Below are 56,600 nucleotides of genomic sequence, written 5' to 3'. Positions count from 1 at the left end.
AATCTTTCACTTTAACGTTTCTTTAACTGATTTATTACTTTCGAATACTGTAAAGCAAAGTTGTTATGCTTTGCGTTTAGAATTGGGTAAGTATTCGGGGTCGCGTTCGGCGCGGCCGGAATCACGCCTCAGCGATTCGTGTTCATGGCCGCTATGCGCTGAAAGCAGGAACCAATGGGCGCGTTGCCGGCGAAAGGCTCGCGGCAATTCCGTGGCGTGGCAGGTCACGGTGGTGATCGCCGCCGGGCTGTCGCGAAGCTGCGACGAACTGGCGACAGAAGGTCGTGCCTTTAATTTGGCGTCATGTTGCACGTGCGCGCCTGCTATGTTAGCAAAGCCGCGATTTTAACGAGCCCGGCACGTCCTGTGTCGGTCGAAAATCGAAGTCCCGCTTGAATTCCAAGGGCTTGGATCGCTAGGCGCCGCTTCGTGGCGACGGTTTTTCCCTTGCGAATTTGACAGCTAAAAGAGCGCGTCTGTGGCTGCAGAAGATACGTCCGTTTCCGGTGTGTCGGGCCGTTATGCAACGGCCTTGTTTGAACTGGCCCGCGACCAGAAAGTGGTCGACGAGGTCAAAGCCGATCTCGACAAGTTCGAGGCTCTGCTGAACGAGAGCGTTGATCTCAAGCGCCTCGTCCGCAGTCCGGTTTTCGCGGCCGACGCCCAGACCAAGGCCCTCTCGGCCGTTCTGGACAAGGCCGGTATTGCCGGCATCTCCGCCAATTTCCTGAAAGTGCTGACCTCCAACCGCCGCCTGTTCGCGGTGGCTGACGTCATCCGCGCCTATCGCGCCCTCGTCGCCAAGTTCAAGGGCGAGGCGACCGCGGACGTGACCGTGGCGGAAGCGCTCTCGGACAAGAATCTCGACGCCCTCAAGGTTGCCCTGAAGTCGGTGACCGGCAAGGACGTCGCGCTCAACGTGAAGATCGATCCCTCGATCATCGGTGGCCTCGTCGTGAAGCTTGGCAGCCGCATGATCGATAGTTCGCTTCGCACCAAACTCAATTCGATCAAGCACGCGATGAAAGAGGCAGGCTGATGGACATCCGCGCCGCGGAAATTTCCGCGATCCTCAAGGACCAGATCAAGAATTTCGGCCAGGAAGCTGAAGTCTCCGAAGTCGGACAGGTGCTGTCCGTCGGCGACGGTATCGCCCGCGTTTACGGTCTGGACAACGTCCAGGCCGGTGAAATGGTCGAGTTCGAGAACGGCACCCGCGGCATGGCGCTGAACCTCGAAACCGACAACGTCGGTGTCGTTATCTTCGGCGCCGACCGCGAGATCAAGGAAGGCCAGACCGTCAAGCGTACCCGCGCCATCGTGGACGCGCCGGTCGGCAAGGGCCTGCTCGGCCGCGTCGTCGACGCGCTCGGCAATCCGATCGACGGCAAGGGGCCGATCCAGGCCGACAAGCGCATGCGCGTCGACGTCAAGGCGCCCGGCATCATTCCGCGCAAGTCGGTGAGCGAGCCGATGGCGACCGGCCTCAAGGCGATCGACGCCCTGATCCCGATCGGCCGCGGCCAGCGCGAGTTGATCATCGGCGACCGTCAGACCGGCAAGACCGCGATCGCGCTCGACACCATTCTGAACCAGAAGCCGCTCAACGCGCAGCCCGACGAGAACATCAAGCTGTACTGCGTCTACGTCGCAGTCGGTCAGAAGCGTTCGACCGTCGCCCAGTTCGTGAAGGTGCTGGAAGAGCAGGGCGCGCTCGAATACTCGATCGTCGTCGCCGCCACCGCCTCGGATCCGGCGCCGATGCAGTACATCGCGCCCTTTACCGCCTGCACGATGGGCGAGTTCTTCCGCGATAACGGCATGCACGCCGTCATCATCTATGACGATCTGTCCAAGCAGGCCGTCGCCTACCGCCAGATGTCGCTGCTGCTGCGCCGTCCGCCTGGCCGCGAAGCTTATCCGGGCGACGTGTTCTATCTGCACTCCCGCCTGCTCGAGCGCGCGGCGAAGCTCAGCAAGGACCATGGGTCCGGCTCGCTGACCGCGCTGCCGGTCATCGAAACCCAGGCCAACGACGTGTCGGCCTACATCCCGACCAACGTCATCTCGATCACCGACGGCCAGATCTTCCTGGAAACCGACCTGTTCTTCCAGGGCATCCGTCCCGCGGTGAACGTCGGTCTGTCGGTGTCGCGCGTCGGCTCGTCCGCGCAGACCAAGGCCACCAAGAAGGTCGCCGGCAAGATCAAGGGCGAGCTCGCGCAGTACCGCGAAATGGCGGCGTTCGCGCAGTTCGGCTCCGACCTCGACGCCTCGACCCAGCGCCTGCTGAATCGCGGTTCGCGCCTCACCGAGCTACTGAAGCAGCCGCAGTTCTCGCCGCTGAAGATGGAAGAGCAGGTCTGCGTGATCTGGGCCGGCACCAATGGCTATCTCGACCCGCTTCCGGTCAACAAGGTGCGCGCGTTCGAGGATGGTCTGCTCTCGTTGCTCCGCGGCAAGAACGTCGAGATCCTCAATTCGATCCGCGACAGCCGCGATCTCTCCGACGACACCGCCGCCAAGCTGAAGTCGGTGGTCGAGGGTTTCGCGAAGAGCTTCGCGTAATCGCAGACGTGGCCGGATCGCCCGGCCACGACGTGCTTCGCGATAGGCAAGCAAGAAAGTGCGTGCCCGGCGCCCGGCCGGGCATTGCGACAGGGACAGGCTAGCGGTCCGACGCATCAGGTCGAACCGCCGGGGTGAACGAAGAATGGCGTCACTTAAAGACATGCGCGTCCGCATCGCCTCCACCAAGGCGACGCAAAAGATCACCAAGGCCATGCAGATGGTCGCGGCCTCGAAGCTGCGCCGCGCGCAGACCGCCGCGGAAGCTGCACGTCCCTATGCCGACAAGATGAGCGCGGTGATCTCCAACATCGCCAGCGCCGCGGCGGGTTCGCCCGGCGCGCCGGCGCTGCTGGCCGGCACCGGCCGCGACCAGGTCCATTTGCTGCTGGTCTGCACCGGCGAGCGCGGGCTGTCCGGCGCCTTCAACTCCTCGATCGTGCGGCTCGCACGCGAGCGTGCGCAGGCGCTGATGGCGCAGGGCAAGGAAGTGAAATTCTTCTGCGTCGGCCGCAAGGGTTACGAGCAGCTCCGCCGCCTGTTCGACAAGCAGATCGTCGAGCATCTCGACCTGCGCAGCGTTCGTCAGCTCGGTTTCGTCAATGCCGAGGACATCGCCAAGAAGGTTCTGGCGCGGTTCGATAACGGCGAGTTCGACGTCTGCACGCTGTTCTACTCGCGCTTCCGTTCGGTGATCGCGCAGATCCCGACTGCCCAGCAGGTTATCCCGCTGGTGGTCGAGGAGGGCGCAGCCGCCGGCACCACGTCTTACGAATACGAGCCGGAAGAGGACGAGATTCTCACCCGTCTTCTGCCGCGCAACCTCGCGGTTCAGATCTTCCGCGCGCTGCTCGAGAACAACGCCTCGTTCTACGGTGCTCAGATGAGCGCGATGGACAACGCGACGCGCAACGCCGGTGAGATGATCCGCAAGCAGACGCTGGTCTACAACCGCACGCGTCAGGCGCAGATCACCAAGGAACTGATCGAAATCATCTCGGGTGCCGAGGCCGTCTGATCAAGACGCTTCAGTACCCGTCAAACGCAACATCCCGATCAACAAGCTGATCGTGGTCTAGAAGTTCGGATCGAAGGAGACATCCAATGGCAGCCCAGTCCGGTCGCGTCACCCAGGTCATCGGCGCCGTCGTCGACGTGCAGTTCGAAGGCCACCTGCCGGCCATTCTCAATTCGCTCGAGACCAAGAACGGCGGCAACCGCCTGGTGCTCGAAGTCGCCCAGCATCTCGGTGAATCGACCGTCCGCACCATTGCGATGGACACCACCGAAGGTCTGGTCCGCGGCCAGGAAGTGACCGACACCGGTTCGCCGATCCGCGTTCCCGTCGGTGAAGGCACGCTCGGCCGCATCATCAACGTCATCGGCGAGCCGATCGATGAAGCCGGTCCCGTCAAGTCGGAAGGCCTGCGCGCGATCCACCAGGAAGCGCCCACCTACACCGACCAGTCGACCGAAGCTGAAATTCTCGTCACCGGCATCAAGGTCGTCGACCTGCTCGCTCCGTATGCCAAGGGCGGCAAGATCGGCCTGTTCGGCGGCGCCGGCGTCGGCAAGACCGTGCTGATTCAGGAGCTGATCAACAACGTCGCGAAGGCGCACGGCGGTTACTCCGTGTTCGCCGGCGTCGGCGAGCGTACCCGCGAAGGCAACGACCTCTATCACGAGTTCATCGAGTCCAAGGTCAACGCCGATCCGAAGAATCCGGATCCGAGCGTGAAGTCGAAGTGCGCGCTGGTGTTCGGCCAGATGAACGAGCCGCCGGGCGCCCGCGCCCGCGTCGCGCTCACCGGTCTGACCATTGCGGAAGACTTCCGCGACAAGGGCCAGGACGTGCTGTTCTTCGTCGACAACATCTTCCGCTTCACCCAGGCCGGCTCCGAAGTGTCGGCGCTGCTCGGTCGTATTCCTTCGGCGGTGGGTTACCAGCCGACGCTGGCGACCGACATGGGCACGCTGCAGGAGCGCATCACCACCACGCAGAAGGGCTCGATCACCTCGGTGCAGGCCATCTACGTTCCGGCCGACGACTTGACCGACCCGGCGCCGGCGACCTCGTTCGCGCATTTGGACGCGACCACCACGCTGTCGCGCTCGATCGCCGAAAAGGGCATCTATCCGGCGGTGGACCCGCTCGACTCGACCTCGCGCATGCTCTCCCCGCTGGTCGTCGGCGAGGAGCACTACGCGGTCGCCCGTCAGGTCCAGCAGGTGCTACAGCGCTACAAGGCGCTCCAGGACATCATCGCCATTCTCGGCATGGACGAGCTTTCGGAAGAGGACAAGCTGACCGTGGCCCGCGCCCGCAAGGTCGAGCGCTTCATGTCGCAGCCGTTCCACGTCGCCGAAATCTTCACGGGCTCGCCGGGCAAGTTCGTCGACCTCGCCGACACCATCAAGGGCTTCAAGGGCCTGGTGGAAGGCAAGTATGACCACCTGCCGGAAGCCGCCTTCTACATGGTCGGCACCATCGAAGAGGCGGTCGAGAAGGGCAAGAAGCTGGCGGCCGAGGCCGCCTAAGACGCGAATGGCGAATGGGGGGTAGCGAATAGTCGCTGCTCCCGATCGCGCCGCTCGCTATTCGCCACTCGCTACTCGCAGGTTTCTCATGGCCACCTTCCACTTCGATCTCGTCTCTCCGGAAAAGCTCGCGTTCTCGGGCGAAGTCGACCAGGTCGACGTTCCCGGCGTCGAGGGTGACTTCGGCGTGCTGGCTGGTCATGCGCCGGTCGTGGCTGCGATTCGCCCGGGCATCCTCACCATCACCACGGGTGGCAAGCACGAGAAGGTCATCGTGCTCGGCGGTCTCGCCGAAGTTTCCGAAAAGGGCCTGACCGTGCTCGCCGACGTCGCGACATCGCTGGACGAGCTCGATCGCGCCCAGTTCGCCGAGACCATCTCGGAGATGGAAGAAAAGCTGAAAGAGCACGAGGGCGACGAACTCGATCGGGCGATCGAGTGGCTCGACCACTACAAGAGCATCCAGCAGCAGGTCAGTTCGACCGCGATGCACTAATCGCTGCGTCGCGCTTGCGACCGCGGCACGTCGCGCCGACCTCTCGAGAAACTGTAATAAAATCAGCGCTCGTCACTGCCGTGGCGGGCCCTGAAACTTTGTTGCACCGCGCCGGAGATAGCGGCATTCTGCGCCCGCGAATTTGTTCCGGGGCGGGCAGCAGATGAAACGCAAGATCGCAGCGATTTTCGCAGCCGATATTGCCGGTTACTCGAGGCTGGTCGCGGAGGATGAAGAGGAGACGCTGCGGCGTCTGGCCTCCTATCGCCTGGTCGTCGACGATTTCATCGCCAAGGCCGGCGGGCGCATCTTCAATACCGCCGGCGACGCGGTGCTCGCGGAATTCCCGAGCGCGGTGGAAGCGGTGCGCTGCGCGATCGACATCCAGGAATCCCTGCGAACCCGCAACATGGCCTATCCGCCGAGCCGGCAGATGTCGTTCCGCATCGGCATCACCATCGGTGACGTCGTGGAGCGCGACGGCGATCTGCTCGGCGACGGCGTCAACATCGCAGCAAGGCTCGAAGGGCTCGCCGAGGTCGGCGGCATCTGCGTCTCCCGTGCGGTGCATGAACAGGTCGCCAACAAGCTGTCGGTGCAGTTCGCCGATATCGGTGCGCAGGAGGTGAAGAACATCCCGACGCCGGTGCACGCCTACATGGTGGCGATGCGGCGCGAGGACGGCACTTATGCCACGCCGCAGGTGAAGAAGGTCGCGAAGGCATCGCCCACGCCGAACTGGATGTGGCCGCTGGTCGTCGGCGTGGTCTCCGTCGTCGCGATCGGCGTCGGCGGCTTCCTCTACTTCACCAAACTCGAGACCGCGGAGGTCGGCTCGACCCCGGCAACGTCCACCGCAGCAGCACCGGGCTCAAGTCCGGTCGCCGTGCCATCACCCAGCCCGACGCCGACCCAGGCGGCTGCCGCTACGCCGCCGGCGGCAGCCCGCGGCAAGATCCCCGTGGACGCAGTGCCGTTCATCGGCGAGCGCCAGCGTGCCTTTCTCAGCAACGAATATTCGGCCGCCGGAGATTACAAGGCTTATGCCCTGAACATCGGCGGATTCTTCGGCTCCGCGCTCAATCAGCCGACCGAGGAGGCCGCGCGCAACGGCGCCGTCGACCAATGCCAGAAGCGCGCGGACGCCGCGCAATCGCCGCGGCGCTGCGAGCTCTACGCTGTCGGCAACAAGGTGGTGTACAGCCACGGCAGTCCGCCGATGCCGCCGCAGCCCTGGTTTCGGCACGACGCCATCACCGAGCGCGCATTTGTGCCGAAGGATTTGCCGATGGTGCGTGAGCAAGCCAGAACCCGGCTCGAAAATATCTACGTGCAGGCGGCGAAATCGCGCTCGGTCGCGCTCGGCCCGGGCGGACAATATTTCTGGGCGCTGGGAGCAACCTCTGTCGGCGACGCGGCGCGGCGTTCGCTGGAATCCTGCGGCGCGTTCGCGGGCGCGCCCTGTATGACTGTGGTGGTCGACGACGTCTTCGTCGTGCCGATCCCAACCCTGCTCAAGGCCAATGGCTTCTTCCACGCCGCGAGCAATTCCTCGATCGTCGCCGATGCGCGCGACGACGTCGCACGCAAGCTCGGCGACGGCATGGGCTGGAATGCGGTTGCGGTCGGCACCGCGGGCCGTCCGGGTCTCGGCCTGAAGGCTGCCAATGAGCAGTCCGCGATCAACTCCGCGCTCGCCGACTGCGTCAAGCACGACAGCGACTGCCACGTGATCGCGATCGGCCCGTTTACGGTGGGGCCGATGAATTAGCTGGAAATCCGGCTGTGAGTGCGCGGCTGTCTTGCAGCTCCATGCATCTGCGACGAGCGGAGGGTGATCCGTTACGTCGCGATGATCTATTAAAACCATTGCAGCGTGGACTGTTATCGATACCATGGTCATTGCCAGCCGGGGCGGGCCAAATCGCATCGGCAGAGGAAGTTTGCTGGTCCTGATCCGGCGGCGTGAGAATCTAGCAAAGACCGCGTTGAGATGAAACGAACTCGGACGACGACCAGAAAGGCGCCCAAGCGGCCAGCGACCATGGCTGAGGTGGCGGTGCGGGCGGGCGTTTCCGCCATGACCGTCTCGCGTGCGTTGAAGAGCGACGGCGCCGTCTCCGAGGAGACACGGCAGCGAATCCTCGCTGCTGTCGAAGAGCTCGGATATGTGCTCGACCTGTCTGCGGGCGCATTATCCTCGAAGCGGACGGGCTTCGTGGCGGCCCTCATCCCCTCCATCAACAACTCCAATTTCTCGGACACTGCGCGCGGCATCACCGAGGCGATCGAAGGCCAGGGGCTTCAGATGCTTCTCGGCTACACCGACTACGATATCGACAAGGAAGAGCAACTCGTGCGGGCCATGCTGACTCGCCGGCCCGACGGGATCATCGTCACCGACGGCCGGCACACGCCGAAGGCGCGGCGGATGCTGCAATCCGCCGGCATTCCGGTGGTCGAGACCTGGGATTTGCCTGCCGACCCGATAGACCATGTCGTGGGCTTCTCCAACGCCGAAGCCTCGCGCGCGCTCGTGCATCGGCTTTACCAGAAGGGCTACCGCAACATTGCCTTCATCGGCGGCGCCAGCCGGCGCGACACGCGCGGCGCCGATCGCCGGCTCGGCTACAAGCGAGCCGTCGAGGAGCTCGGCCTGCCGGTCGGACGTACGATCTCGTTCGGCAATCCGCCAATCTCCATGCAACAGGGTGGCGAGGCCATCGTCCAGCTCATCGAGCAATGGCCGGATGTGGACGCCGCCGTTTGCGTCTCCGACCTGTCTGCCTTTGGCGCGATCATGGAATGCCACCGCCGCGGTTGGGCAGTCCCCGGCCGGATCGCGGTGGCCGGCTTCGGCGACTTCGAGGTTTCGCGTTGTTCCTGGCCGAGGATCACGACCGTCGCCGTCGATTGCCGCAATATCGGACTGGAAGCCGGCAGCGTCCTGTTACGCGCCATCGACGACATCAGGGATGGTCGCAGACCAGGGCCCGAGACGTTGATCGTCCCCTTTGAGGTCATCGAGCGCGAAAGCACCTGAGTCCGGCTTGACAGCGTCGCTCGACCGGATAGTGTTATCGATAACAAATATGACGCCATAATGGATCACGATGGCCGGGCGCCTGGTCATCGGTTGGGAGCACCTCCCAACCGATCGCGGTCGGCTGGCGATTTCGGGAGGAACCAGGGATGGCACCGGGTGCACTGCGCTTCGATGGGGTCGTCAAGTCGTTCGGCGGCACTCGCGCGCTCAAAGGCGTCAGCTTCGGCGTCAAGCGCGGCGAAGTCGTCGCCCTGCTCGGCGAGAACGGCGCGGGCAAGTCGACCCTCATCAAGGTGCTCGGCGGCATCCATCGTCCGGACGCCGGCGCGGTGACGATCGCAGGCGAGCCCTATCACCATGCGCCCGGCGGCCGCGCCGACCACCAACCCGTCGCCTTCATCCATCAGGATCTCGGCCTGGTCGAATGGATGACGGTGGCGGAGAATGTCGGGCTCGCCCAGGGCTTTCCGCGCGCGCGGCCGTTCGGCCTCATCGACTGGCGCAGCGCCGAGGCGCGCGCGACCAGGGCGCTCGCGCTCGTCGGCTGCGATATCGACCCGACCACGCGCGTTGCGAACCTGTCGCGCACCGAGAAGTCGCTGGTCGCCATCGCCCGCGCGCTCGTCGTCAATTGCGATTTCCTCGTGCTCGACGAGCCGACGGCGAGCTTGCCTGCCGATGAGGTGGAGCGCCTGTTCGCGGCGCTGCGGCGTCTGCGCGAACAGGGCGTAGGCATGATCTATGTGTCACACCGGCTCGACGAGATCTTCCGCATCGCTGACCGCGTCGTCGTGCTGCGCGACGGCCAGCTCGTCGGCGAGAAGGCAATCGGCGAGACTTCGCCCGAAGATCTGGTGCGGCTGATCGTCGGCAGGCCCCTGCTCGACATGTTCGAGAAAGCGGCTTCCCACTCCGGCAAGACCCGCGTCACGGTGCGCGGACTGACCACCCCGAAGTCCGGCCCCGTGGATTTCGACGTGCGCGAGGGCGAACTCCTCGGCCTCGTGGGCTTGCGCGGCGCGGGTCAGGAGGACGTCGGCCGCGCGCTGTTCGGCGCGGTCGCGCATCGCGGCGAGATCCTGGTCGACGGCACGGCGCCGGATCTGTCCAGCCCGATGACGGCCATGGCCGGCGGCATTGGTCTGGTCGCGCGCGACCGAACGGAGGAATCGATCGCAGCGTCGTTGTCGATCCGCGAGAATGCCTTCCTCAACCCGGGCGCCTCGGGACGCGGCCTGTTCGATGTGCTCGCACCACGCCGCGAGGCGGAAGAGGCGGTCAAGCTCGGCGCCCTCGTGGGCCTGCGGCCCAATGATCCGCATCTCGCGATCGAGGGTCTGTCCGGTGGCAACCAGCAGAAGGTCGTCGTCGGCCGTTGGCTCGCCACGGGCCGCAAGCTGCTTGTGGCCGAGGATCCGACTGCCGGCGTCGACGTCGGCGCCAAAGCCGAGATCTATCGGCTGATCGCGCGCGCCATCACCGAAGGACTTGCTGTCGTCGTCGTCTCCACCGATTTCGAGGAAGTTGCGCATATCTGCCATCGCGCGCTCGTCTTCAACCGCGGCCGGATCATCACCGAGATCGCAGGAGACAGACTGACGACCGAAGCCCTGATCACTGCCGCGTCGGCCTCCGAGGCCGCGTAAGGGACAATCGCACGGACTTACGAGAGGTCCGCCGGGAGGAACGTATGGGAATGAATTCGATCGAATCGAACGCACTGGAACCGACGCGCGCGGATCTCGCCGGCGCGTCGCGGTCGCAGAAGGTCACGCGGCTGCTGCCGGTCTACGGCCTGCCGATCATCACGGCAGCGCTGATCGCGCTGTTCTCGATCCTGTTGCCCAACACGTTTCCGACGCTGCTCAACCTGCGCTCGATCGTTTCCGACAAGTCGATCATCGCCATGCTGTCGCTTGCGGCGATGATCCCGATGGCCGCGGGCAAGATCGACCTCACGGTCGGTTATGGTATCGTGCTCTGGCACATCCTGGTGATCAGCCTGCAAGTCGCCTTCGGCCTGCCCTGGCCGGTCGCGGTTCTCGTCGTCATCTGCCTCGGTGCCTTCACCGGCCTCCTCAACGGCCTGCTGGTCGAAGTCGCGCGCATCGACAGCTTCATCGCCACGCTCGGCACCGGTACGGTGCTTTATGCGCTCGCGCTTTGGCACACTGGCGGCCGGCAGGTCGTCGCGATGCTGCCGGATGGGTTCCTTGCCCTCAACGGCACGATGGTGTTCGGCTTGCCGATCACCGGCTTCTACGTGCTCGTGCTCGCGGTGGCGATGTGGCTGATGTTCGAATATCTGCCGCTCGGCCGCTACATCTACGCGATCGGCGCCAATCCGAAGACGGCCGCGCTCAACGGCATTCCGGTGCAGCGCTTTACAGTCGGTGCCTTCATGGCGTCGGGCATCCTCACTGCTGTCACCGGCGTTCTGCTCGCCTCGAAGCTGCGCATCGGCCAGGCAAGCGTTGGCCTCGAATATCTCCTGCCCGCCCTCGTCGGCGCCTTCCTCGGTTCGACCACCATCAAGCCCGGCCGCGTCAATGTCTGGGGCACCATCGTCGGCGTCGCGGTGCTCGCGGTCGGCATCGCCGGCATTCAGCAGTTCGGCGGCTCCTTCTGGGTCGAGCCGCTCTTCAACGGCCTCACCCTGCTCGCCGCAATCGGAATGGCCGGATACGCGCAGAGGAAGCGCGGTGCCGTTGCGAAGGTCCCGGTCGGCGCACCCGATCGCAAGGCTTGAAACAGCCATTGAAGGAGTTCGTGGCCGGCAGCAAGCCGGCCACAACGGAAAGCCCGGCGAAGAGCCGGCGAAAAAACGAAACGGCAATTAAACCCAAGGAGAACGCTCTATGTTGCATTCGATGATAAGAACCGGCGCTGTCGTCGCCGGCCTCGCATTTGGTCTTGCGTCCGCCCACGCCGATTCGCTCGCGGACGCCAACGCATTCGTTGGCAAATATGCGTCCAAGGTCGACAAATGGGACGGTCCGACCACCGCTCCGAAGATCGCCAAGGGCAAGACCATCGTCGTACTCGCTTCCGACATGAAGAACGGTGGCGTGCTCGGCGTCACCAAGGGCATCGAGGAGGCCGCGAAGGCCGCCGGCTGGACCGTGCGCACGCTTGATGGCGCCGGCTCGGTCTCCGGTCGCACCGCCGCCTTCGGCCAGGCCATGACGCTCAAGCCCGACGGCCTGGTGATCTGCGGCTTCGACGCGGTCGAACAGAAGCCCGGCATGGAGGCGGCCAAGGCTGCCAAGATTCCGATGGTTTCGTGGCACGCGGCTCCCGTGATCGGCCCCGTTCCCGAAGCCGGCGTCTTTGCCAACGTGACGACCGATCCGATGGCCGTCTCCACCGCTGCGGCCAACTGGGCCTTCGTCGATGCCAAAGGCAAGCCCGGTGTGATCATCTTCACCGACTCGACCTATGAGATCGCGATCGCCAAGGCGAAGAAGATGAAAGAGGTGATCGAGGCGCTCGGCGGCAAGGTTCTCGAATGGGTCGATACGCCGATCGCCGAAACCTCGGCGCGCATGCCGCAGCTCACCACCTCTCTCCTGCAAAAGCACGGCGCCGCCTGGACGCATTCGCTCGCGATCAACGACCTCTACTACGACTTCATGGCGCCTTCGCTTTCTGCGGCCGGCATCAAGGGCACCGGTGCGCCCATCAATGTCGCCGCGGGCGACGGCTCCGAAAGCGCCTATCAGCGCATCCGCTCCGGCGCCTACCAGGCCGTCACCGTAGCCGAGCCGCTGAATCTCCAGGGCTGGCAGCTCGTCGACGAATTGAACCGCGCCATCGCCGGAGAGAAATGGTCGGGCTATGTCTCGCCGCTGCATGTGGTGACCAAGGCCAATGTCGAGTTCGACGGCGGCCCGACCAATACGTTCGACCCGGGCAACGGCTATCGCGACGCCTACAAGAAGGCTTGGGGTCTCTAAGCTTCCTCCGCCGAACACGGCATGGCCGTGCTCCCTCGGCGGTCGGCCACAAGCTGACCGCCGATTTTTCTTCCACTCCATCAGACAGACGAGCGAATACCGATGTTTATCCGTTGCGCTTTTTTCAGTGGCCGCATCAAGCCGGGACGCGAAGCCGAATTCACCTCCTATGTCCGCGAGAAGCTTGTGCCGCTGTGGACGCGCTTTCCCGGTGCCGAGGAGGTTCGCGTGCTGCGCCAGGAGGAAAGTGACAGCGATGCCCAGCGTTACGAGATGGTGCTCGCGATCCGCTATCCATCGCGCGAGGCGATCGAGCAGGCGCTCGCCTCGCCGGTTCGCTTCGAGAGCCGCGAAGTCACCAAGGGGCTGACCGAGATGTTCGACGGCTCCATCTTCCACACGGTCTTCAAAGCCGATGACTTCGCGTTGCCGACCGACTGATCGCGGAGATCTTACGCCGTGAGCACTTACGACATTCTCGACCAGCGCTTTCAGGCGCTGATCATCGGACATGCTAAGCTCGACAGGCTCTGGACCGGCAGCCGCTGGGCCGAGGGCCCGGTCTATGTACCATCAGCCAAGTCGCTGCTGTGGTCCGACATTCCCAACGATCGCGTGTTACGCTTCGACGAGACTGACGGCTCGGTCTCGGTGTTCGAAAGCCCCTGCGGCTATCACAACGGTCATAGCCGCGATGCGCAGGGACGTGTGATCGCCTGCGAACATGGCGGCCGCCGCATCTCGCGGCTGGAGCCCGATGGCCGTTGGGTGGGATTGGTCGAACGCTTCGACGGAAAACGCTTCAACTCTCCCAACGATGTCGTGGTCAAGTCGGACGGAACCATCTGGTTCTCTGATCCGACCTACGGCATCGACAGCGAATACGAAGGGCATGCCGGGCCAAGCGAGATCGGCGCCAGCAACGTCTATCGTTTCGATCCGGCAAGCGGGGCGCTGTCGGCGGTTGTGACAGACATGGTGAAGCCGAACGGCCTCACCTTCTCGCCCGACGAGCGGCTGCTCTATGTCGCCGAAACCGGCGCGACGCACGTGCCGGGCTTACCGGCGGTGATCCGGGCCTATGACGTTGCGCCAAGCGGGCTTGGGGTCGGCGAGGGACGCATCTTCGCGACCTCGCCGGCCGGATTCTATGACGGATTCCGCGTCGACCGCAGCGGTAATATCTGGACGTCGACGGCGGATGCCGTGGCCGTCTATGCGCCCGACGGCGCGCTGATCGGACGCATTCCGGTGCCTGAGATCGTTTCAAACCTGACCTTCGGCGGACCAAAGCGAAACAGGCTCTACATCACCGCGCAGACATCGCTCTACGCGATCTTCGTCAACGCGCACGGATTGTCCTGAGCCCGCGAGGGGGCGCATCAAGCGGGCGGCGTGCGCGCCGCCCAGAATTCCATCAGCGCGGCCTGGTCCATCGCGCCGCACCCGATCGCGGTCAGCAGCCGATGGATCTCGGCGCAAACGACGGTCATCGGCATCGCGATGCCCGTCTGGCGCGCAAGATCCTGTGCGCCGTTGAGATCCTTCACCATGTTGTCGATGCGACCCGTCGGACGATAGTCGCGCGCAGCAAAGCGCGGCATGTATTCCTGGAGGATCGCGCTGTCGGCCCGGCCGCCGCGCAAGGCCAGAGGAATTTTTGTAGCATCGACGCCGGAAGCCTCCGCCAGCGCCGTCGCCTCGGCCACCGCGACGAAATTGAGCGCGCACAGAACCTGGTTGATCAGTTTCGTTGTCTGTCCCGCGCCACACGGGCCCATATGCGTGAAATTCGAGGCGACCTCGGCGAGCACCATCCGCGCCTCCGCGACATCGGCAGCATCCCCACCGGCCATGCAGGTCAACTGGCCGATCAGGGCCTTCGGCGCGCCGCCCGACAGAGGACTGTCGACCCAGCGTGGCCCGGCTGCGGCCGCGTCCCTCGCCAGCGCGCGCGTGGATTCCGGGTCAATCGACGACATGTCGATGATGAGGGTGCCCTTCCGCGCGCCTTCGGCAACACCCGCCGGCCCGAACATTGCAGCTCGCACGATCTTGGACGAGTTGAGGCTGAGGATCACGGCATCGGCTTCGACCGCGGCCTTCGCAGCAGAGCTTGCCGCAGTCGCACCGTGTTCGACGAGAGACGCGACCTTCGCAGGATCGAGATCGAACACCAACAATCGGGTGCTGGTTTGAGCAAGCCGAGCTCCGATTGCGCCGCCCATGGCGCCGGCGCCGATCAATGCGACTGAACCAGGCATTTCGACATCTCCACGGTGAGTTTCGACGACACGCCTCAGAGCGAGGCCGTGATGCCGCCATCGACATAGAGCACATGTCCGTTGACGAAGGAGGACGCGGCCGAAGCGAGGAAGACGCAGGCGCCGACGAGTTCCTCGACCTTGCCCCAGCGGCCCGCCGGGGTGCGCTTTTCGAGCCAGGCCGAGAACGCAGCATCCGCAACCAGCGCGGCATTGAGCGGCGTATCGAAATAGCCGGGCGCGATCGCGTTGACCTGAAGGCCGTGCTTCGCCCAGTCCGTCGCCATGCCTTTGGTCAGATTTCCGACGGCTCCCTTCGTCGCTGTGTAGGGCGCAATCGACGGGCGCGCGAGTGCGGTTTGCACGGACGCGATGTTGATGATCTTGCCGGCGCCACGCGCGATCATGTGGCGGGCGCAGGCCTGACCGACATTGAAGACCGAGGCGATGTTCGTTTGCAGCAGGCGCTGGAACGCGTCTGCGGGGAAATCCTCGAGCGGTGCGCGGTGTTGCATGCCCGCATTGTTGACGAGAATGTCGATGGGCCCGATGTCGGCCTCGAAGCGATCGACAGCCGCGCGGGAAGCGGCGTGGTCGGCGGCATCGAAGGCAAGGGTTCGCGTGCCCGCGATGGAACTGGCGGCGGCGGCAAGCTTGGCCTCGTCGCGACCGTTGAGAACGACCTCCGCACCGGCCTCGGACAGGCCGCGCGCAAGCGCAAAGCCGATGCCTTGCGAAGATCCCGTCACCAGCGCTCTGCGCCCTGTCAGATCGAACAAGTTGATCGCCACCCTGTTTCCTCTTCTTGCGTCTCGACATCTATCATTCGCCGCACTATGTTATCGATAACATTTCCTGTCAAGACGAGGCCGAAGAGGAGCGCTCCCCCACATGTCGAAGCCCGAAATCCTTCAGATGGGCCCCTATCCGGAATGGGATCAGCTCCCGCTCGATGAAGCCTACACAGTCCACCGCTATTTCGAGGCGGCTGACAAGCATGCCCTCCTTGACGCAGCCGGAGCGTGTGTGCGAGCCATCGCCACGCGTGGCGAACTCGGCGCAGGTGCCGAGCTCATCGCGGCATGTCCGAAGCTTGAAATCATCTCGATCTACGGCGTCGGTTTCGATGCCGTGCATCTGGACAGCTGCCGGTCGCGCGGTGTCCAAGTCACCAATACGCCGGACGTGCTGACGAAGGACGTGGCCGACATCGCGATCGCGATGATGCTCGCACAATGGCGCGGCGTGAACGGTGCCGAGCGCTGGGTGCGCGATGGATCATGGGCCGCCAAGGGACTCTATCCCTTGAAGACACGCGCCTGGGGCAAGCGCGCAGGCATCCTTGGCCTCGGCCGCATCGGGTTTGAAGTGGCACGCCGGCTGACCGGCTTCGACATGGACATCGCCTATTCGGACATCGAGGCGAAGCCATACGCCAAGGATTGGACCTTCGTCGCCGACCCGGTCGCCCTCGCCGCAGGTTCGGATGTCCTCTTCGTCACGCTCGCCGCCTCGGCAGCGACCCGGCACATCGTCGGGCCTGCGGTTCTTGATGCGCTCGGACCCAACGGCCTCCTCATCAACGTCTCGCGCGCCTCCAACATCGACGAAGCGGCGCTCATCTCGGCGCTTGCGAGCGGCAAGCTCGGCGCAGCGGCGCTCGATGTCTTCGAAAGCGAGCCGAACCTGAACCCGCGATTCCTGGAGCTGCCGAATGTACTCCTGCAGCCTCACCACGCCTCCGGGACGGTCGAGACCCGCAAGGCCATGGGCCAGTTGATGCGCGACAATCTCGCCGCGCATTTCGCTGGCCGCGCGCTGCCCAGTCCGGTCCTCTAACTTCTTTCGTTTGTCAGGGTCTGATGAAAGCCGTCGTCATTCACGTCACCCCACGAAGTGGAGGACCCGAGCGGTCGCGACCGCGCTAGCCGAATGTCCGTTTGCGCACCAACCGCGGTACCGACGACGGTGCGTTCCCTCCCCCGCAAGGGGGGAGGGAACGAGAAAGCGGCGCCCTCCTCACACGCAAATTTCCGGCAAAATTCTCTCATCATTTCAACCCCCGTTCTACTGTGCATGGGGTTGTTTTCGCGTTCTCATTTGGCGAAGGGCGCGAACTGCTCTGCCACTGCCCGGTAGACCTCGCGGCGGAACGGCACCACGATATCGGCGACACGGTCGAGGCGCTCCCAGCGCCAGGCGTCGAACTCGGCGGGCTGGCCGTTGCGCGGCGTCAGCGGGTCGATCTCGTCGTCCTTGCCGGTGAAGCGCAGCGCGAACCATTTCTGGCGCTGGCCGCGGAATTTTGCCAGCCGATGCGTCTGCGGTCCGTCATAGGGCGGGAATTCGTAAGCGTACCAGTCGGTCTCGCCGAGATAACAGGCGCTGACGACGCTGGTCTCCTCCCAGAGCTCGCGCATGGCGGCATCGCGCAAATTCTCGCCTTCGTCGACGCCGCCCTGCGGCATCTGCCAGTCGAGGCCCGGCAGGATGATCTCGGGGCCGTCGCCCTTGAAGCGGTGGCCGATCAGCACATGGCCGTCGGCATTGAACAGCGCGATCCCGACATTGGGACGATAGGGTTTTTCGTTGGTCACGCCTGCATCTCTCATTGTCAGTCCAGCCGGTGCCTTAGCACCAAAGCCGGGATGACAATTTGAATTAGTCATCGGCGAGCGCGGAAAATTCCTTCACCACGCGCTCATAGACCGGGCGCTTGAACGGGATGATCAGTTCGGGAAGGTTTTTCATCGGCTCCCAGCGCCAGCTGACGAATTCGGCCTTGTGGCCGCCACCGCCGGGCTTCTCGACGTTGATCTCGCTGTCCTTGCCGATGAAGCGCACCGCGAACCATTTTTGGCGCTGGCCGCGGTAGCGGCCCTTCCAGGCGCGGCCCGCGACCGTGCGGGGGATGTCGTAGATCAGCCAGTCCGGCACCTCGCCGAGCCGCTCGATCGAGCGCACGCTGGTCTCCTCATAGAGCTCGCGCTTGGCCGCCTCCCAATTGTCCTCGCCGGGATCGACGCCGCCCTGGGGCATCTGCCAGACGTGGCCGTCGTCGACATGCTCGATACCGCCGGCGCGGCGGCCGATGAACACCAGGCCCTTCGTGTTGATCAGCATCACCCCGACGCAGGTTCGGTAGGGCAGATCCTCGTAACGCGCCATGCCGCCAAACCTCTCGCGTACTGCCGGCCGGGCGAGGGACGCCGTGCCGTACCAATTCTTTGATTTAGCTGGATCTTGATTTCAGCATCGCGGTTGTCAATGGCACCAATAGGATACCCCGGTCGCTCAAGGTCTTGATCCAGGCGCCGACCCGCTCGATCGAGACGGGCAGCGCAGAAGCCGTGCCGATGGCAACGCCGCGCTCGCGGGCCACCGATTCCAGCTTGTTCAGGGCACGGTCGATCTCGTTCGCGGTCGGCACCGCGTCGAGCGCGATGTCGCCCTTGCCGAAGGGAACGGCGAGGCTTCCGGCCGCCTGCGGCGCGATGCTGCGCGGCGAGGTGCCGTCGTCGAAGAAGCCGAGCCCGCGCTTGGAGGCCTCGCGGATGATCGGCTGCATCGCCGCCTCCGTCGCGATGAAGCGGGCGCCCATGAAATTGGTGATTCCGGCATAGCCCTGCATCCGGCTCAGGTGCCAGTACAGGCGGTCGGTGTTCTGGTCGGGGGTGAGCGAGGTCAGCAGCGTCTGCGGGCCGGGATCGTTGTCCGGGAAGTCGTAGGGCTCCATCGGGATCTGCAGGAAGATCTCGTGGCGCTGGGCGCGGGCGCGCTCGGCCAGCTTTCCCGGATCGGATCCATAAGGCGTGAAGGCCAGCGTCACCGCGCCCGGCAGCTTCATGATCGCATCGGTGGTCTTGGCGGCGCCGACGCCGAGGCCGCCGATCACGATCGCGACGACCGGCATTTTCGCGGCCTTGGCGCGGTCGGCCTCGGCGGCATAGACGTTGAACGGCTTGAGATCGCCCGAGATCGCGGGGATCATGCCGTAGCGCGACTTCTCCAGCAGCTTTGGGTCGATCCCGGCCATGACGGGCGGGGCCGCGGAAGCCGCCTCGCCCTTGTCGGTGGGGTCGCCGGCGCCGATCACCACGTCGTGGCGGGCACCGGTCGAGCCGTCGATCATGGTGACGGTCTTCTGGTCGCCGGCGTGCTTCGGCGCTTCCTTGGTGTCGTGCTTGCTCTCTTGCTTGGCGTCCTGGCCGTGGCCGGCCGCGGGCTTCTCGTCGGTGGCCTTGGGATCGCGAATCGCGATCCGCGTCATCGGCTCGCCCCCGAGCGGGTCCTTGTTGAAGATGGCAAAGCCTGCAAAGGCGACCAGGAAAAGGCCGAGCATCACGGCGAGCAACTGCATGGCCGTGAAAGGCAGCCGCAGCCGCCGTTTCCGACGCGGCTTGTCCTGTCCGAGCGGGGCGCTCAGATCATCCGCCGTTTCAGTCATGCGAGATCCCGAATCACTTAGCCCGACGATACCACGGCGAGGTCAAGTGGCGGCAGGCCGGGATAGGCCGGGGAGGCCAGGAGTTCCACGCAAAAAGGGCGGCTCTCGGAGCCGCCCTTGTCGTCACGTCTCGCAGATCGCGGTTGGTGTGCCGCCTTAGTTTGCTGCCTTGGGCTTGTCGGCGGGCGCGGCCTTGTTGTCGCTGCTCGGCGTCGGCGCCGCGTTGGCGCTGTTCTTGATGCCGTGGAGCAGGTCGTCGGCCATCTTGAGCGCCTTGTCGTCCTTGGCGTCCGGCGGGACATAGGACTGCGAACCGGTCTTCTCGTCGCCGTCGTTCTTGAGGTGGCCGCGCAGCGAAGCTTCGCCCTTGGTGTCGGTGCGCGATTTCAACTCGTCCGGCACGTCCTGGAGCACTTCGATGTCGGGCACGATGCCCTTGGCCTGGATCGACTTGCCCGACGGCGTGTAGTAGCGCGCGGTGGTCAGGCGCAGCGCGCCGTTGCCCGAGCCGAGCGGGATGATGGTCTGCACCGAGCCCTTGCCGAACGAGCGCGTGCCGACGATGGTCGCGCGCTTGTGGTCCTGCAGCGCGCCGGCGACGATTTCCGACGCCGAGGCCGACCCGCCGTTGACGAGCACGATGACCGGCTTGCCCTTGGTGAGGTCGCCCGCATGCGCGGTGCGGCGCTGGGTCTCCTCGGCGTTGCGGCCGCGGGTCGAGACGATCTCGCCCTTCTCCAGGAACGAGTCGGAGACGGTGACGGCCTCTTCGAGCAGGCCGCCCGGATTGTTGCGGAGGTCGATGATGTAGCCCTTGAGCTTGTCGCCGATCTGGGTCGAGAGGTTGGCAACCTCCTTCTTCAGGCCTTCGGTGGTCTGCTCGTTGAAGGTGGTGATGCGGATATAGGCGATGTCGTCGGCCTCGACGCGCGCGCGCACCGAACGGACGCGGATGTTGTCGCGCACCAGGGTCACGTCGATCGGATTGTCCTGGCCCTTGCGGATGATCTTGAGCTTGATCTTGGTGTTGACGGGGCCGCGCATCTTCTCGACCGCCTGGTTCAGGGTCAGGCCCTGCACCGCCTCGTCGTCGAGATTGGTGATGATGTCGTTGGCCATGACGCCGGCGCGCGAAGCGGGCGTGTCGTCGATCGGCGAGACCACCTTGATCAGGCCGTCTTCCATCGTGACCTCGATGCCGAGGCCGCCGAACTCGCCGCGGGTCTGCACCTGCATGTCGCGGAAGCTCTTGGCGTCCATGTAGCTCGAATGCGGATCGAGGCCGGAGAGCATGCCGCTGATCGCGGATTCGATCAGCTTGGTGTCGTCGGGCTTCTCGACATAGTCGGAGCGCACGCGCTCGAACACGTCGCCGAACAGATTGAGCTGGCGATAGGTGTCAGCGGTCGCCGCGCGCGCGCTGGAGCCCATGAACACCGCGCGCGGCTGGGTCGCGAACAGCGTCAGCGCCGCACCGGTGGCCGCGCTGAGGAGGATAACTGAAGTCTTGCGCATCATCCGCGAACCTTCTCGCCTTCATTTGCGGCCCACCATGGGCCTGGATCGATTGGAGTGCCGTCTTTGCGGAACTCGACATACAGCACAGGCTGACTCGCGTTGGTGGCGAGAATGGAGGCGACTTGAGATGTCGACCCCATGGTCGCGACCGGCTCCCCCGTGAGCACGAACTGTCCGATGTTTACCGAAATGCGCTCCATCCCGGCGATCAGGACATGATACCCGCCCCCGGCATTGAGGATCAAGAGTTGTCCGTAGCTGCGGAACGGGCCGGCATAGACCACCCAGCCGTCGCATGGCGTTGTGACCTGCGAGCCGGGCTTGGTGGCCAGCGAAATGCCCTTCTGGACCCCGCCGACGCCATCGGAACCGCCAAAGTCCCTGATCTTGTTACCGTTAACCGGCAAAGGCAGGAGCCCCTTCGCCGAGGCGAACAGGATGGCCGGGCTGGTTCGGGAGCGATCCTTGAAGATGGCCGGGCCGGGCTTGGCACTAGCCGCTGCCTTGGCCTCCTTGGCTTCGGCCTGCTTGGCGGCCTCGGCGGCCTTCTCAGCCGCCTTGGCGGCGCTCTGCAGGTCCTGCTCCATCTTGGCGATCAGCCCCTGGAGATCGCCGACCTGTTTTGACAGCGTGATGGCGCGCGAATTTTCGGCGTCGAGGTCCTTCTCGCGCGAGGCCTGCTGGCGCTGCCGCTCGTCGACCAGGGCTGTGAGCCGGGTCTGGTCGCTGCGGATCTTGTCGCGGTCGGAGGCCAGCTGGTCGCGCTCGGCGGCCATGCTCTTGCGCAAGGTCACAAGCTCGCCGAGCTCGCCCGCGATCTTCTCGGCGCGGCTGCGCAATTCCGGCACGACAGCGCCGAGCAGTATTGCGGTGCGCAGCGATTGCAGCGCATCTTCCGGCCGCACCAGCAGCGCCGGCGGCGTGCGCCTTCCGGCTCGCTGCAGGGCCGCCAGCACCTCGACGATGTCGGCGCGGCGCGAGTCGAGCGAGGCGCGCGTTTCCTGTTCGCGGCCGTTCAGCGTCCGCAGACGCGCTTCGGCCTCGTCGATCTTGGTCTCGACGGTGCGGACATTGGCGGCGGTGTCGATCAGCTGCTGATTGAGCTGGGTGCGGTCCTGGCCGAGCGAGGCGATCTCGGCCTTCAGCTTGGCCTGCGCCTCCTCCGCGCTCTTCTGCCGGGCGCGCGCAGCTTCCAGCTCCTGCTCGCGCTGCTTGATGGCATCGGTCGAGATGACTGCGGTCTGGGGCGCCGGTGCCGCCGTCTGAGCTTGTGCGAGATTTTCTTCGGCGAAGAGGCTTGCGCCGGCGCAGCTCACCATCAGCAGCAAATTGAGGATCGGCGCTCGCATCTGTTGGGCAAGGTGCTCGTTATGGCGCGAATCACGCGCGATGATAGGGGTGGCCGGCCAGAATGGTGGCGGCCCGATAGAGCTGTTCCAGAAGCATGACGCGGACCATTTGATGCGGCCAGGTCGCGGAGCCGAATGCGATCGCGAGCTTGGCCTTACGGCGCAATTCGGGCGAAAGTCCGTCCGCCCCGCCGATCACGAAGATAGTATGACCGGCGCCTTCGTCGCGCCAGCGCCCGAGATTCCGTGCGAATACGGTGGAATCGAGGTTTTGTCCGCGCTCGTCCATCGCCACCAGGATCGACTTGTCCGGGATATGCGCGGAGATCGCGGCCGCCTCTTCGGTCATCCGCGTCGCGGCATCACGCGCGCGGCTCTCGGGGATTTCGTGGATGGTGAGCTCGCGGAATCCGAGCTTGCGGCCGGCCTCGTCGAACCGCTCGAAATAGCGCTCGGCAAGCTCCCGTTCCGGCCCCTGCTTCAGCCGGCCCACCGCGATGACAGCGACACGCATGATGTTTCAGAGTCGAGTTTTCGAGACCGCGCGCATTCGGCGCGCGCACGACGCTAGCATGCGCGTCGGCCGATTCGAAATCGGCCAGCAGCCTCCAAGATCGCGTTAGATCGCCTTCGCCGCCCCCGGGCCCTGCGTGTACAATCTCTCGAGATTGTAGAACTCACGGACCTCGGGTCTGAACACGTGCACGATCACTTCGCCGGAATCGATCAGCACCCAGTCGCAATTGGGCAAGCCCTCGACATGGATGTTCTTGATGCCGGTTTCCTTGAGGCTCTTCGTCACGTTCTCCGCGATCGCGCCGACGTGCCGGTTCACACGGCCCGTGGTGACGATCATGTAGTCGGAGTATGCCGATTTGCCGCGAAGGTCGATGGTGACCGTCTCTTCCGCCTTCATGTCCTCGAGGCGGGAGAGGATCAGGCTCAGCGTCTTGTCGGCGTCGGGTTGCGCCTTCAAGGCCGCAGCTTTGGTCGATGTTTTACGCGCCGGTTTCGTAGCCTTGGGTAAAACAGACTTTGACAATACAGACGTGGCCAGGGACCATTCCTTTCACTGTATCGCGAAGGCCGAATCCGGCCTTCGCTGGTTACACTACATCATGTGGGGTTAAGGGTTTCAATATGCCAGAGAGCCCGTAATTTCCCACATTCCGTCTCACTTCGTACCTTTCCAGCTCCCGTCCGGGTTCCGCAGGCCCGTCGAGGAGAGGTTGAGCTTCAACCCGGTCAGGAAGACCCAGGCCGGCGCCGGCCGGTCCGCAAGCAAGGCTGCCTCACTCTCCGGCAGGCGGTAGCGCGCGAGCGCCTGGGCGGCAGGGGAGGCGAGGGCGCGAAAACTCTGCGGCGGGCGATCGATCACTGCCATCGGGACCTGGGCGGCGATCCGCCGCCAGTCCTGCCAACGATGGAATTGAGCGAGGTTGTCGGCGCCCATGATCCAGACAAAGCGCAAGCCGGAGAAGCGGCGGCGCAACGTGTTGATCGTGTCGATGGTATAGCGGGTACGAATGACGGATTCGAGACAGCTTACCTCGATCCTGGGGTCATTGGCGACATCGCGCGCGGCCTGCATGCGCTCGCCGAGCTCATGCAGATTGCCGTTCTCCTTGAGCGGATTGCCTGGCGTGACCAGCCACCAGACGCGATCGAGTTGCAATCGCATCAAGGCGAAGCGGCTGATCGCGCGATGGGCCTGATGCGGCGGGTTGAACGAGCCGCCGAGCAGGCCGATACGCATCCCCTCGGTATGGGGCGGGACCGCTTGCGCCACGAAGCGCGGCACGACGAAATTGTTACTCAATGCCCGCCCGCCCCGCGACGTCTCTTACGGCCGCGTCTGCCCGGTGCCGTGAACGCGATATTTGAAGCTCGTCAATTGCTCGGCGCCGACAGGGCCACGGGCGTGGAAGCGGCCGGTGGCGATGCCGATCTCGGCACCGAAGCCGAACTCACCGCCGTCGGCGAATTGCGTCGAGGCGTTGTGCAGCACGATCGCGGAGTCGACTTCGCTGAGGAATTTCTTCGCGGCAGCGTCGTTCTCGCTCACGATCGCATCGGTGTGGTGCGAGCCGTGGTCCTGGATGTGCGCGATCGCGCCGTCGACGCCATCGACCACCTTCGCCGCGATGATCGCGTCGAGATATTCGGTGTCCCAATCGTCTTCGCTGGCAGGTTTTACGCGCGCATCTGTCTCCTGCACGGCGTCGTCACCGCGCACCTCGCAGCCGGCCTCGAGCAGCATCTCGACCAGCGGCTTCAGGTTTTTGCCGGCAGCGGCGCGATCGACCAGCAATGTCTCGGCCGCGCCACAGACGCCGGTGCGTCGCATCTTGGCATTGAGCACGATCGACTTCGCCATGGCGAGATCGGCGCTGGCATCGACATAGACGTGGTTGACGCCTTCGAGATGCGCGAACACGGGCACGCGCGCCTCCTGCTCGACGCGCGCAACGAGGCTCTTGCCGCCGCGCGGCACGATCACGTCGATCGAACCGTTGAGGCCGGACAGCATCATGCCGACCGCCGCGCGGTCGCGCGTCGGCACCAGCGTGATCGCAGCTTCCGGCAGTCCCGCTTCACGCAGACCCTGCACCAGGCACTCATGGATGGCACGACAGGAGCGGAAACTGTCGGAGCCGCCGCGCAGGATCACGGCATTGCCGGATTTCAGGCAGAGCACGCCAGCATCCGCCGCGACGTTCGGCCGGCTCTCGAAGATGACGCCAACGACGCCGAGAGGCACGCGCACGCGCTCGATGGTCATGCCGTTCGGCCGCTGCCAGCTCTCGGTGACGATGCCGACGGGATCGGCGATGCCGCGCACGACGGCGATGCCCTCAGCCATGCCTTCGACCCGCGCCGGCGTCAGCGTCAGGCGGTCGATGAAGGACGAGGTGGCATTGCCGGAGGCGCGCGCTTCGGCGACGTCCTCGGCATTTGCGGCGAGGATCGCTGCGGCGTTGGCGCGAATCGCCCGCTCCATGGCTTCCAGCGCCCGGTTCTTCTGCTCCGGCGGCGCCAGCGCCAGCACCCGCGCGGCGGCGCGGGAACGGGTGGCGAGATCGGACATCAGCGCCAAGAGATCGGCGGTTCGATCGGCATTGCCGTCAACGGCTTTCAGGGGGGCGGCCATGAGAGTTCAACCTTCTGCTAAGGCGGTGTCCTAGCACGGAAATCCCGCTTTTGCGAAGGGCGGGGCGGGTATGGCAGGGGTACGGTCGTGGATACCGGGTCGGCCAATGGCCTGGCGGGACCGGAGGTGGGACCGATCCTTGCCGGACGCTCAAATATCAATAAATATCATTATCTGATAACGGAGCCGTCCATGGCGAGCAGCTACAGCATTGGCAAGCATTTCGAGGACCTGATCGACAATCTGGTCGAGAGCGGCCGCTACGCTACCGCGAGCGAAGTCATGCGCGAAGGTCTTCGGCTGGTCGAGGAGCGCGAAGAGCGGCGCAGGATCAAGCTGGAGGCGCTACGGGAGGAAATCCAGAAGGGGTTTGACAGCGGACCGATGGAGGAAGTCGACATTCAGGAATGGATGAACGACATCAAGGCGCGGGGACGGCAACGGTTGGCCGCGCGCAAACGTGGCGAATAGATTCCGCAAAGCTCCACAAGCAGACATCGATCTCGATTCGATCTGGGACTTCATTGCTTCGGACAGCATTCGGGCCGCCGAGAACCAGATCGGGCGCATCGGTGAGATTTTCGAGATGCTGGTGGAGAATCCGCTGGCCGGAAGAGATCGACGAGAATTGCGTGCCGGCTTGCGCAGCTTCCCAGTCGGCAATTACGTGATCTTCTATGTCCCGTTGCCTGATGGCATTGAGATCGTCCGCGTCATGCACGGCCGCCAGGACATCGGCGCCGACGACATGCAATAGCCGGCCTTACCCGCCCACCACCAGGTCGTCGCGGTGAATCATCTCGGAGCGCCCGCTGATGCCGAGGATGGTCATCACATCAGGGGAGGAGCGGCCCTTGATCCGCTCGGCGACCTCGGCGTCATAGGCGATCAGGCCGCGGCCGACCTCGCTGGTATCGGGGCCGCGGACGATTACGGCATCGCCGCGGGCGAACTGGCCCTCGACCTTGATCACGCCGGCCGGCAGCAGGCTGGCGCCGGCGCGCAGCGCCGTCACCGCGCCCGCATCGATCGTCAGCGTGCCCTTGGGCTCCAGCGTGCCCGCGATCCAACGCTTGCGCGAGGTGATGGGGTTGGCCGGCGTCAGGAACCAGGTGCAGCGTCCGCCATTGGCGATCGCCTGCAGCGGATGCTCGATCTTGCCGGATGCAATCAGCATGTGCGTGCCGCCTGTCGTGGCGATCTTGGCCGCCTCGACCTTGGTGCGCATGCCGCCGCGCGACAGTTCGGATTCGGCGTCTCCCGCCACCGCCTCGATCTCCGAGGAGATGCTCTCGACCACCGGGATCAGTTTTGCGTTCGGATTGTTCTTTGGTGGGGCGTCGTAGAGGCCGTCGATGTCGGAGAGCAGCACCAGCAGATCTGCGCTCGCCATTGTGGCGACGCGCGCAGCGAGGCGGTCATTGTCGCCGTAGCGGATCTCGTTGGTTGCGACCGTGTCGTTCTCGTTGATGACAGGGATCGCGCGCCACTCCAGCAGCTTGCCGATGGTGGAGCGCGCGTTGAGATAGCGGCGACGCTCCTCTGTGTCCTGGAGGGTGACGAGAATCTGGCCGGCGCCGATGCCGTGGGCGCCGAGCACCTCGGACCAGATCCGCGCCAGCGCGATCTGGCCGACGGCGGCGGCTGCCTGGCTCTCCTCCAGCTTCAGCGGACCGCGCGGCAGCTTGAGCCGGCTGCGGCCGAGCGCGATCGAGCCCGAGGACACCACGAGCACGTCGCGGCCCTCCTTGTGCAGCTTGGCCATGTCGTCGGCGAGCGCGGCCAGCCAGGACGCCCGCACCTCGCCCCTGTCGGAATCGACCAGCAGCGCGGAGCCGACCTTGACGACGATGCGGCGGAATTGACTGAGTTCGGGGCTGGCCATGTGGGTATGTGTCGGCGCCAACAGGACGGAATTGCTCTGGAAACGGCGGAGCGACGGGCGGCGCCGGTGAGGCCTGCTTTTGCAGCAGGACGATGGCCGGCGCAAGGCGGCCGGGGTGGGAAACGGGACCAATGTCGGTCTTGTCTCGCAGGCCCGGCTGGCTCTAATGGCCGCCAACCATAACGGGCTGGAAAGGGGAAACGCATGGATCGCCGCACATTCATGGCCGGATGTCTCGGTCTGCCACTGCTGGCGCAGGTTAGCGAGGCGCAAGCGCAGGCCGGGTTGACCAAGATCATCTTCCCGTTCGCGGCAGGCGCCGGCGGCGACACGCTGTGTCGGCTGATCGGGCAAGAGATTGCCCCGGTGCTGCAACGGACCATCGTGGTCGAGAACCGCACCGGCGGCGACGGCCTGATCGGCATCAAATCGGTGAAGGGTGCCAGCCCTGATGGCAGCATGGTGCTGGTGACGACGGGGCCGACCATGTACCTGCTGCCGATGGTGGAGACGACGCCGAGCTTCGACACGGCGAAGGATTTCATGCCGGTGTCGCTGCTCGCGCGGTTCGAGTTCGCCGTCGTGATCGGCCCGGAGATTGATGCCTCCGATTTCAAGGGATTCGTCGCCTGGCTGAAGGCGCATCCCGACAAGACCTCGTTCGGTGTGCCGAGCAACGGCACCATTCCGCATTTCATGGGCTCCAAGCTCGAGAAGGATCTCGGAATTCCCCTGACGCGCGTGCCCTATCGCGGCAGCGCGCCAATTCTCAACGACATCATCGGCGGCCACATCGCGTTCGGCATCACGACCCTGGCGGACGCGCTGCCGCAGCATCGCGCCAAGGGCGTGAAGATCGTCGCTGTCTCGAGCGCGGAGCGTTCGCCGTTCGCACCCGAGGTGCCGACGCTGAAGGAGAATGGCATCGATCTCGTTGCGGATGCCTGGTACGGCATGTGGCTCCCGGCCGGCAGCCCGCCGGAATTCGCCAGCAAGCTCGGCGCGGCCGCGAGTGCGGCGCTTGCCAAGCCCGACGTGAAGGAGAAGCTCACCGCGATCGGCCTGATCCCGGTCGGCTCGACTCCGGAGGGATTGACCAAGGAGCTCGCCGCCAACACGGCATTCTGGCAGCCGATCGTGAAGGCGACCGGGTACAGGATCGAGAATTGAGCCTCTTCCCCCGTTATTGCGAGGAGCCCTTGCGACGAAGCAATCCAGAGTCCCGAAGAGCGGCCTACATCTTCGCGCGCTGGGCGATGCCGTCCTTGATGGCGGCAAGCTCGGCCTCGTCCCAGATGCCGATCAGGATGCCGCCCTTCACCTGGAGCTGGTTGTCGGCATAGTTCGCGATCTTTTCGCGCGGCGTGGTGACGTGGTCGTTGGGGTGCAGCGCCCAGTCGAACAGCTCGGCTTGCAATCGAGCAATTACGCCGGCGCATTCCGGATCGTCGCCGCGATCGACATATTCGTCCGGATCGGTTTCGAGATCGTACAGCATCGGGCGGAAGCCTGATGCATGAATGTATTTCCAGCGGCCGTCGAACACCATGAATAGGCGGCAGCGCTCGATCGGCTGGTTCAGCTTCAGCCGCACATCCTGCATGGCATAGTCGTATTCGGAGAACGCGACCTTGCGCCAATCGCTCGGTGTCGGCCCGCGCAGCAGCGCCAGCAGCGAGCGTCCCTCGAGGATGTGCCCGGGCACCTTGCCGCCGAAATAATCGACGAAGGTCGGTGCGAGATCGATGCCCTCGACCAGCGCGTCGCTACGCGTGCCGCGCGTGGCGTCGGCTTCTTTGGAGGGATCGATGATGATCAGCGGAATCTTGGCCGACTGTTCGTGGAACAGGTCCTTCTCGCCCATCCAGTGATCGCCGAGATAATCGCCGTGATCGGAGGTGAACACGATCATGGTGGTGTCCAAGAGGCCGCGCTCCTCCAGGAATTTCATCAGCACGCCCATCTGGTCGTCGATCTGGGTGATCAGGCCCATATAGGTCGGGATCACCTTCTCGCGGGCCTCGTCGCGCGCCATGTTGCGGGAGTAGCGCATGTCCATGTAGGCGCCGAACACGGGATGCGGATTCTGCCGCTCACGCTCGGAGCGGATCACCGGGATCATGTCATCGATCGAATACATGCTGGCATAGGGTTCGGGCGCGATGTAGGGCCAGTGCGGCTTGATGTAGGACAGATGCAGGCACCACGGCCGTCCGTCGGTCTCGGCCTCGCCGATGAAGTCCATCGCGCGGCGCGTCATGTAAGGCGTCTCGGAGTGCTCGTCCGGCACGCGCGCGGCCTTGTCGGCGTGCACGAGCAGCCAGCCGTTCTGCAAGCTACCGTCATCCGCGGCGCCCGAGTTGGCCCAGTGCTCCCAGGGGTTCGTCGCTTCGAAACCCTGCCGGCGCAGATACTCGTCGTATTTCGGGCGCGGCCGTCCGGTCGGATGCAGGCCGTCGTCGCGCTCGTAGGGCTCGAAGCCGCATTCGGCGACGTGCACGCCGATGACGGATTCCGGCGGAATGCCGAGCGCCTTCATGCCTTCCAGATCGGGCGCCATGTGGGTCTTGCCGACCAGCACGTTGCGCACGCCGATCTTCTTGAGGTGATCGCCGAGCGTGGGCTCGCCGACGCGCAGCGGCCAGCCGTTCCAGTGCGAGCCGTGCGAGCGCATGTAGCGGCCGGTGTAGAACGACATCCGCGACGGACCGCAGATCGGCGATTGCACGTAAGCCTTCGAGAACAGCACGCCGCGCCTGGCCATGGCGTCGATGTTCGGCGTCTTCAGCGTGGGATGGCCGGTGCAGCCGAGATAATCATAGCGAAGCTGGTCGCACATGATCCAGAGAACGTTCTTCGCGCGCGCCATGCCTTGTCTCCGCCCCCAGCTCGATTTTCCGAATGCTGCTCTATCGACGGCGCGAAGACAACCTCCCCGTTGAGGAGAGGTATGGAGAGAGCATCGATCTTCAGGCCGACCACGGCTCCGCTTCGGCCGCGCTCTTGGCCTTCGCCGAGACCGGGCTTTCGCCGATCACGTCGACCAGCGCGCGGAGCGCTTCCTTGACGCCTTCGCCGGTGACGCCCGACAGCAGCAGCGGCGTCTTCTTGGCGGCGCGCTTCAGCCGGTCCCTCTGTTTCTTCAGCTCGTCCGGCTCGACCGCGTCGATCTTGTTGAGCGCGACGATCTCGATCTTGTCGGTGAGCAGCCCGCCATAGGCGTCGAGCTCCTTGCGCACGGTCTTGTACGCCTTGCCGGCATGCTCGCAGGTGGCGTCGACCAGATGCAGCAGCACGCGGCAGCGCTCGACATGGCCGAGGAAGCGGTCGCCGAGGCCCGTGCCTTCATGCGCGCCTTCGATCAGGCCGGGAATGTCGGCGAGCACGAATTCGCGGCCGTCGGCGTTCACGACGCCGAGCTGCGGATGCAGCGTGGTGAAGGGATAATCTGCGATCTTGGGCCGCGCCGCGCTGACCTTGGACAGGAAGGTCGACTTGCCGGCATTGGGCATGCCGACGAGGCCGGCGTCCGCGATCAGCTTCAGCCGCAGCCAGATCCAGCGCTCCTCGCCGGGCTGACCGGGATTGGCGTTGCGCGGCGCGCGGTTGGTCGAGGACTTGAAATGCGCGTTGCCGAAGCCGCCATTGCCGCCCTCGGCCAGCACGAATTTCTCGCCGACATCGGTGAAGTCGTGAATCAGCGTCTCGCGGTCTTCGTCGAAGATCTGCGTGCCCACCGGGACCTTCAGCACGATATTCTTCCCGTTGGCGCCGTGACGGTCCGAGCCCGAGCCGTTCTCGCCCTTCTGGGCCTTGAAGTGCTGCTGGTAGCGGTAGTCGATCAGCGTGTTGAGGCCATCGGCGACCTCGATGATGACATTGCCGCCGCGGCCGCCGTTGCCGCCGGAGGGGCCGCCGAACTCGATGAACTTCTCGCGGCGGAACGCCACGCAGCCGTTCCCGCCGTCACCGGAGCGGATATAGACCTTTGCTTCGTCGAGGAATTTCATGGGCCATAGGTAGGCCAGCCGGGCACGCCCGGCAACCCGGATGACCCCGCAAATCGGCCGAAAACCTGCGAATTTTGGCCCTTGCTTAACCAGTCGGCCTGCGCCGGATCAGGAATTTCTGCGTGCCCTCGAGCACCAGCTCCTTGCGCTGGTTGAAGACGGTGCTCTTCAGCGTCACCGTGCCGGTCGTGCGGCCCGGCACCAGCTCGGTGACCTCGAGCGCGGGATAGATCGTGTCGTCGGCAAAGACGGGTTTGAGGAACCGGCTGGACTGCTCGAGGAAGCCGACCAGGGATTGCTCGACCATGAAGGGAAACAGGCCCGCGCCGGGCGCGGTGTGGATCAGCGTCTGAAAGCCGTGCGCGAGCAGATGCGGCATGCCGCGGGCTCGGCAATATTCGACGTCGTAGTGCACCGGGTGGGTGTCGCCGCTTGCGGTCTGGAACGCGGCGAATACCGCAGATGTCTGGGTCCGGCTCGGCAGCACGAAGCGCTCGCCGACGACGAAATCCTCAAACCAGCGTTGCGCTGGCATCATGCGGTGCTGGGCCGGGTCGAACTCGGTCATGCCAGTGCTCTTTCGTCGGTGAGACGCCTATCGCTACCGCGCCGCGACGCGTGCGACAATCCGTTCAATTCGGCTTGCGCGGGCTTGTCGCGCGCCCCTGCTTCATTAAAACGACGCTCGATGCCCCTGTTCAAGAATCTCTCCGCCTATGACGACCGCTCGGCGCGGCTGGCCGGCATCGGACTCATGGTGCTCTCGATCTTCATGTTCTCGTTCGGGGACGCCATGGGCAAGTTCCTGGTCGGGACGTATTCGGTCGGGCAGCTGCTGTTCCTGCGTGCCTGCGCGGCGCTGCTGCTGTTGTCGCCGCTGATCTGGAAGCAGCGTCACCAGTTCCTGCATCTGGAGCGGCCGCGCCTGCAGCTCATCCGCGTCGTGCTGTCGACGCTGGAGGTGGCCGCGTTCTTCCTCGCGACGGTCCATCTGCCGCTCGCCGACGTCATCACCTACTATCTGGCGGGCCCGATCTTCGTCACCGCGATGTCGGCGATCTTTCTGGGCGAGAAGGTCGGCTGGCGGCGCTGGACGGCGATTTTGATCGGCTTCTGCGGCGTGCTGATCGCGCTGCGGCCGTCGGCGCAGACGGTGAGCCTGCCGGCGCTGATCGCACTCGGCGGCAGCCTTTCCTTCGCAACCTTGATGCTGATCACCCGCAGCTTGCGCAAGACGCCCGACATCGTGATGGCGTCCTCGCAATTCATCGGCACGTTCTCGCTGGGCGCCGTGCTCTCGGCATTCCACTGGGTGCCGCCGACGCCGGGCAGCCTGGTGTTCTTCGCGCTGGCCGGATGCATCTCGGTGACGGCGCTGTTCTGCGTCAACCGCTCGCTCAAGCTCGCGCCCGCGAGCGTGGTGGTGCCGTATCAATATTCGATGATCGTCTGGGCGGTGATCTTCGGCTTCGTCGTGTTCGGCGACGTGCCTGAAATCGCCACCATCGTCGGCGCCGTGATCATCATCGGCGCCGGCTTCTATATCTACCTGCGTGAACGCGATTTGGGCCGCGCCAGCGGAGAGGTTACCCCGCCGGCGTAGTCACTACCTCATCCTTCGCGCGCTGCTCCAGCTCTTCAGCGACGACCACACGCCGCGCGACAGGCGGAAGCAGTCGACCGGTGTCGACGAGCCCAGCGCCAGGAAACGGTGCAGCTGCACGCCGCTCCACTGGAAGCCGCACTTCTCCAGCACGTTGCGCGAGGCCGGATTGGTGACGCGCGCGCCGGCATGGAGGTGGTCGTCCTCGAACTCCTCGAAGAAGAAGTCGATGGCGCCGCGTGCGGCCTCGGTGGCAAAGCCCCGGCCCCAATGCTCGACGCCCAGCCAATAGCCGAGCTCGGCATTCTCTGGCGTGGAGCGGTCGATGCCGACCATGCCGATCGGCCCGCTGTCGTGCTCGATCAGGAACACGGTCTCGCTGCCGAGCGCGGCGGTGGCGCGGACGAACTCGACGGCGTCGTCCTGCGAATAGGGATGCGGGAGCCGGCGGGTGTTCTCCGCGACACGGCGGTCGTTGGCGAGGCGGGCGATGGTCTTGACGTCGGCGAGGGTCGGCCGCCGCAAGGTCAGCCGCTCGGTGGCGACGACGCTGGGTCTCGCCTCGGCTAAGGTCACGCTCGAAAAGTCCTGCAACATGTCCGGCTCCGCTAGAAGTCACTAAGTGAAAAGTGAACTGGTCAAACGAAAGGGGAGGCCGGTTTCCCCGCCTCCCCTGGAGCCTTCGATCTGCTTGATCTCTGGAACTCCGCCGGTTCGGTCAAGGACCCGGCGGACTCCAAATAAGATCCACCGTCTATTCAGCAGCCTCTGCGAGCGGGAGTACCGCTACGAAGGTGCGGCCGTTGGCTTTGGCCTGGAATTCAACACGACCCTCGATCTTGGCGAACAGAGTATGGTCGGTGCCCATGCCGACATTGAGGCCGGGATGCCAGGTGGTGCCGCGCTGACGCGCAATGATGTTGCCGGGAATCACGCGCTCCCCGCCGAACACCTTGATGCCAAGACGCTTACCCTTGGAATCGCGACCGTTGCGCGATGAACCGCCTGCTTTTTTGTGAGCCATGGCTCGTCTCCGAAATCCTGCGTAGTTCTAGGTCAATTCCTTGACGGAATCATTTCAAAACGTCGCACGCATCAACTCGTGAATTGGCGTGATCGGTTTCAGTTACTCGGCAGCTTCCTTAGCCGCTTCCTTGGCAACCTTTTCCTTCTTCGGACGCGGGCCCTTGGTGGGCTTGGCATTGTCCGTCAGGATCTCGCTGACGCGCAGGACCGTGATCTCGTCGCGGTAGCCACGCTTGCGGCGCGAATTCTTGCGGCGGCGCTTCTTGAACGCGATGACCTTCGGGCCGCGCTTGTGGTCGAGCACCTCGACCGCAACGGAGGCGCCGGCCACCGTCGGAACGCCCAGCACCGGCGTGTCGCCGCCGACCACCAGAACTTCATTCAACTGCACGATCGAGCCGACTTCGCCTTCGATCTTGCCAACTTCGAGAACATCATCCGGCACGACGCGGTATTGCTTGCCGCCGGTTTTGATGACTGCGAACATCGTTTTTTCTCCGTGTTCAATCCCGGCCTCGGGACGAGAAGCGTCCGGGCCGGCTTTTTGATCAGTCGCTATGGGTTTATTGCGAGTTTCGCGCGGGCGGGAGTTATCCCTTTGAAAACCCACGCAAAAATAAGCGGCGCGAGAAACGCCCCGCGCCGGTTGTGCGGACTTATAGCCGCCGGGGGCGAAGAGTCAAGGAAAAGCCGGCGAAAAGAGGCCGGATTTGAAGGATTTGGGCCGTTTCCGCGCCCCCACGGAATCTCGGCCCGCGCTGCAACCATCAGGTTCCCCCGCCGTTAGTCCGCCGGAACAGGCAAGCGGGCAAGGGCTCTCATGGCAACGGACGAACTGGTCAAGACGACCACGGGCATCGCCCATCACGGCGCCGGTCGGCTGCCGTCGGTGGATGTCGACAGCTTCAACATCGAGATGAAGGACGAGGACGGCTTCCTCGGCGACCGCGCCAGCAAGGGCGCATTCCGCAAGATCCTCGACCGCTGGCGCAAGCCGCTGCGCAAGACCGGCGAGGATCCGTTCGGCAAGGAGCCGTCGGAGAGCATCAGCAAGAAGACGCTGGATGCAATCCTGGTGAGCGACGACGTCGAGGCCTCGGCCGTGGTGCACAGCGCGATCGAGGACTTTGCCCAGGAGCTCGCCTACGTCACGCGGCGCTTCCTCAAGACGAAGGCCTGGGCCAGGACCGAGCGCATCGTGGTCGGCGGCGGCTTTCGCGATTCACGGCTCGGCGAGCTCGCGATCGCGCGCACCGAGATCATTCTGAAAGCGGAGGACTTCAAGATCGATCTGGTACCGATCCGGCATCATCCCGACGAAGCCGGCCTGATCGGCACGCTGCATCTGGCGCCGTCCTGGATTTTCGAGGCCCATGACAGCATCCTCGCGGTCGATATCGGCGGCACCAACATCCGCTGCGGCCTGGTCGAGACGGGCTGGAAGAAGGCAAAAGACCTGTCGAAGGCCAAGGTCGTGAAATCAGAGCTGTGGCGCCATGCCGACGACGAGCCGACGCGCGAAGGCGCGGTGAAGCGGCTCACCAAGATGCTGAAGGCGCTGATTGCGGAAGCGGAAAGCGAAGGCTTCAAGCTCGCGCCCTTCATCGGCATCGCCTGTCCCGGCGTCATCAGCGAGGACGGGTCCATTGAAAAAGGCGCGCAGAATCTGCCGGGCAATTGGGAGAGCAGCAAATTCAACCTGCCGGCGAGCCTGATCGAGGGCATTCCTGTCATCGGCGAGCACGACACCGCGATCCTGATGCACAATGACGGCGTGGTGCAGGGCCTCTCCGAGGTGCCGTTCATGCAGGATGTCGATCGCTGGGGCGTGCTCACCATCGGCACCGGCCTCGGCAATGCGCGCTTCACCAACCGCCACAAGGACGGCGGCAACGGCAAGGACTCGTCCGAGAACGGCAAGGACACGAGCAAGAAGAAAGCCAGGGAAAACAGCAAGAACGACAAGGAGTAACCTTGACTGGTTAGGTTAAGGACCGGATTGCGTTGCGGGAACCTGCCTGCACGCTAGGGTCGAATCGTCGTCTCACGCAGGCCTGCGAAGCCGCCCTTCCTGGCCGGCATTTCGATGAGCGGCACGGGACCGCCAGTGTTTACCGCGTCTGGCGGTCCCACCCTGTTTTTTAAAGCATCCTGGAATGAGGCAGGACTGGCGCCCCAACACACAGGTGCGTTCCCTCCCCGCTCTTGTCCGCCGAAGCCCGCCTTCGGCGAAGGCGGATGTGGGGGAGGGCTAGGGAGAGGGGTAGCCCAGGAAAAGGCGACAGTTGTCGACGATGCATCGAGGGCGGTGCGCTCTCGATAGAGTCCCCGTGTGGCGCCCCCCTCCCTGCCCCTCCCCCACAAGGGGGGAGGGAACGGAGAGAGCGTTGTTGACGGATGAACTCAACTCATCCCGCTCTAACGTCCCCGCTTCTCAGCTCCACCCGATGCGCTGAAAGAACCCGGCGATCTCCTCCGCCGCGCGATCCGGATCCTCGCGATGCGGGAAGTGCCCGACATCGGGAAACATCGCAAGATCGAGCTTGCTGAACGTTTCTCCCAGCCGGTCGGTCCATTCATAGGGAAACAGCGGATCGTGCTCGGCCCAGCGCACGCAGGTCGGCACTGATATCGGCGCTAGCCGCACGGCTTCGCCCTTCATCATCGCTACGCGCCCGGCATGCGACGCGCGATAATGCGCAAAGCCGCCGGCGAGATTGCCGTCCCTGAAATAGGTATCGCCGAACAGGTCGAGCACGTCGTCGAACGCGTCCTTGCGATGCGCCCAGCCCTTCAGGAAGTGCGCGATATAGAGCCGGCAGCTCTCGCGGCTCGCGCCCACCAGCCGAGGCGCCATCTCCATCTGCTGGAAAGACTGATACCAGATCTGGTTGAGCCTTTCAGGCGCCGCCATCCGCGGCCCGATGCCGGGATAGACGAAATCGAAGAAGAACAATCCCGCGACACGTTCGCCCGCCCGCCGGGCCAGCGGCTGCATCACCGCGCCGCCGACGTCATGGCCGACCACGCCGAATCGGTCGATGCCGAGCCCGTCCATCACGGCCAGCATGTCGGCCGCATGGCCATCAGGCCCGAAAGACCCGTCAGGCTTGTCGCTGTCGCCAAAGCCGCGCAAATCAGGCGCAATGAGGGTGAAACGGTCCGAAAGCCTCGATATCACCGGCGCCCAGGTCAACCAGATCTCCGGCCAACCATGCAGCAAAAGCAGCGGTTTTCCCCGGCCGGCACGGACCACATGGAAATTGGCGCCATTGGCGGAGATCGTCAGGTGCTCCATGGCAGTTCCTTTCGGCTGGCAAGTCCTCTGGTCGAGCAGATGAGATGAGGTTTCATTCGCCGCGACAAGGGAGGTGCGTTCCCTCCCCGCTCTTGTCTCGCCGAAGCCCGCCTTCGGGCGAAGGCGGATGTGGGGGAGGGTTAGGGAGGGGGGTAGCCCAGCAAAAGGTGCCCATTGTTGGCAACACGGCGAGAAAGCGGCAAAACAACCACCGGATTTTCCCCTTTCGCGCCTTGTCTGGCCCGCCATCCTCGCTTATGAACGCCCCCAACCACAGGGGCCCTGCTCCTCATATGGCGCCTTCAGGAGAGGTGGCAGAGTGGTTGAATGCACCGCACTCGAAATGCGGCATAGGTGCAAGCCTATCGGGGGTTCGAATCCCTCCCTCTCCGCCATAAAATCAAGTCCCGGGTCGCCAACCTGGTCTTCCCCTCTGAAGCGTCGCGCCGGCTTATTGATTAAGTAGCGACATTCGTATCCACATGACATTCCGAGCGGCCTGGGCTTGATTCGAGCGCACGGAAGCCGAGCTATCCGTCGCGCAGGGCGTTTCGAGCGGCCGCTGAAACTGGCCAATGTCCTCTCCTGCATGACTACCCGATTGGTCTAAGTCAGTGAGTTTATATTCCAATTAGTTGAGCGTGCCGCCCAAATGAAAGACGACACCAATCACAAGCAGATGTTAGATCAGGAGCATCAAGTCCGCGCTTTGTGATGTAGCGAATTGGACCATTGAGCAGATCAAGAAGTGAGTGAGCTTCCGCGATGGCGATGATCGCAGCCGAACGAAAACTAGAAGAAGCGCTTGTCTCAAAGCTACGCGACCTCAAGTACGAATATCGTCCCGACATCCGTGACCGCTCCACGCTGGAGCAAAACTTCCGTGAGAAATTCGAAGCGCTTAATCGCGTACGCCTCACCGACACCGAGTTCACCCGCCTAATCGACGAGATCGTCACGCCCGATGTCTTCAGCGCCGCCCGAACACTTCGCGAGCGCAACAGCTTCATTCGTGATGACGGTACGCCGCTGAACTACACCCTCGTCAACATCAGAGACTGGTGTAAGAACGCCTTCGAGGTGGTCAATCAGCTCCGCATCAACACGGATAACAGCCATCATCGCTACGACGTCATACTCCTGATCAACGGCGTCCCCGTCGTTCAAATCGAGCTGAAAACCCTCGGGATCAGCCCCCGTCGGGCGATGGAGCAGATCGTCGATTACAAGAACGACCCCGGCAACGGCTACACCAAGACGCTTCTCTGCTTCCTCCAGATCTTCATCGTCAGCAACCGCGACCGCACCTACTACTTCGCGAACAATAACGCCCGGCATTTTGCTTTCAATGCCGAGGAACGCTTTCTACCCGTCTATGAATTCGCAGACGTAAATAACAAAAAGATCACCCACCTCGACAGCTTTGCCGAGACCTTCCTCGTCAAATGCACGCTCGGTCAAACGATCAGCCGCTACATGGTGCGCGTTGCCGGTGAGCAAAAGCTCCTGATGATGCGGCCGTATCAAATCTATGCGGTGAAGGCCATTGTGGACTGCATCACCCAGAACTGCGGCAACGGATACATCTGGCACACCACCGGCAGCGGCAAGACGCTCACCTCGTTCAAGGCCTCAACCCTCCTCAAGGACAATCCCGATATCGAGAAATGCCTCTTCGTCGTGGACCGCAAGCGCATCGGCATGGAGCGGATCGCGAAGGAAGGCTACAACCTCAATATCTCCCGCTATATCAGCACATCCGAGCAGCAAGTCGAGATCGATCTGTCGGCCACGCATAGAGAGCTGGTCGAGCTTGAGAAGCAAATTCAAAACTCAACGGCGAAGCACAACGTGTTTCTGAAAGAACTTGGGCTATCCCCATTGCCGGTGCCCGAAGAGTAATCGAGACGATCCCTCCCGTATCCTATCAGCGCCGTCGCCGCGAGCAGGCCGTCGACGACAGGAACCGACCTGACGGCGCTGATTGCTGCCCCATTGATCTGATGCCGCGTTGTCGATGCCGGCCGCAATCGCCCTCCCGTAGACCTTGTCAACCCGCGAAATCATCACGATGATCGGCGCGTCGTAGCATCGCTCGCGAGGCCTTCATGCGAAAATGCGAAGTCGCCGTGCTGGGTCTGGGGCTCATGGGCGGAGCAGCGCTGGGCGCGTTGCTGGATGCCGGCGTCGATGCGCTCGGCTTCGATCCTGTCGCAGCAGGTTCGGATCGCGGCTCGTCACATGGTTCATGTCGCATTTTCCGTCGCTTCAATTTCGAAAACCCCAACTACACCAGCCTGAGCGACGAGGCTCATGCCGGCTGGATCCGGCTGCAGGCCGAAAGCGGTCAAACGGTTCTGACGGAAACCCCTATTCTGGAGGCCGGCCGCCCCGGCTCCGCCATGGTGGCGTCCTCGCGCGCGGCCGCGATCGCGAAAGGGCGCCCGGATCCGAAGATGACCGCTGCTGTCGCGAACAAGGAATTTCCGGCTTTCAACCTGCCCGACGACTGGGACGTCGTCGTCCAGGACGGTGCCGCGATCCTGCACACCGCTACAGTCATGAAGCTGATGCGCGCACGCGCACGCGACCGCGTGATTCCGGAACGCGCGAGCTTCACGCCGCGCCACGACGGCGTGTCGATCCGCACGGCGAGCGAAGAGTTCTTCGCCGAGCGCGCGATCCTGGCGCTGGGCCCATGGCTCGGTCGCGCCCTCCCGCAACTCGCCGCGCTGCTCAACGTCACCCGACAGGCGGTCGGCTGGTTCAAGCCTGCCAGCCCCGACACTGTGGTTTCAGGTCGCTTCCCGATCTTCATTCTGGACCGCGGTCCTGATGACATCGTCTACGGCTTTCCGGATTTCGAACAGCGCGGCGTCAAGGCTGCGCCTCACAACCACGGGCCCGTGGTCGGCCCCGACGATTGGGGTCCGCAGGCCAGCGATGCCGAACTCCGTCCCATCGGCGAAGCATTGGCCGCCCTCGTCCCTGATGCGGCCGGGCCCATCATCGATCGCGACGTCTGCCTCTACACCAACACCGCGCCCGCCGACATCAGGCTGGATGCGGGCGAGGAATTCATCATCGATCGCTGGCCGGAGTCCCGCCTGATCGTCTGCTCCGCGTGTTCAGGCCATGGCGCGAAGTTCGCGCCCGCCATCGGGCAAAGGCTTGCTCGCCTCGCCACCGATCCGTCCTACCAGGCAGAACCCTTCTTTCAACTGTCCCGATACTCTCAATTCGCCTGAGCGGATGCTGGATGTTGCGGTGACCGTGCACGAAAACGCGCAACCGTCCGGCGGCAAACGCCTCCTGGAGACCCGGGCTAGAACCCTGCCTGTCGAACCTCCTGCCATGATACCATCATGGACCTGTTTTGCCCGACGAGTCAACGTCGTTTCGGGTAATCAGCAGCAGCTCCTGTGTAAGTCCTTGTCCTGACGCGGGCCGGCTACTGTGCATGGGGTTGTTTTCGCGTTTATGGTGTCCGGGCGCTGAGGACCCCGCGTGAAGCGGTGACAAGGTTGAACCTGTCACCGGCGCAGTCCGACCAACATCCCGCGTCCGGCAGGGAGCCAGGTGTCCACGACGATGTTCGACAAGACCTACAGGCAGCGCCTCGAGGCTGACCTCGCGCAATGGGAGGCCGATGGCGTGATCGCGCCGGCGGCGGCTGGCTCCATTCGCAATGCGCTGCCGCCGCTGTCGCCGGGCATCAACATTGCCGTGGTCGTCGCCATCGTCGGCGGCCTCCTGATCGCGGCGGCCTTCCTCGCCTTCGTCGCGGCGCACTGGACCGAGATTGCGCGGCTGCTGCGCTTCGCGATCCTGCTTGCGGGCATGATCGTCGCCGGCGGGCTCGGGGCGTGGTTCGCGGCGACGGGCCGCACTGTTCTTGCCGATCTCTGTGCCAGCATCGGTGCCATCGTCTTCGGCGCCGGCATCGCGCTGGTCGGCCAGATGTATCATCTCGGCGACGACTTTGCCGGCGGCATGCTGCTGTGGTCGGTCGGCGCGTTCGCCGCCGCATTGCTGACCGGCTCGCGCGGTGCGCTGGCGGTCGGGCTCGCGGCGGCCTGCATCTGGACCTGCATGCGCGTCTATGATGCGCCGGACAGCCTGCATCTCCAGTTCATCGTGGCCTGGCTCATCGCCGCCGCGATCGCCTTCGCGTGGGACTCCCGCGTCGCCGCCCATCTCGTCGCGGTCGCGGTGATTCCGTGGTGGGTCGCAACCTCGCTTCGCTTCGACTTCGATGGCGCCCAGCCGTCCTTCGTGCTGGCGAACGGAGCGGCGCTGCTGTTCGGCGGCGGGCTCGCGATATCAGCCGCGCCGTCGCCGCGGGCGCAGCGGCTCGGATCCGTGCTGTCGATCTACGGCGCCTTCTCGCTGGCCGTCGTCGCCTTCCTGGAGGTGACGACGGTCGACGATCTGTTCCGTCTTCGGACTGCAACGGTGACGGCCCAGCCGCCGTGGGCGGTCGCGTGCGGCGTCGCGGGCGTGATTCTCGCGCTCGCCTCCGCCGGCCTCACGCGGCGCGCCGGTGAAATCCTCGCAGCGTGCGCGATCGGCCTCGTGCTGATCGCCGCGCCGATCTGGCCGGCGTCCGCGGCCGGCGAACCCTGGTTCGCCTATGCCGCGCTGCTCTGCGCCATGCTGTGCCTGGTCGTCTCCGGCGTGCTCGACGACGTGCGTCCGCGCATCGTCGCCGGCTGGCTCGGCATCGCCGGCGTCATCGCTGCGATCACCTGGGCGGTGAAGGGCTCGCTGCTGCGCCGCTCGGCCTTCCTGGCAGTATCAGGCATCATCGCCGTCGTGTTTGCGTCAGCGCTCAACCGCTTGCTGCCGAGGGCTGAACGATGATCGAGTCCATCGCCAATTTTGCGGGACGCATCCCGAAGGCCGTGCTGTTCGGCGCCGCCATCCTGCTGCAATGCGCGCTGCTGGTCCTGATGGTCGCCGATCGCATGCAGATCCTGCGCGGGGGAACCGAGGTGACCTTGCAGACGCGGCCGGTCGATCCGCGCGATCTCCTGCGCGGCGACTATGTCACGCTCGGGTACGATATAACGCAACTGCCGGCAGGCGCGCTCGCCGGCCAGCCGTCCGCCGAGCGTAACCCGACCGTGTTCGTCAAGCTCGCGCCCGATGCCAACGGCCTCTATCAGGCCGTTTCCGTGCACGCCGCGCCCGTTGCGGTCACCGCGCCTGACGTGCTGATCCGCGGCCGCGTCACCCATTCCTGTGGCTCGACCGGCCGCACCTTCTGCGACAGGCTGACGATCAGATACGGCCTTGAAAACTATTTCGTGCCGGAAGGCGAGGGCAGGAAGCTCGAGCAGGCCCGCAACCAGCAGAAGCTGCGCGTCGTCGCCGCCGTGCTCCCCTCGGGCCGCGCCGCGATCAAGCGCCTGCTGCTCGAGGGCGAGCCTGTGTATGAGGAGCCGTGGTACTAGCGGTTCGGCTGTGCCTTCAACGCCCGCCGCAGCACGTCCCACATTCCCGGATCGCTCATGTGCGCGACGTTGAACCGCATGAAATTCAGTGCGGTCTGCGCCACGCTGAACACGTTGCCCGGCGCGAGCACAACATCCTCTTCGAGCGCGGCGCGCGCCGCGGCCGTCGCATCCTGCCCGTCGGCGAGACGGCACCAAAGGAAGAAGCCGCCGCGCGGCATCAGCCAGGGTTCGATGCCGAGCGCCCCGAGTTTTCGCGCGATGTCGCGCCGCGCGCGCGTGAGCTTTTGCCGGAGCTCCTCCATGTGCTTGCGATAGCTGCCGCCGGCCAGCACCTTGGCGATGATCTCGGTCGCGACCGGGCTCGGACCGCCGAAGCTGGTTGCGACCTGCAGGTCGACCAGATGCTCGATCCAGTCGGCGCGCGCGGCGATGTAGCCGCAGCGCACCGAGGCCGACAGCGTCTTGGAGAAGCTGCCGATCCGGATCACGCGGTTCAAGCCATCGAGCGCAGCCAGGCGCGGCGAGCGCTCCGGCTCGAAGTCGCCAAAGATATCGTCCTCGATGACGGTGAGGTCGTGCGCGGCCGCCACGGTCAAAAGCCTGTGCGCGGTCTGGAGCGAGAGCGTCGCGCCGGTCGGGTTGTGCAGCGCCGAGTTCGTGATGTAGAGCCGTGGCCGTTCGCTGCCGAGAATCTGCTCGAAGCGAGCAACGTCCGGGCCTGACGGCGTGTAGGGCACGCTGACGATCTTCGCCTGATGCGCGCGCAGCAGCGCCCGAAAATTGAAATAGCAGGGATCGTCGACCAGCACCGTGTCGCCGGGACGCAGCAGGAAACGGCAGATCAGGTCGGTCGCCTGCGTGCCCGACCCCGTCAGCATCAATTGTCCCATCGCGGCCTCGATCCCGTCTTCGGCAAGGCGCGTGAGCAGCAGCCTTCGCAGGACCGGAGCGCCACGCGTGCTTCCGTAATTGGTGAGCACGCTGGCTTCGCTGCGGCCAAGCGCGCGGGCGGCGCGGCGCAAGGCCGCCTCCGGCATCCACACGGGCGGCAGCCAGCCGCAGCCGGGTTTCGGCACGGCATCATCCGCATCGAGCGATTGCCGGGAGACCCAGAACGGATCGACCGCCCGGTCGCGGCGCGGCTCGACCTCGCTCAATGCAAGTGGCGGCGCGACCGTCGGCGACACATAGAAGCCGGAGCCGCGGCGGGCCCGGATCAGGCCTTCGGCGGCGAGGCGATCATAGGCTTCGACGACCGTCGACGGCGAAACGCCCATCGCGGCGGCGAGGCTGCGGATCGATGGCAGGCGGTCGCCGGGGCCGAGCGCGCGGCCGGTGACCTTGGCGCGGATCGCGCCCATCACGTCGATGGTGCGCGTGCCGCCGCGACCCTTCATCTGCGCTTCGATGTCCAAGGTGTATTCCCTTCCACACCCATACAGTTTTGCTGGATTGTACTGAATTGTGACTGGTCATGCCACCGCCATCGGCCGAGGGTGGCAACCCGGAAAAAATGGGACGGACATGCAATCTGCTGGCAGCGGCTGGGGTAACGGGCTTCTCGGCGTCATCATCTTCAGTGGCTCGCTGCCGGCGACGCGGGTGGCGGTCGGCGGCTTCTCCGCGCTGTTCCTCACCTCTGCGCGCGCGATCATCGCGGCTCTGATCGGCGCAGCCGTGCTCGGCCTGCTGCGCCAGGCCTGGCCGGAGCGGAAAGATCTTATCTCGCTCGCCATCGTCTCCTTCGGCGTCGTGGTCGGCTTTCCCCTGCTGACCGCGCTCGCGCTCCAGCACATCACGTCAGCGCATTCGATCGTCTTCATCGGCCTGCTGCCACTGTCGACCGCGATCTTCGCCGTGCTGCGCGGCGGCGAGCGACCGCGACCGCTGTTCTGGCTGTTCGCGGTGCTCGGCAGTGCCACGGTCGCGGGCTTTGCCTTGTCCAATGACGGCTCCGCGTCGGTGACCGGCGATCTCCTGATGGTCGCCGCGATCGTGCTGTGCGGGCTCGGCTATGCCGAGGGCGCCGCATTGTCGCGCCGGATCGGCGGCTGGCAGGTGATCTCCTGGGCGCTGCTGCTGGCGCTGCCGTTGATGCTGCCGGTCGCGCTTCTCACCTGGCCGTCGACATGGAGTAGCGTCGGTGCACCGGCCTGGATGGGGCTGGCCTATGTCTCCGTTTTCAGCATGTTCGTCGGTTTCATCTTCTGGTACCGCGGCCTTGCGACCGGCGGCATCGCGCGCGTCGGCCAGCTGCAGCAGCTCCAGCCGTTCTTCGGCCTCGCGCTGGCCGGCTTCCTGCTGCACGAGCCTGTTGCATGGAGCATGATTGCCGCGACCGCGCTCGTCGTCGCCTGCGTCTTCTTCGCGCGGCGGTATGCGTGAGCTCGATGCAGCGCAATTCCTGACCTGGCCCATGCGGCCACCAATGTTGATCTGGATCAACGCGGGCCCCGGCGCGCAGTGCCTCATTGAATGAGGAGAGTTATCTCCTCCACGCCCGTGTGTGCCTATTTCGCAACGACATAACACGCATCGAGATCAGAGCAGGAGGCAGCGTCATGAACATGACTCGTCGGAATCTCTTGTCTGCCGGTTTGGGAAGCGCGGTCTCGGCACTTATGCTCTCGGTCAGCCGAGCAGATCACGACGGTCCTTTGTTGGGCGCGGTCGAAGGTGGCGAAGATTTCTGGCTTGCCACCGATGCCTACGTCTTCGGCTATCCACTCGTGACGATGGAGATGACGCGACGGGTCATGACCAACATGGCCTCCGTCGAGGGTACGCGCGGGCCGATGGGGCAGTTTGTCAAGCTGCGGACCTATCCCGATGCAAGCTTCAGGGATGTGACGGCTCCGAACGCCGACACGCTCTACACCACGGCGTGGATCGACGTCGGCGACGAGCCGTGGGTTCTCAGCATCCCCGACATGAAAGACCGCTATTTCCTGTTCCCGATGCTCGATGGCTGGACGAACGTGTTCCAGGTGCCGGGCAAACGGACGACTGGTACGAAGGCGCAGACCTATGCGATCACCGGGCCGGGTTGGACGGGCACGCTCCCGGCCGGCGCCAAGGAATACAAGTCGCCTACCAGCATCGTTTGGATCCTGGGTCGCATCTACTGCACCGGCACACAAGCGGATTACGCGGCGGTGCACGCCGCCCAGGATGAGTTCAAGCTCGTCCCCCTGAGTGCCTACGGGAAGTCCTACACGCCTCCACCGGGCAAGGTCGATCAGTCGATCGACATGAAGACCGCCGTGCGCGATCAGGTCAACCGCATGGATGCCGCCGCCTATTTCAGCCTTCTGGCCCAGCTCATGAAGCGGAATCCGCCGGCGGCCGCCGACGCCGCCGAGGTCGCCAAATTCGCCAAGATCGGCCTCGTTCCGGGCAAGGATTTCGATGCCGGCAAGCTCGACGCTGTGTTCGCGAAGCGCATTCCGCAAGTCGCGTTCGACCGCATCATGGTGCAGTTCAAGATCAACAAGGCCATCAGGAACACCAACGGCTGGGCATTCGATTCGCAGACTGGCGTCTACGGCACCGACTACCTCAATCGTGCCCTGGTCACGGCCATCGGTCTCGGCGCCAATCGTATCCAGGATGCATGCTATCCGACATCGCAGAAGGACAGTGATGGCAAGGAATACGTCGGCAGCAACAAATACGTGATGCGCTTCCCGAAGGGGCAGCTTCCACCCGTCGGCGGCTTCTGGTCGCTGACGATGTACGACGAGAAGTATTTCTTCGTCGCCAATCCGATCAACCGATATTCGATCAGCGCCCGTCAGAGCCTCAAGCCCAATCCGGACGGAACGATCGAACTCTATATCCAGAAGGACTCGCCTGGAGCGGACAAGGAGTCGAACTGGTTGCCCGCACCCGCCAGCAAGTTCGTTCTGATGCTGCGGATGTATTGGCCGAACGAGAAGGCGCCCTCGATCATCAACGGCAGCTGGTCTCCGCCGGCCGTCAGGAAGGTCGCGAGCAGCTGATCGCAACGGGCCGACAAGCCGAGGCGATAGCCTCACTCGCCGCCCATCACCGTTCGCGTCAGCGTGCTCCGCGCGAATTTCTTCAACGGCATCGGCTTGCCGAACAGGAAGCCCTGCACGTGATCGAAGCCCAGCTCGTTCGCTGCGACGAGGTCGGCGCGGCTCTCGACTCCCTCGGCAGCCGAGCGTGCGCCATAGCCCTGCGCGAGCTCGACGATGTGACGGCACACCGTGCGCTTGAGACGGTCGTTGGCGCTCCCGGTCACGAAGTGGCGGTCGGCCTTCAGCTTGATGAAGGGGATCCTGCCGAGATCCATCAGCGACGGCCAGTTGGCACCGAGATTGTCGATCGACAGGCCGATATTGTGCAGCCGCATCTCGCGCGAGATTTCGGTCAGGAGATCGAGATCGCGGATCGCCTCCTCGCTGGTGATCTCGATCGTCAATCCGCCGAAGGCCGGATGCGTCGGCACGCGGCGGCAGAGATCGCGCACGGCCTGCGGCTCCTTCAAATACGAGGCGGGCAGGTTGATCGAGAGATCGACCGGGCTTTGCCGCTCCAGGAGGTAGTGCCAGTCCTGCACCGCGCGTTCGATCACGAATTCCGAGAGATCGCGCAGGTGCGGATCGTGCTCCTCCGGAATGAAATAGGCCGGGGGCACCACGCCCCAGGTCGGATGGCGCATCCGCACCAGGGCCTCTGCGCCGCAGCGGATCAGCGTGCGCGCGTCGATCTTGGGCTGGTACCAGAGCTCGAGCCAGCCGGCGTGCAAGGCTTCGCCGACATGCACGGCCGGGCTCGGCGCCGGCTCGTCCGGCAGCAGCATCGCAATGCGATCGCGCAGCGTCTCCGCGGCAAAGGGCGTGGTCAGCGGCGGCAGCATGGCGAGGCCATATTCCTCTCCGACCTGCTGCACGGCCTTGACGATGATCGACTCGCGGGCACCGACGGTCAGGACCTTGCCGTCGAAGGCCTCGCGCACCAGCGTCTCCAGGAATGTGCCGGGCTCGATGCCGTCGGCGGCGACGCCGAACAGGATCAGGTCCGGCAATTCGCCGGCGAGCACGGTCTTGAGCTCGTCGGCACTGGCGCATTCGCTGGTGACGAAGCCAAAATCCTCCAGCACCTCGGCCAGGAATGCGCGCAGGTGGCGCTTGCCGTCGGCGACGCATGCGCGCGGCGTTACCTTTCGCCGTCCGAAGGTCTTGGGCCTTCGTCCGGCGAGTTCAACAATGTCGTCGTTCATCGCAAACCTCTCCCGTTCCGCGACCGGTGTTAGCGACGGGAGCAGTTTCAAATAAGGAGCGCTTCAGCCGATTATTGAATTATCTGGGTAACGTTAAAGCCCCCATCATTTCTAAAATTGTTCGGATCTCGTTCGAGAAGTCTTCACGTCTGTCGCTGCGCAGCGCACTTGCGTGCGACAATCATGCAGGATTTTCCCGACGCTCAATTCGGCGGTGTGCGCGGCCGTGTCCTGTAATTGGACGATGCTGCGCGCGCTTCGCCCAATTGAATAACGGGTGCCTCAATTGGATGTGGCTTTGTCGTGCTCGTCCATGCAGAACGCCTACTTCTTTGTCGTCGGATGGAGATCGGCGCGGCAGGGACCACGCGCGGTGTCCACCCCTCGCGCTGTATGTGATGCATCGGAGAATTGTGAGCGGCGAGCTCCGTCGACGAATTCATTCTCGCGCGATGCGTGCATGGCCCGTCACTGCGCGTGACGGTTATGCGACGACGCGACCATCCGCGGGGCGGGCGAATGTGAAGCACTTCACAAGCCGATTGCTGCACGTGCGCTATTGGTCCCTGGAGCCGGTGGTGGGCTGTCAGGGATTGCAGCTATGACGACGCGGCGGTTGATCTATTGGTGGTTCAGGATCGTGATGTCAGGGCGATTTCTCGATCGCTTCCTGTGCCTGCCACGCGTTCCGGAATAGCCGGCGCGAACTAGGTCGCCCCGATCAATTTGCGAAACGCCGCCGCGCCGTCCTGCACGGCGTCGCGGCCCTTCCAGGCCAGATAGCTCAGCTTGCCGCCGAGCGTATCCTGATTGCGCAGCCGGCGCGATCCCAGGATGTGACCGACATTGGCGGGGAAGCGGCTGACCTCGGCCGCCACCAGCGCCGCGATCGCGTCCATCAATTGCTGAAGCCGGACGCCCCATTCGCTCTGCTCGATGCCGTCGATGCGAACCTTGAGCGAATGTTCGACGTCGTAGATTTCCGTGAGCAGGTCCCGTGCGACGAGAAATCGGTTGTGGCGAAGTGCGATCCGCAAGGCAAGGCGCTTGTCGTCGAGCCGATCGAGCACCATGGGAACGACGCAAGCATAGGACGCCGCTGCAACCTCGGCAGCGCTCTTGCTCGCGGCCGCCTTGGTCGCAAGGTATATGAGCCGCCAGAATGTCTTCAGGCGCCTCGCGACCAGCGTCAGCGCGAACGGCAGCGCATCGGGATTGGCCTTCTTGAAGGCGTCGAGTTGCGCGGTGATCTGTGCGACCTGGCCGTCGTCGAATTTCGTGATGGTCTCGGGCAGCTTCTCGTTGAACTTCGGCAGCGCGTCGCCGGCACGCAGCACCTGGAGCATCTTCCTCACGTCGTCGAAGGCGGTGCGCGAGGCGGTGTATTGCGCGAGCTTGTCGCGTGCGAATTCGGTGCTTTCCGCCGATGCGAGCGTGTTCTCGAGCACCTTGACGACCTTGCCCTGAAAGATCGTCGCGATCTTCAGCACTTCCTTGGGATTGTTGGCGGCGACCTGGTCGTTGATCGCCTTGATGTAGTCGCGCGCCATGGTCGGCAGCAGGTCGCGGCAGATCCACTCCCAGATCGGGGTGAGCGTGTTGCGCGAGATCCGTCCCGAATTGGCGTGCTCGGGCGCGCCGTCGATCAGCAGCAGTTCGAGCGGCGCGAAGAAATAGCGCGACGGACTGGTCGCGCGCGCCTGGGTCGATCCATCCTTGCGGAATTCGGCGCGCAGCTTGGCCTGGATCTCTGCTGAGCCCGGCATGTCGAGGCCGCAAAGCTCGAGCCGCTCGAGTTCGCTGAGCAGGCAGCTGCGCGACAACGGCGTCAGCTTCTGCAGGAACTCCGAAAGCTCGTCGATTTCGTCCATGGCACGCAATCTCTCGCAACGATTCCAGCAGGCTGACTGGCCGAATGCATGGAGGCATTTGCGCGCTCTCAATTGCGACACAGAGAAGCAAGCCGCCGTTAATTAATCGGTAAAGTCTGAGTGCGCGGGGATGGGGTGCGGCGGTAATCGTTAAGGAGGTGTTGGGATTCCTGCCTGTGATTTAGGCAATTTCATCAACCTTGGCGCGGCTGGCATCGGCCCCGTGCAAGCATAAATTGTGCCTTTGCCGGTATTTCAGCACAGAGCTGACGGAATTACCGTAGTCATACGGAGCAGAAAGTTAACCACAGATCGCCCCGGGTTCCGCTAAACACGTCACATGGGGTCACAGAACGATACGGTCACTGATTCGCGGCCGTCGGAATGGTTCGAAAGCGGTGCGTCTGCGCCTGAAGAACTCGACTTCGTCCGGCTCAATGCCGCCCGCGCCAAGGCGGCTGACGAGATGGCCGCGGCCATAGCCCGCGAGCTCAATGGTCCCCTGACCGCACTTCTGCTCTATATGGGCGAGATCAAGCACCACAGCGATCAACTCGCGCCCGTTTCGGCCGACCGCGCCTATTTGCAGCAGGTGGTGGAGAACGCACTGGCGCAAACCGAGCGCGTCTGCGGCCTGGTGAAGCAGCTTGCCGGTCAGCACAAAGGCGGCCTGCCCGCGCCGTCGATCACTGAAGATGTCGAGTTGAAGCCCGGCCGCGCGCTGCCGCCACCGCGCGAGGCGAGCTCCGAGTTCTCGGGCCTGTCGGGCAAGCGGCTGACCAAGCGCGAGCGTGAGGTGCTGCGGCTGATCAGCGAGGGCTTTTCGAACAAGCAGGGGGCGCTGCGGATGCAGATCAGTCCGCGCACCTTCGAGAGCCATCGGGCCGAAGCGATGCGCAAGCTCGGCGCGCGCAACACCGCGGACCTCGTCCGCGCGGCGCTGCTGCATTCGATCGATTGAAGCGGTCGTTTTGCGCCGCCTTGGTGGCGGCGCGCTCGTGATCTAGAAATAGTCTTCGGCGAAGGGGCGCGCGCGCGAAGTGGCCCGCGGCATCGTAGGCTCTTCCTTCGGCGTATTCGGGATGATGGTGATGGTCCAGCGCGGCGGGATGGTCGATTCCTGCTCGAGCACCGAGCGGACAAAACCCGTCACCGTGGACTCGCCCGCCTTCACCGTGGCCATGCGGCCGTTGAACTGTGCGATGCGAAAGCGACGGACCTCTTTCTGGTCCGCAGTCTCATAGGTGAACATGGAAACCCTCCTGGTTTCCGGCGACTATCGCCACCTATGATTAGTCATCTGTGAAAATTGCAAACCGTATAAGTACGGCGGGCCTTTGAGGCGGGTCGGTCAATCCTCCGATTCCTGGGCCTTCGCGGCGATGAAGGCCGCTTCCATCTGCTCCAGAAGATCGCCCAATTCGGCCGCGCCGATCGCCTCGGCCGTGCTCTCCAGCCGCAGCGCCAGCGTCGCGAGCCTGAGATAGCCGAAGGTCCTGGCCGTGCTCTTCAGCGAATGCGCCTCGCGCGCGAACCTGGCCCGGTGCTGGCCGAGCGCGAGCGTGCGGAACGACTGAAGTCGCGCGCTGGTCTCGCTCCAGAATACCGATCGCACTTCACGGGCGCCGTCCTCGCCGATCTCGCGCACCAGCGCCTCGAACGCACGGGGCTCGCGCAGCGGTTCAGGCTCGCGCAGCGGCGCGGTGTCGAGCGCACCTGGCGCAGGCGCGAATACGGCGTCGAACATGGTTGTCCCGGTCCCCTTGATGCGCGTCGCGATGCGAGGCGTCCGGGTGTCTACGCCATTTCGATTGCAGTTCTGGTCACGAGATGCGCCGAGTTTGCGGGCGGAGCTAAGCAGTTGCTTTACCATGTGCCGCTCGGTCCGGGCGCACCGGCGCGGCGTCACGCGCCGAGCAGCCGGTCGTATTGGGCCTTGACCGTGGCGTAGCATTCGCAGGCCGTCTGGCGCAGGCCGTCCAGATTGAGGAGCTGGATATGCCCGCGGCTGTAGTGGATGAAATTGGCCTGCTGCAAGGTATTGGCGACCAGCGACACGCTGTTGCGCCGCGCCCCGATCATCTGCGCCATGGCTTCCTGCGTCAGCAGCAGCCGATAGTCGCCCGACAGATCATGGGTGTGCAGCAGGCAGCGCGCCAGCCGCGACTCCACCGGATGGGCCGCGTTGCAGCCCGCGGTCTGCTGCACCTGCGCGTAGACCGCGAGCCCGTGCCGCGTCAGCAGCGTTCGCAGGGTTGCGCTCTGTTCGGCCGCGATGCGCAGCCGGTCGAGGTCCATCACCGACGCGACGCCGGGAACCAGCACGACCGCCGTGTTGAGTGCGCAAGCATCGCCCAAGGTCGAAAACGCGCCGAGCAGGCTGTCGCGGCCGATCATGGCGACCTGCACATGCTCGCCCTTGGCGAGTTTGACGACCAGCGAGATCACGCCGCGATGCGGGAAGTAGGCGCGCTTGAGCGTCTCGCCGGTCTCGACCAGCACGGCATCATGCGGGAGATCGGCCGTGCGCAGATGTGCACGGATCAATTCATAATCATCTGCCGACAGCGCCGACAGGAAACCGTTGGATGGGCGCGCCATCGTTTCCAAAGCAGCCTCCTGTCTCATCCGCCGATGGACACCCGCGGCTCTACGATCCGCTTTCGGGTAAGTTCCATCATGTTCCCGTCAGGATATATTGGCAATTGGTGCAGTGCTGTTGGACATGATTCAGCAATCACTCGGCGCCGTCTTGTACGCACCGGAATGCCGCGGTCGTGGTAGCGCTTACATTATCAACGACTCGCAAACAGTCTCGCGTGATGGGCCTTGACGGCGGCATGACACTCGCAAGAGGTCGCTTCCAGCGCGCGTAGATCGATGATCTCGATCTGGCCGCGGCTGTAGCTGATGATGCCGGCGCGCTGCAACTCATGCGCAACCAGCGAAACGGCGTTACGCCGTACGCCCATCATCTGGGCCAGGGTCTCCTGCGTCAGCGCGAGGGTTTCCCTGTCCGACAGATCCCGGGCACGCAGCAACCAGCGCGCCAGCCGCGCCTCGACCGGGTGCAGCGCATTGCAGAGCAGGGACTGCTGCGCACGCGCGAGCAGCGCTTGCTCGTGCCGAATGATCAGGCTGCGGAACGCGATGCTCGCATTGGCAACGGTTCGAAAGGCCGGGATTTCAACTGCAGATGCGGTCCCGGGAAAGAGCACGACAGCGTCTGATGCCGCGATTCCATCGGCGAGTGCCGCGCCGCCGCCGACGATGCTGTCGCGTCCGAGCATCGCCACTTCGATCGTTTGTCCTTCGGACAGGCTGACCGTGATTGAAACGGTTCCGTCGTGCGGAAACAGGACGTGGCGAAGTGCCGCGCCTGCCTCGTCCAAGACAGTCTCTCTGACCAATTCGATTGTCACCAGATGCGGACGCAACAGGTCGAAGTCCGCCGCGTCGAGCATCTGCAGCATTTGATTTGGCGGTGGACCGCTCGCGCTCATGCAGAGACAATCCTGCGTGTTTCCCGGATATCGGCTTCCGGGATGCTGATTCTTGGGACGCTGGTTCTCGAGCGTCGGCGTCACGCCTTCGATGTCCAGTTGCCAACGACACGAACATATTGTAATGGTTGTATTGTTGTCCATATACCCGTTGAATGGTAGACAACTTGCCGCATTTGCGGCGAAAATGAAAACAGCGCGCTGATCGATGCGCACGCCCGGCGAGCCAGTCCTGCGTAGCAAACCGGGGACGAGTGCCAGGGGGCCTCATGAGCAGGGAACGGGCAACCGGCCGTAGATATTGCGTCGGCCTTTTCATCGGCTATTTGCCGGTTCACGCGGGCTTGCGCGTTCGTCGCTTCCTTTCAGCCGTCAGACATTGCTCCGCGCCTTTGCGCGGCCCGGCCGCGGATCTCGCGCTCATCCCGTTCGCATGTTGCACCAGGCCGACCGCGCGCGCGGTCAATACGATTTCAACGCAAGCGAAAGGAGAAAGGTGTGCGCAACGGTTCAATTCTTGAATCGCCGAAGCGGGAAATTCCAACGACGCCAGACAGTCTGCGCCACATTCTCGTTGTCGACGACGACCCGATGGTATCCATGGCCATCGAGATCTATCTCCAGCGAAACAATTTTCGGGTGACGATCGCTGACGGCGGCGAAGCCGGGCTCCGCGCTCTCGAGAACGAACAGTTCGATCTGATGATCATCGACATCTTCATGCCGCATATGCGCGGATTCGAATCGATCCGGCTCTTTCACGACCGCGCGCCCATGACGCCGCTGATTGCGATGTCCGGTTATGCCTTCGCAGATCTGAATTCGCCTGCACCCGATTTCCTCAGGATGGCGCTGGAGCTCGGCGCCTCGCGCTGCCTGCGCAAGCCGTTCACGCCGGTTGCGCTGCTGGCCGCGATCAGGGACTGCCTCGCCGAGTCCCATGCCGCCGCTGCGCGGCTGGGTTAGCGCGTCATCGTTCGCGGCGTCGTGCGGTAAGAGTCTGTTTACCGCAAGCTTGGGTCTTGCGGATTTCATCGACACTTCGACCGAAGCCCTCATGCGCGATCTCGATCGCGGGTGATTTGACTCAATTCGCGCGGCTCGTGCACATCTCCCGACATCGGCAGGATTTTTTGCGCCTGCCGTGACGCCGTTATCCGCGCGTTTACCTGTCGCGTTTCCGGAGCGAGGCTGCGGGCGGGATTTGCCGAAAACTGCGGTCTCACGCAGCCGAACGGCAAACTTCGTTTCAATATCCGTATTAGCACGGAGGATGAAATTAACGGGACCGTGAAATGGGTTGTCTAACGATCTAGGAGCGGACTTCCGCCGATTCCAAGCGCGGCGCAGGCGTTGAGGTCCAGCTCAGTAAGGCGTAGCTCATGGATGATCTGTTGCGGGAGTTTCTGACGGAGACCAGCGAGAGCCTGGACACCGTCGACAATCAGCTGGTGAAGTTCGAGCAGGAACCGAACAACGCCAAGATCCTGGATAACATCTTCCGCCTGGTCCACACCATCAAGGGTACGTGCGGCTTCCTCGGTCTGCCGCGGCTCGAAGCGCTGGCGCATGCCGGCGAGACGCTGATGGGCAAATTCCGCGACGGCATGCCGGTGACGGGACCGGCGGTGACGCTGATCCTGTCCTCGATCGACCGCATCAAGGAGATTTTGGCTGGCCTCGAGGCGACCGAAGCCGAGCCCGAAGGCAACGACCGCGATCTGATCGACAAGCTGGAAGCGATGGTCGAGCAGGGCATGGCCGCGATGGCGGCGGGGAGTTCTGCTCCCGTTGCCGAAGCCCCGCCGCTGGTGCCGGAAGCCCCCGCCGCTGCGCCCGCTGCCGCCAAGGAGATGACCACGGGCACGCTGATCGACCAGACCCTGGAGCGTCCGTTGCGTCCGGGCGAAGTCTCGCTCGACGAGCTCGAGCGCGCCTTCCGCGAGACCGCGATCGAAGCCCCGGCGCCGGTTGCCAAGGCTGAGCCGGTGGCTGAAGTCCCGGCGCCTGCCGCCAGGGAGGCTGCAAAGCCTGCCAGGCAGAAGGCCGCGCCGAAGAAGTCGATGGCCGACGAGAGCGCCGGCGAGGGCGAGCGCATCGCCAACCAGTCGATCCGCGTCAACGTGGATACGCTGGAGCACCTGATGACCATGGTCTCCGAGCTGGTGCTGACCCGCAACCAGCTGCTGGAGATCTCGAGGCGCAACGAGGACACCGAGTTCAAGGTGCCGCTGCAGCGCCTCTCCAACGTCACCGCCGAGCTGCAGGAAGGCGTCATGAAGACGCGCATGCAGCCGATCGGCAATGCCTGGCAGAAGCTGCCCCGCATCGTCCGCGACCTCTCGAGCGAACTCGGCAAGCAGATCGAGCTGGAGATGCACGGCGCCGACACCGAGCTCGACCGCCAGGTGCTCGACCTGATCAAGGACCCGCTCACCCACATGGTGCGCAACTCCGCCGATCATGGCCTGGAGACCCCCGCCGAGCGCCTCGCTTCCGGCAAGGGCGAGCAGGGCACCATCCGCCTCTCCGCCTATCACGAGGGCGGCCACATCATCATCTGCATCGCCGACAACGGCCGCGGCCTCAACACCGAGAAGATCAAGGCCAAGGCGCTCTCCTCAGGTCTCGTCACCGAGGCCGAGCTGGAGAAGATGAGCGAAGCCCAGATCCACAAGTTCATCTTCGCGCCCGGCTTCTCGACTGCGGCCGCCATCACCTCGGTCTCGGGCCGCGGCGTCGGCATGGACGTGGTCCGCACCAATATCGACCAGATCGGCGGCACCATCGACATCAAGTCGGTCGCCGGTGAAGGCTCCTCCGTCACCATCAAGATCCCGCTGACGCTGGCGATCGTCTCCGCGCTGATCGTCGAGGCCGCCGGTGACCGCTTCGCCATTCCGCAGCTCTCGGTGGTCGAGCTGGTGCGTGCCCGCGCCAACTCCGAGCACCGCATCGAGCGCATCAAGGACACCGCGGTCCTTCGCCTGCGCAACAAGCTGCTGCCGCTGATCCACCTGAAGAAGCTGCTCAAGATCGACGACGGCGCGGCCAGCGATCCCGAGAACGGCTTCATCGTGGTCACCCAGGTCGGCAGCCAGACCTTCGGCATCGTCGTCGACGGCGTGTTCCACACCGAAGAGATCGTGGTCAAGCCGATGTCGACGAAGCTCCGTCACATCGACATGTTCTCCGGCAATACCATCCTGGGCGATGGCGCCGTCATCATGATCATCGACCCCAACGGCATTGCCAAGGCGCTCGGCGCCGCCGGCTCCTCGGCCCATGACATGGCTGACGACAATGGCGCGCTCCACATCGGCTCGGGCGAGCAGACCACCTCGCTGCTGGTGTTCCGCGCCGG

Annotated in this window: 53 protein-coding genes and 1 tRNA gene; 28 read left to right on the top strand and 26 right to left on the bottom strand. The window is 64.3% G+C overall.

Features of this window, described 5'->3' with window-relative positions; genetic code table 11:
* The first annotated feature begins 478 nt into the window (after positions 1-478).
* The 12 genes from QY049_RS23085 (at position 479) to QY049_RS23030 (ending at position 13,969) form a co-directional block, all read left to right on the top strand.
* The gene (locus QY049_RS23085) at positions 479-1,039 is read left to right on the top strand and encodes a F0F1 ATP synthase subunit delta (RefSeq protein WP_258764557.1); all 561 of its coding nucleotides are present in this window, start codon (positions 479-481) and stop codon (positions 1,037-1,039) included.
* Positions 1,039-2,568 carry a F0F1 ATP synthase subunit alpha gene (atpA, locus tag QY049_RS23080; RefSeq protein WP_194478960.1) on the top strand — a complete coding sequence of 510 codons (1,530 nt, stop codon included), beginning with the start codon at positions 1,039-1,041 and terminating at the stop codon, positions 2,566-2,568. The genes QY049_RS23085 and atpA overlap by 1 nt, the downstream gene beginning before the upstream one ends.
* Before the next feature lie 145 nt (positions 2,569-2,713).
* Positions 2,714-3,586: a F0F1 ATP synthase subunit gamma gene (locus tag QY049_RS23075; RefSeq protein ID WP_194478961.1), complete on the top strand. Its 873-nt coding sequence runs from the start codon at positions 2,714-2,716 to the stop codon at positions 3,584-3,586.
* An 86-nt stretch (positions 3,587-3,672) separates the two neighbouring features.
* Positions 3,673-5,106 carry a F0F1 ATP synthase subunit beta gene (atpD, locus tag QY049_RS23070; RefSeq protein ID WP_194478962.1) on the top strand — a complete coding sequence of 478 codons (1,434 nt, stop codon included), beginning with the start codon at positions 3,673-3,675 and terminating at the stop codon, positions 5,104-5,106.
* An 88-nt stretch (positions 5,107-5,194) separates the two neighbouring features.
* On the top strand, positions 5,195-5,602 hold the full coding sequence (locus QY049_RS23065; protein ID WP_194478963.1) for a F0F1 ATP synthase subunit epsilon: 408 nt from the start codon (positions 5,195-5,197) through the stop codon (positions 5,600-5,602).
* Positions 5,603-5,765: 163 nt separating this feature from the next.
* Positions 5,766-7,373, top strand: a complete 1,608-nt coding sequence (locus QY049_RS23060; protein ID WP_258764558.1) for an adenylate/guanylate cyclase domain-containing protein — start codon at positions 5,766-5,768, stop codon at positions 7,371-7,373.
* Between the two features lie 273 nt (positions 7,374-7,646).
* Positions 7,647-8,645 carry a LacI family DNA-binding transcriptional regulator gene (locus tag QY049_RS23055; protein WP_194478965.1) on the top strand — a complete coding sequence of 333 codons (999 nt, stop codon included), beginning with the start codon at positions 7,647-7,649 and terminating at the stop codon, positions 8,643-8,645.
* Positions 8,646-8,794: 149 nt separating this feature from the next.
* Positions 8,795-10,294 (top strand): sugar ABC transporter ATP-binding protein, encoded by a 1,500-nt coding sequence (locus tag QY049_RS23050; protein WP_258764559.1) that lies wholly within the window; start codon positions 8,795-8,797, stop codon positions 10,292-10,294.
* A 50-nt stretch (positions 10,295-10,344) separates the two neighbouring features.
* Entirely contained in the window at positions 10,345-11,397 is a 1,053-nt protein-coding gene (locus QY049_RS23045; RefSeq protein ID WP_258764560.1) for an ABC transporter permease, read from the top strand.
* A gap of 109 nt (positions 11,398-11,506) precedes the next feature.
* The gene (locus tag QY049_RS23040) at positions 11,507-12,604 is read left to right on the top strand and encodes a substrate-binding domain-containing protein (protein ID WP_258764561.1); all 1,098 of its coding nucleotides are present in this window, start codon (positions 11,507-11,509) and stop codon (positions 12,602-12,604) included.
* A 102-nt stretch (positions 12,605-12,706) separates the two neighbouring features.
* Positions 12,707-13,045, top strand: coding sequence for a hypothetical protein (locus QY049_RS23035; protein ID WP_258764562.1), 339 nt, complete (start codon positions 12,707-12,709; stop codon positions 13,043-13,045).
* 18 nt (positions 13,046-13,063) lie between these two features.
* Positions 13,064-13,969, top strand: a complete 906-nt coding sequence (locus QY049_RS23030; protein WP_258764563.1) for an SMP-30/gluconolactonase/LRE family protein — start codon at positions 13,064-13,066, stop codon at positions 13,967-13,969.
* 17 nt (positions 13,970-13,986) lie between these two features.
* On the opposite strand, the gene QY049_RS23025 is transcribed toward QY049_RS23030, so the two are convergent.
* Together QY049_RS23025 and QY049_RS23020 are read right to left on the bottom strand one after the other, a co-directional pair.
* Positions 13,987-14,868, bottom strand: a complete 882-nt coding sequence (locus tag QY049_RS23025) for an NAD(P)-dependent oxidoreductase (RefSeq protein ID WP_301269966.1) — start codon at positions 14,866-14,868, stop codon at positions 13,987-13,989.
* 35 nt (positions 14,869-14,903) lie between these two features.
* Positions 14,904-15,659 (bottom strand): SDR family oxidoreductase, encoded by a 756-nt coding sequence (locus QY049_RS23020; RefSeq protein ID WP_258764565.1) that lies wholly within the window; start codon positions 15,657-15,659, stop codon positions 14,904-14,906.
* A gap of 100 nt (positions 15,660-15,759) precedes the next feature.
* On the opposite strand from QY049_RS23020, the gene QY049_RS23015 reads away from it, so the two are divergent.
* Entirely contained in the window at positions 15,760-16,707 is a 948-nt protein-coding gene (locus tag QY049_RS23015) for a 2-hydroxyacid dehydrogenase (protein WP_301269965.1), read from the top strand.
* A 257-nt stretch (positions 16,708-16,964) separates the two neighbouring features.
* Here the strand turns inward: QY049_RS23015 and QY049_RS23010 are convergent, their stop codons facing one another.
* The 9 genes from QY049_RS23010 to QY049_RS22970 all read right to left on the bottom strand — a co-directional run bounded on the left by QY049_RS23010 (position 16,965) and on the right by QY049_RS22970 (position 25,333).
* Entirely contained in the window at positions 16,965-17,465 is a 501-nt protein-coding gene (locus QY049_RS23010; protein ID WP_258764567.1) for an RNA pyrophosphohydrolase, read from the bottom strand.
* A gap of 64 nt (positions 17,466-17,529) precedes the next feature.
* A complete protein-coding gene (locus tag QY049_RS23005; RefSeq protein WP_301269964.1) occupies positions 17,530-18,036 on the bottom strand; it encodes an RNA pyrophosphohydrolase in 507 nt (168 codons plus the stop codon).
* Positions 18,037-18,100: 64 nt separating this feature from the next.
* The gene (locus tag QY049_RS23000; protein WP_258764568.1) at positions 18,101-19,315 is read right to left on the bottom strand and encodes a divergent polysaccharide deacetylase family protein; all 1,215 of its coding nucleotides are present in this window, start codon (positions 19,313-19,315) and stop codon (positions 18,101-18,103) included.
* 156 nt (positions 19,316-19,471) lie between these two features.
* Positions 19,472-20,833 carry a S41 family peptidase gene (locus QY049_RS22995; RefSeq protein WP_258764569.1) on the bottom strand — a complete coding sequence of 454 codons (1,362 nt, stop codon included), beginning with the start codon at positions 20,831-20,833 and terminating at the stop codon, positions 19,472-19,474.
* Complete coding sequence (locus QY049_RS22990; protein ID WP_258764570.1) at positions 20,830-22,182, bottom strand: murein hydrolase activator EnvC; 1,353 nt, start codon at positions 22,180-22,182, stop codon at positions 20,830-20,832. Before QY049_RS22990 ends, QY049_RS22995 begins: the two co-directional genes overlap by 4 nt.
* 31 nt (positions 22,183-22,213) lie before the next feature.
* On the bottom strand, positions 22,214-22,696 hold the full coding sequence (rlmH, locus tag QY049_RS22985; RefSeq protein ID WP_194478979.1) for a 23S rRNA (pseudouridine(1915)-N(3))-methyltransferase RlmH: 483 nt from the start codon (positions 22,694-22,696) through the stop codon (positions 22,214-22,216).
* Between the two features lie 105 nt (positions 22,697-22,801).
* A complete protein-coding gene (gene rsfS, locus QY049_RS22980) occupies positions 22,802-23,158 on the bottom strand; it encodes a ribosome silencing factor (RefSeq protein ID WP_194478980.1) in 357 nt (118 codons plus the stop codon).
* Positions 23,159-23,356: 198 nt separating this feature from the next.
* A complete protein-coding gene (locus QY049_RS22975; protein WP_258764571.1) occupies positions 23,357-24,001 on the bottom strand; it encodes a nicotinate-nucleotide adenylyltransferase in 645 nt (214 codons plus the stop codon).
* A 24-nt stretch (positions 24,002-24,025) separates the two neighbouring features.
* Entirely contained in the window at positions 24,026-25,333 is a 1,308-nt protein-coding gene (locus tag QY049_RS22970) for a glutamate-5-semialdehyde dehydrogenase (protein WP_194478982.1), read from the bottom strand.
* A 192-nt stretch (positions 25,334-25,525) separates the two neighbouring features.
* Here QY049_RS22970 and QY049_RS22965 point away from each other — a divergent pair, with 192 nt between their 5' ends.
* Positions 25,526-25,804: a type II toxin-antitoxin system ParD family antitoxin gene (locus QY049_RS22965; protein WP_258767100.1), complete on the top strand. Its 279-nt coding sequence runs from the start codon at positions 25,526-25,528 to the stop codon at positions 25,802-25,804.
* A complete protein-coding gene (locus tag QY049_RS22960; RefSeq protein ID WP_194478983.1) occupies positions 25,794-26,090 on the top strand; it encodes a type II toxin-antitoxin system RelE/ParE family toxin in 297 nt (98 codons plus the stop codon). The genes QY049_RS22965 and QY049_RS22960 overlap by 11 nt, the downstream gene beginning before the upstream one ends.
* Before the next feature lie 6 nt (positions 26,091-26,096).
* Here the strand turns inward: QY049_RS22960 and proB are convergent, their stop codons facing one another.
* Positions 26,097-27,218: a glutamate 5-kinase gene (gene proB, locus QY049_RS22955; protein ID WP_258764572.1), complete on the bottom strand. Its 1,122-nt coding sequence runs from the start codon at positions 27,216-27,218 to the stop codon at positions 26,097-26,099.
* Between the two features lie 204 nt (positions 27,219-27,422).
* Here proB and QY049_RS22950 point away from each other — a divergent pair, with 204 nt between their 5' ends.
* A complete protein-coding gene (locus tag QY049_RS22950; protein ID WP_258764573.1) occupies positions 27,423-28,388 on the top strand; it encodes a Bug family tripartite tricarboxylate transporter substrate binding protein in 966 nt (321 codons plus the stop codon).
* Positions 28,389-28,452: 64 nt separating this feature from the next.
* On the opposite strand, the gene QY049_RS22945 is transcribed toward QY049_RS22950, so the two are convergent.
* From QY049_RS22945 to QY049_RS22935, 3 genes are all read right to left on the bottom strand, one after another.
* On the bottom strand, positions 28,453-30,087 hold the full coding sequence (locus QY049_RS22945; RefSeq protein WP_258764574.1) for an alkaline phosphatase family protein: 1,635 nt from the start codon (positions 30,085-30,087) through the stop codon (positions 28,453-28,455).
* A gap of 100 nt (positions 30,088-30,187) precedes the next feature.
* Entirely contained in the window at positions 30,188-31,228 is a 1,041-nt protein-coding gene (obgE, locus tag QY049_RS22940; RefSeq protein ID WP_258764575.1) for a GTPase ObgE, read from the bottom strand.
* An 85-nt stretch (positions 31,229-31,313) separates the two neighbouring features.
* Positions 31,314-31,796 (bottom strand): MaoC family dehydratase, encoded by a 483-nt coding sequence (locus QY049_RS22935; protein ID WP_258764576.1) that lies wholly within the window; start codon positions 31,794-31,796, stop codon positions 31,314-31,316.
* Between the two features lie 120 nt (positions 31,797-31,916).
* Here QY049_RS22935 and QY049_RS22930 point away from each other — a divergent pair, with 120 nt between their 5' ends.
* The gene (locus QY049_RS22930; RefSeq protein ID WP_258764577.1) at positions 31,917-32,831 is read left to right on the top strand and encodes a DMT family transporter; all 915 of its coding nucleotides are present in this window, start codon (positions 31,917-31,919) and stop codon (positions 32,829-32,831) included.
* A 3-nt stretch (positions 32,832-32,834) separates the two neighbouring features.
* Here the strand turns inward: QY049_RS22930 and QY049_RS22925 are convergent, their stop codons facing one another.
* From QY049_RS22925 to rplU, 3 genes are all read right to left on the bottom strand, one after another.
* Positions 32,835-33,428 (bottom strand): GNAT family N-acetyltransferase, encoded by a 594-nt coding sequence (locus QY049_RS22925; RefSeq protein WP_258764578.1) that lies wholly within the window; start codon positions 33,426-33,428, stop codon positions 32,835-32,837.
* Between the two features lie 157 nt (positions 33,429-33,585).
* Positions 33,586-33,855 (bottom strand): 50S ribosomal protein L27, encoded by a 270-nt coding sequence (gene rpmA, locus QY049_RS22920; RefSeq protein WP_092234086.1) that lies wholly within the window; start codon positions 33,853-33,855, stop codon positions 33,586-33,588.
* 102 nt (positions 33,856-33,957) lie between these two features.
* Positions 33,958-34,344: a 50S ribosomal protein L21 gene (gene rplU / locus QY049_RS22915; RefSeq protein WP_258764579.1), complete on the bottom strand. Its 387-nt coding sequence runs from the start codon at positions 34,342-34,344 to the stop codon at positions 33,958-33,960.
* A 333-nt stretch (positions 34,345-34,677) separates the two neighbouring features.
* Here rplU and QY049_RS22910 point away from each other — a divergent pair, with 333 nt between their 5' ends.
* Positions 34,678-35,829 (top strand): ROK family protein, encoded by a 1,152-nt coding sequence (locus tag QY049_RS22910; protein ID WP_258764580.1) that lies wholly within the window; start codon positions 34,678-34,680, stop codon positions 35,827-35,829.
* Positions 35,830-36,291: 462 nt separating this feature from the next.
* On the opposite strand, the gene QY049_RS22905 is transcribed toward QY049_RS22910, so the two are convergent.
* A complete protein-coding gene (locus tag QY049_RS22905; protein WP_258764581.1) occupies positions 36,292-37,155 on the bottom strand; it encodes an alpha/beta fold hydrolase in 864 nt (287 codons plus the stop codon).
* A 305-nt stretch (positions 37,156-37,460) separates the two neighbouring features.
* Here QY049_RS22905 and QY049_RS22900 point away from each other — a divergent pair.
* The 5 genes from QY049_RS22900 to QY049_RS22880 all read left to right on the top strand — a co-directional run bounded on the left by QY049_RS22900 (position 37,461) and on the right by QY049_RS22880 (position 42,611).
* A tRNA-Ser gene (locus QY049_RS22900) sits at positions 37,461-37,550 on the top strand.
* A gap of 370 nt (positions 37,551-37,920) precedes the next feature.
* Positions 37,921-39,057 carry a type I restriction endonuclease gene (locus QY049_RS22895; protein WP_301269963.1) on the top strand — a complete coding sequence of 379 codons (1,137 nt, stop codon included), beginning with the start codon at positions 37,921-37,923 and terminating at the stop codon, positions 39,055-39,057.
* A 206-nt stretch (positions 39,058-39,263) separates the two neighbouring features.
* A complete protein-coding gene (locus QY049_RS22890; RefSeq protein WP_258764584.1) occupies positions 39,264-40,403 on the top strand; it encodes an FAD-dependent oxidoreductase in 1,140 nt (379 codons plus the stop codon).
* A gap of 343 nt (positions 40,404-40,746) precedes the next feature.
* Positions 40,747-42,018 carry a DUF2157 domain-containing protein gene (locus tag QY049_RS22885; protein ID WP_309493997.1) on the top strand — a complete coding sequence of 424 codons (1,272 nt, stop codon included), beginning with the start codon at positions 40,747-40,749 and terminating at the stop codon, positions 42,016-42,018.
* On the top strand, positions 42,015-42,611 hold the full coding sequence (locus QY049_RS22880; protein ID WP_258764586.1) for a GDYXXLXY domain-containing protein: 597 nt from the start codon (positions 42,015-42,017) through the stop codon (positions 42,609-42,611). Before QY049_RS22885 ends, QY049_RS22880 begins: the two co-directional genes overlap by 4 nt.
* Here the strand turns inward: QY049_RS22880 and QY049_RS22875 are convergent.
* Positions 42,608-44,029: a PLP-dependent aminotransferase family protein gene (locus QY049_RS22875; RefSeq protein ID WP_258764587.1), complete on the bottom strand. Its 1,422-nt coding sequence runs from the start codon at positions 44,027-44,029 to the stop codon at positions 42,608-42,610. The genes QY049_RS22880 and QY049_RS22875 overlap by 4 nt on opposite strands.
* 109 nt (positions 44,030-44,138) lie before the next feature.
* Here QY049_RS22875 and QY049_RS22870 point away from each other — a divergent pair, with 109 nt between their 5' ends.
* Positions 44,139-44,999, top strand: a complete 861-nt coding sequence (locus tag QY049_RS22870; protein WP_258764588.1) for a DMT family transporter — start codon at positions 44,139-44,141, stop codon at positions 44,997-44,999.
* 176 nt (positions 45,000-45,175) lie between these two features.
* Positions 45,176-46,615, top strand: coding sequence for a DUF1254 domain-containing protein (locus QY049_RS22865; RefSeq protein ID WP_258764589.1), 1,440 nt, complete (start codon positions 45,176-45,178; stop codon positions 46,613-46,615).
* 32 nt (positions 46,616-46,647) lie between these two features.
* Here the strand turns inward: QY049_RS22865 and QY049_RS22860 are convergent, their stop codons facing one another.
* Together QY049_RS22860 and QY049_RS22855 are read right to left on the bottom strand one after the other, a co-directional pair.
* On the bottom strand, positions 46,648-47,862 hold the full coding sequence (locus QY049_RS22860) for an EAL domain-containing protein (protein ID WP_194479004.1): 1,215 nt from the start codon (positions 47,860-47,862) through the stop codon (positions 46,648-46,650).
* A gap of 707 nt (positions 47,863-48,569) precedes the next feature.
* Positions 48,570-49,733 (bottom strand): hypothetical protein, encoded by a 1,164-nt coding sequence (locus QY049_RS22855; RefSeq protein WP_194479005.1) that lies wholly within the window; start codon positions 49,731-49,733, stop codon positions 48,570-48,572.
* A gap of 340 nt (positions 49,734-50,073) precedes the next feature.
* Between QY049_RS22855 and QY049_RS22850 the strand changes: the two genes are divergently transcribed.
* Positions 50,074-50,694 (top strand): LuxR C-terminal-related transcriptional regulator, encoded by a 621-nt coding sequence (locus tag QY049_RS22850; RefSeq protein WP_258764592.1) that lies wholly within the window; start codon positions 50,074-50,076, stop codon positions 50,692-50,694.
* Positions 50,695-50,736: 42 nt separating this feature from the next.
* Here the strand turns inward: QY049_RS22850 and QY049_RS22845 are convergent, their stop codons facing one another.
* The 4 genes from QY049_RS22845 to QY049_RS22830 form a co-directional block, all read right to left on the bottom strand.
* Positions 50,737-50,985: a hypothetical protein gene (locus QY049_RS22845; RefSeq protein WP_258764593.1), complete on the bottom strand. Its 249-nt coding sequence runs from the start codon at positions 50,983-50,985 to the stop codon at positions 50,737-50,739.
* 99 nt (positions 50,986-51,084) lie between these two features.
* On the bottom strand, positions 51,085-51,480 hold the full coding sequence (locus QY049_RS22840; protein ID WP_258764594.1) for an Hpt domain-containing protein: 396 nt from the start codon (positions 51,478-51,480) through the stop codon (positions 51,085-51,087).
* Positions 51,481-51,638: 158 nt separating this feature from the next.
* A complete protein-coding gene (locus QY049_RS22835) occupies positions 51,639-52,334 on the bottom strand; it encodes a Crp/Fnr family transcriptional regulator (protein WP_194479009.1) in 696 nt (231 codons plus the stop codon).
* A 194-nt stretch (positions 52,335-52,528) separates the two neighbouring features.
* Positions 52,529-53,236 (bottom strand): Crp/Fnr family transcriptional regulator, encoded by a 708-nt coding sequence (locus QY049_RS22830; RefSeq protein ID WP_258767101.1) that lies wholly within the window; start codon positions 53,234-53,236, stop codon positions 52,529-52,531.
* A 498-nt stretch (positions 53,237-53,734) separates the two neighbouring features.
* Between QY049_RS22830 and QY049_RS22825 the strand changes: the two genes are divergently transcribed.
* Both QY049_RS22825 and QY049_RS22820 read left to right on the top strand, forming a co-directional pair.
* Positions 53,735-54,202 carry a response regulator gene (locus QY049_RS22825; protein ID WP_258764596.1) on the top strand — a complete coding sequence of 156 codons (468 nt, stop codon included), beginning with the start codon at positions 53,735-53,737 and terminating at the stop codon, positions 54,200-54,202.
* 416 nt (positions 54,203-54,618) lie between these two features.
* Positions 54,619-56,600 (top strand): chemotaxis protein CheA (locus QY049_RS22820; protein ID WP_301269962.1); only part of this gene is annotated, 1,982 nt, incomplete at its 3' end.

Origin of the sequence: Bradyrhizobium sp. WYCCWR 13022 (genome assembly GCF_030435535.1) — a bacterium.
In the GTDB taxonomy this organism is placed as follows: domain Bacteria; phylum Pseudomonadota; class Alphaproteobacteria; order Rhizobiales; family Xanthobacteraceae; genus Bradyrhizobium.
The sequence above is the reverse complement of the archived record's forward strand: the minus strand, read 5'-3'. Positions and strand labels throughout refer to the sequence as shown.

Coding starts and splice junctions, on each gene's coding strand:
- atpA (WP_194478960.1), top strand. CDS start 1,039: ATGGACATCCGCGCCGCGGAAATTTCCGCGATCCTCAAGGACCAGATC.
- QY049_RS23075 (WP_194478961.1), top strand. CDS start 2,714: ATGGCGTCACTTAAAGACATGCGCGTCCGCATCGCCTCCACCAAGGCG.
- atpD (WP_194478962.1), top strand. CDS start 3,673: ATGGCAGCCCAGTCCGGTCGCGTCACCCAGGTCATCGGCGCCGTCGTC.
- QY049_RS23065 (WP_194478963.1), top strand. CDS start 5,195: ATGGCCACCTTCCACTTCGATCTCGTCTCTCCGGAAAAGCTCGCGTTC.
- QY049_RS23060 (WP_258764558.1), top strand. CDS start 5,766: ATGAAACGCAAGATCGCAGCGATTTTCGCAGCCGATATTGCCGGTTAC.
- QY049_RS23055 (WP_194478965.1), top strand. CDS start 7,647: ATGGCTGAGGTGGCGGTGCGGGCGGGCGTTTCCGCCATGACCGTCTCG.
- QY049_RS23050 (WP_258764559.1), top strand. CDS start 8,795: ATGGCACCGGGTGCACTGCGCTTCGATGGGGTCGTCAAGTCGTTCGGC.
- QY049_RS23045 (WP_258764560.1), top strand. CDS start 10,345: ATGAATTCGATCGAATCGAACGCACTGGAACCGACGCGCGCGGATCTC.
- QY049_RS23040 (WP_258764561.1), top strand. CDS start 11,507: ATGTTGCATTCGATGATAAGAACCGGCGCTGTCGTCGCCGGCCTCGCA.
- QY049_RS23035 (WP_258764562.1), top strand. CDS start 12,707: ATGTTTATCCGTTGCGCTTTTTTCAGTGGCCGCATCAAGCCGGGACGC.
- QY049_RS23025 (WP_301269966.1), bottom strand. CDS start 14,868: ATGCCTGGTTCAGTCGCATTGATCGGCGCCGGCGCCATGGGCGGCGCA.
- QY049_RS23015 (WP_301269965.1), top strand. CDS start 15,760: ATGTCGAAGCCCGAAATCCTTCAGATGGGCCCCTATCCGGAATGGGAT.
- QY049_RS23005 (WP_301269964.1), bottom strand. CDS start 18,036: ATGGCGCGTTACGAGGATCTGCCCTACCGAACCTGCGTCGGGGTGATG.
- QY049_RS23000 (WP_258764568.1), bottom strand. CDS start 19,315: ATGACTGAAACGGCGGATGATCTGAGCGCCCCGCTCGGACAGGACAAG.
- QY049_RS22995 (WP_258764569.1), bottom strand. CDS start 20,833: ATGATGCGCAAGACTTCAGTTATCCTCCTCAGCGCGGCCACCGGTGCG.
- QY049_RS22990 (WP_258764570.1), bottom strand. CDS start 22,182: ATGCGAGCGCCGATCCTCAATTTGCTGCTGATGGTGAGCTGCGCCGGC.
- rlmH (WP_194478979.1), bottom strand. CDS start 22,696: ATGCGTGTCGCTGTCATCGCGGTGGGCCGGCTGAAGCAGGGGCCGGAA.
- QY049_RS22970 (WP_194478982.1), bottom strand. CDS start 25,333: ATGGCCGCCCCCCTGAAAGCCGTTGACGGCAATGCCGATCGAACCGCC.
- QY049_RS22965 (WP_258767100.1), top strand. CDS start 25,526: ATGGCGAGCAGCTACAGCATTGGCAAGCATTTCGAGGACCTGATCGAC.
- proB (WP_258764572.1), bottom strand. CDS start 27,218: ATGGCCAGCCCCGAACTCAGTCAATTCCGCCGCATCGTCGTCAAGGTC.
- QY049_RS22950 (WP_258764573.1), top strand. CDS start 27,423: ATGGATCGCCGCACATTCATGGCCGGATGTCTCGGTCTGCCACTGCTG.
- QY049_RS22945 (WP_258764574.1), bottom strand. CDS start 30,087: ATGGCGCGCGCGAAGAACGTTCTCTGGATCATGTGCGACCAGCTTCGC.
- obgE (WP_258764575.1), bottom strand. CDS start 31,228: ATGAAATTCCTCGACGAAGCAAAGGTCTATATCCGCTCCGGTGACGGC.
- QY049_RS22935 (WP_258764576.1), bottom strand. CDS start 31,796: ATGACCGAGTTCGACCCGGCCCAGCACCGCATGATGCCAGCGCAACGC.
- QY049_RS22930 (WP_258764577.1), top strand. CDS start 31,917: ATGCCCCTGTTCAAGAATCTCTCCGCCTATGACGACCGCTCGGCGCGG.
- QY049_RS22925 (WP_258764578.1), bottom strand. CDS start 33,428: ATGTTGCAGGACTTTTCGAGCGTGACCTTAGCCGAGGCGAGACCCAGC.
- rpmA (WP_092234086.1), bottom strand. CDS start 33,855: ATGGCTCACAAAAAAGCAGGCGGTTCATCGCGCAACGGTCGCGATTCC.
- rplU (WP_258764579.1), bottom strand. CDS start 34,344: ATGTTCGCAGTCATCAAAACCGGCGGCAAGCAATACCGCGTCGTGCCG.
- QY049_RS22910 (WP_258764580.1), top strand. CDS start 34,678: ATGGCAACGGACGAACTGGTCAAGACGACCACGGGCATCGCCCATCAC.
- QY049_RS22905 (WP_258764581.1), bottom strand. CDS start 37,155: ATGGAGCACCTGACGATCTCCGCCAATGGCGCCAATTTCCATGTGGTC.
- QY049_RS22895 (WP_301269963.1), top strand. CDS start 37,921: ATGGCGATGATCGCAGCCGAACGAAAACTAGAAGAAGCGCTTGTCTCA.
- QY049_RS22890 (WP_258764584.1), top strand. CDS start 39,264: ATGCGAAAATGCGAAGTCGCCGTGCTGGGTCTGGGGCTCATGGGCGGA.
- QY049_RS22885 (WP_309493997.1), top strand. CDS start 40,747: ATGTTCGACAAGACCTACAGGCAGCGCCTCGAGGCTGACCTCGCGCAA.
- QY049_RS22880 (WP_258764586.1), top strand. CDS start 42,015: ATGATCGAGTCCATCGCCAATTTTGCGGGACGCATCCCGAAGGCCGTG.
- QY049_RS22870 (WP_258764588.1), top strand. CDS start 44,139: ATGCAATCTGCTGGCAGCGGCTGGGGTAACGGGCTTCTCGGCGTCATC.
- QY049_RS22865 (WP_258764589.1), top strand. CDS start 45,176: ATGAACATGACTCGTCGGAATCTCTTGTCTGCCGGTTTGGGAAGCGCG.
- QY049_RS22860 (WP_194479004.1), bottom strand. CDS start 47,862: ATGAACGACGACATTGTTGAACTCGCCGGACGAAGGCCCAAGACCTTC.
- QY049_RS22855 (WP_194479005.1), bottom strand. CDS start 49,733: ATGGACGAAATCGACGAGCTTTCGGAGTTCCTGCAGAAGCTGACGCCG.
- QY049_RS22850 (WP_258764592.1), top strand. CDS start 50,074: ATGGGGTCACAGAACGATACGGTCACTGATTCGCGGCCGTCGGAATGG.
- QY049_RS22845 (WP_258764593.1), bottom strand. CDS start 50,985: ATGTTCACCTATGAGACTGCGGACCAGAAAGAGGTCCGTCGCTTTCGC.
- QY049_RS22840 (WP_258764594.1), bottom strand. CDS start 51,480: ATGTTCGACGCCGTATTCGCGCCTGCGCCAGGTGCGCTCGACACCGCG.
- QY049_RS22835 (WP_194479009.1), bottom strand. CDS start 52,334: ATGGCGCGCCCATCCAACGGTTTCCTGTCGGCGCTGTCGGCAGATGAT.
- QY049_RS22830 (WP_258767101.1), bottom strand. CDS start 53,236: ATGAGCGCGAGCGGTCCACCGCCAAATCAAATGCTGCAGATGCTCGAC.